Source organism: Arenibacter flavimaris (assembly GCF_030291335.1).
In the GTDB taxonomy this organism is placed as follows: domain Bacteria; phylum Bacteroidota; class Bacteroidia; order Flavobacteriales; family Flavobacteriaceae; genus Arenibacter.
Map to the genome: position 1 here is coordinate 57,672 of NZ_JASWIM010000011.1, position 57,671 is coordinate 115,342.

General features: G+C 38.9%; 29 protein-coding genes (2 of these 29 cut by a window edge). 7 read left to right on the top strand and 22 right to left on the bottom strand.

The features are described 5' to 3' along the window. The 6 genes from QSE00_RS10590 to QSE00_RS10615 all read right to left on the bottom strand — a co-directional run. A protein-coding gene (locus QSE00_RS10590; protein ID WP_286105919.1) for a SusD/RagB family nutrient-binding outer membrane lipoprotein crosses the window boundary here: on the bottom strand, positions 1 to 243 show its beginning. 1,278 nt of this gene lie to the left of the window's left edge; the window shows 243 of its 1,521 coding nt (coding positions 1-243); it begins with the start codon at positions 241 to 243; its stop codon lies beyond the left edge, outside the window. A gap of 17 nt (positions 244 to 260) precedes the next feature. Continuing rightward, positions 261 to 3,851 carry a SusC/RagA family TonB-linked outer membrane protein gene (locus tag QSE00_RS10595; RefSeq protein WP_286105920.1) on the bottom strand — a complete coding sequence of 1,197 codons (3,591 nt, stop codon included), beginning with the start codon at positions 3,849 to 3,851 and terminating at the stop codon, positions 261 to 263. A 180-nt stretch (positions 3,852 to 4,031) separates the two neighbouring features. After that, on the bottom strand, positions 4,032 to 5,237 hold the full coding sequence (locus QSE00_RS10600) for a FecR family protein (RefSeq protein ID WP_286105921.1): 1,206 nt from the start codon (positions 5,235 to 5,237) through the stop codon (positions 4,032 to 4,034). A gap of 188 nt (positions 5,238 to 5,425) precedes the next feature. Beyond that, the gene (locus QSE00_RS10605; RefSeq protein ID WP_110355488.1) at positions 5,426 to 6,022 is read right to left on the bottom strand and encodes an RNA polymerase sigma factor; all 597 of its coding nucleotides are present in this window, start codon (positions 6,020 to 6,022) and stop codon (positions 5,426 to 5,428) included. Between the two features lie 512 nt (positions 6,023 to 6,534). Next, positions 6,535 to 8,025 (bottom strand): potassium/proton antiporter, encoded by a 1,491-nt coding sequence (locus QSE00_RS10610; RefSeq protein WP_286105922.1) that lies wholly within the window; start codon positions 8,023 to 8,025, stop codon positions 6,535 to 6,537. Positions 8,026 to 8,656: 631 nt separating this feature from the next. Further along, complete coding sequence (locus QSE00_RS10615) at positions 8,657 to 9,796, bottom strand: glycerate kinase (protein WP_286105923.1); 1,140 nt, start codon at positions 9,794 to 9,796, stop codon at positions 8,657 to 8,659. A gap of 1,287 nt (positions 9,797 to 11,083) precedes the next feature. Between QSE00_RS10615 and QSE00_RS10620 the strand changes: the two genes are divergently transcribed. Next, on the top strand, positions 11,084 to 12,340 hold the full coding sequence (locus QSE00_RS10620) for a tyrosine-type recombinase/integrase (RefSeq protein WP_286105924.1): 1,257 nt from the start codon (positions 11,084 to 11,086) through the stop codon (positions 12,338 to 12,340). 24 nt (positions 12,341 to 12,364) lie between these two features. On the opposite strand, the gene QSE00_RS10625 is transcribed toward QSE00_RS10620, so the two are convergent. The 4 genes from QSE00_RS10625 to QSE00_RS10640 form a co-directional block, all read right to left on the bottom strand. Then, a complete protein-coding gene (locus tag QSE00_RS10625; protein WP_286105925.1) occupies positions 12,365 to 13,687 on the bottom strand; it encodes an APC family permease in 1,323 nt (440 codons plus the stop codon). A gap of 129 nt (positions 13,688 to 13,816) precedes the next feature. Beyond that, complete coding sequence (lacZ, locus tag QSE00_RS10630) at positions 13,817 to 16,951, bottom strand: beta-galactosidase, LacZ type (protein ID WP_286105926.1); 3,135 nt, start codon at positions 16,949 to 16,951, stop codon at positions 13,817 to 13,819. Positions 16,952 to 16,972: 21 nt separating this feature from the next. Beyond that, entirely contained in the window at positions 16,973 to 20,002 is a 3,030-nt protein-coding gene (locus QSE00_RS10635) for an aminotransferase class III-fold pyridoxal phosphate-dependent enzyme (protein WP_286105927.1), read from the bottom strand. A gap of 11 nt (positions 20,003 to 20,013) precedes the next feature. Next, positions 20,014 to 22,035 carry an MGH1-like glycoside hydrolase domain-containing protein gene (locus QSE00_RS10640; RefSeq protein WP_286105928.1) on the bottom strand — a complete coding sequence of 674 codons (2,022 nt, stop codon included), beginning with the start codon at positions 22,033 to 22,035 and terminating at the stop codon, positions 20,014 to 20,016. Between the two features lie 246 nt (positions 22,036 to 22,281). Here QSE00_RS10640 and QSE00_RS10645 point away from each other — a divergent pair, with 246 nt between their 5' ends. From QSE00_RS10645 to QSE00_RS10660, 4 genes are all read left to right on the top strand, one after another. After that, positions 22,282 to 23,976: a transcriptional regulator gene (locus QSE00_RS10645; RefSeq protein ID WP_286105929.1), complete on the top strand. Its 1,695-nt coding sequence runs from the start codon at positions 22,282 to 22,284 to the stop codon at positions 23,974 to 23,976. Between the two features lie 297 nt (positions 23,977 to 24,273). Further along, positions 24,274 to 27,351, top strand: coding sequence for a SusC/RagA family TonB-linked outer membrane protein (locus QSE00_RS10650; protein WP_286105930.1), 3,078 nt, complete (start codon positions 24,274 to 24,276; stop codon positions 27,349 to 27,351). Between the two features lie 11 nt (positions 27,352 to 27,362). After that, on the top strand, positions 27,363 to 28,883 hold the full coding sequence (locus QSE00_RS10655) for a RagB/SusD family nutrient uptake outer membrane protein (RefSeq protein ID WP_286105931.1): 1,521 nt from the start codon (positions 27,363 to 27,365) through the stop codon (positions 28,881 to 28,883). A gap of 109 nt (positions 28,884 to 28,992) precedes the next feature. Then, the gene (locus QSE00_RS10660; RefSeq protein ID WP_286105932.1) at positions 28,993 to 32,319 is read left to right on the top strand and encodes a VCBS repeat-containing protein; all 3,327 of its coding nucleotides are present in this window, start codon (positions 28,993 to 28,995) and stop codon (positions 32,317 to 32,319) included. Here QSE00_RS10660 and QSE00_RS10665 read toward each other — a convergent pair. Beyond that, the gene (locus tag QSE00_RS10665; protein ID WP_286105933.1) at positions 32,316 to 33,203 is read right to left on the bottom strand and encodes a LysR family transcriptional regulator; all 888 of its coding nucleotides are present in this window, start codon (positions 33,201 to 33,203) and stop codon (positions 32,316 to 32,318) included. The genes QSE00_RS10660 and QSE00_RS10665 overlap by 4 nt on opposite strands. 71 nt (positions 33,204 to 33,274) lie before the next feature. Between QSE00_RS10665 and QSE00_RS10670 the strand changes: the two genes are divergently transcribed. Both QSE00_RS10670 and amaB read left to right on the top strand, forming a co-directional pair. After that, entirely contained in the window at positions 33,275 to 34,183 is a 909-nt protein-coding gene (locus QSE00_RS10670) for a DUF1338 domain-containing protein (RefSeq protein ID WP_286105934.1), read from the top strand. 2 nt (positions 34,184 to 34,185) lie between these two features. Then, positions 34,186 to 35,712 (top strand): L-piperidine-6-carboxylate dehydrogenase, encoded by a 1,527-nt coding sequence (gene amaB / locus QSE00_RS10675; RefSeq protein WP_286105935.1) that lies wholly within the window; start codon positions 34,186 to 34,188, stop codon positions 35,710 to 35,712. Between the two features lie 235 nt (positions 35,713 to 35,947). Here amaB and QSE00_RS10680 read toward each other — a convergent pair whose 3' ends face one another. The 11 genes from QSE00_RS10680 to QSE00_RS10730 all read right to left on the bottom strand — a co-directional run. Further along, positions 35,948 to 37,141 (bottom strand): aldose epimerase family protein, encoded by a 1,194-nt coding sequence (locus tag QSE00_RS10680; RefSeq protein WP_459076839.1) that lies wholly within the window; start codon positions 37,139 to 37,141, stop codon positions 35,948 to 35,950. 303 nt (positions 37,142 to 37,444) lie between these two features. Next, entirely contained in the window at positions 37,445 to 38,863 is a 1,419-nt protein-coding gene (locus QSE00_RS10685; protein ID WP_286105936.1) for an aminopeptidase P family protein, read from the bottom strand. 84 nt (positions 38,864 to 38,947) lie between these two features. Then, positions 38,948 to 41,185 carry a S9 family peptidase gene (locus QSE00_RS10690; protein ID WP_286105937.1) on the bottom strand — a complete coding sequence of 746 codons (2,238 nt, stop codon included), beginning with the start codon at positions 41,183 to 41,185 and terminating at the stop codon, positions 38,948 to 38,950. Positions 41,186 to 41,328: 143 nt separating this feature from the next. Then, positions 41,329 to 43,434, bottom strand: a complete 2,106-nt coding sequence (locus QSE00_RS10695) for a bifunctional aldolase/short-chain dehydrogenase (RefSeq protein WP_286105938.1) — start codon at positions 43,432 to 43,434, stop codon at positions 41,329 to 41,331. A 262-nt stretch (positions 43,435 to 43,696) separates the two neighbouring features. Next, positions 43,697 to 45,094, bottom strand: a complete 1,398-nt coding sequence (locus QSE00_RS10700) for a hypothetical protein (protein WP_286105939.1) — start codon at positions 45,092 to 45,094, stop codon at positions 43,697 to 43,699. An 82-nt stretch (positions 45,095 to 45,176) separates the two neighbouring features. Continuing rightward, a complete protein-coding gene (locus QSE00_RS10705; RefSeq protein ID WP_286105940.1) occupies positions 45,177 to 47,648 on the bottom strand; it encodes a family 78 glycoside hydrolase catalytic domain in 2,472 nt (823 codons plus the stop codon). A gap of 139 nt (positions 47,649 to 47,787) precedes the next feature. Continuing rightward, positions 47,788 to 49,827, bottom strand: coding sequence for a beta-L-arabinofuranosidase domain-containing protein (locus QSE00_RS10710; protein WP_286105941.1), 2,040 nt, complete (start codon positions 49,825 to 49,827; stop codon positions 47,788 to 47,790). A 6-nt stretch (positions 49,828 to 49,833) separates the two neighbouring features. Next, on the bottom strand, positions 49,834 to 52,257 hold the full coding sequence (locus tag QSE00_RS10715) for a glycoside hydrolase family 127 protein (protein ID WP_286105942.1): 2,424 nt from the start codon (positions 52,255 to 52,257) through the stop codon (positions 49,834 to 49,836). A gap of 171 nt (positions 52,258 to 52,428) precedes the next feature. Continuing rightward, the gene (locus QSE00_RS10720; protein ID WP_286105943.1) at positions 52,429 to 53,898 is read right to left on the bottom strand and encodes a sulfatase; all 1,470 of its coding nucleotides are present in this window, start codon (positions 53,896 to 53,898) and stop codon (positions 52,429 to 52,431) included. A gap of 94 nt (positions 53,899 to 53,992) precedes the next feature. After that, positions 53,993 to 55,465 carry a RagB/SusD family nutrient uptake outer membrane protein gene (locus QSE00_RS10725; RefSeq protein WP_286105944.1) on the bottom strand — a complete coding sequence of 491 codons (1,473 nt, stop codon included), beginning with the start codon at positions 55,463 to 55,465 and terminating at the stop codon, positions 53,993 to 53,995. 11 nt (positions 55,466 to 55,476) lie between these two features. After that, positions 55,477 to 57,671: the 3' portion of a SusC/RagA family TonB-linked outer membrane protein gene (locus QSE00_RS10730; protein WP_286105945.1), read on the bottom strand. Its footprint extends 970 nt past the window's final position; the window shows 2,195 of its 3,165 coding nt (coding positions 971-3,165); its start codon lies off the right edge, out of view — the gene reads right to left on this strand; its stop codon occupies positions 55,477 to 55,479.

Below are 57,671 nucleotides of genomic sequence, written 5' to 3' on the forward strand. Positions count from 1 at the left end.
ATTTCCATAGGTACTGGCAAATTGATTCGCCACTTGATCGGCAACGACAGCAAACCTATCAAAAGAATTGTCCCAACTTCTATTGGCCGTTGTTCTAATTATCCCTGGCAATAACAGCCCTGGATTGTCCAGGCGATCCGCGGCATTGGGATTCGTATTGATTTCTTCAAAATCCGTTGTACAGGAATATATCACCAGCAGTGAGCTTATCCCTAATATTATTTTAGAAATTATATTTTTCATAATCATCTTTATTAAGATTAAAATTTCAGGCTTAGATTAACCCCTAAGCTTTTTGTGGAAGGAAGGCTCATGTTCTCAAATCCAGGAATTATTCCATCGCCCGAAGTTGCAACTGCCACTTCTGGATCAAAGTGCACATTGCTTTTTGGTGTCCATAGAAATAGGTTCCTGCCCACAAGTGAAAGTCTAACATCTTTTACCAAGTTCTTAAAGGCCTTGTCAGGAAATGTATAGCCAAGTCTTAATTCACGCAGTTTCACATAGGTGGCATCAAATAGTTGTGCCTCGCTAATATGGTCCAATTGCCCTTTGTAAAAACTTCTAACATCGGTACCGTAAACCCCTTCGCTATAAGTACCATCGGTACTGGTAGAGTTTGCAACGTATTCGTTCCCTACTAGTGCGGCGCCCGGTATATAATAGGGATCATCATATTCCTGGCCTACGGGACGGGCACTTCTGCCTTCTCCACTTTCCTTTAGCTGGCCGGCTCCAACCCCTTTATTATAAAATCTGGAAATAAATTCCCCTCCGTATCTAACATCGACCAGTGCAGAGAGACTGATATTTTTATAGGTTAGTTGATTGGTAACACTGCCTATCCAATCTGGATTAAAGTTGCCAAGGTGAATGTCTTCGCTTGTAATCTGTGCTCTTCCATCTATGCCTATAATGATTTCACCGGCCATGGGGCCACTTTCCACCCTTTCATATCCTGGGCCCCAGATAGCGCCCATTTTTTCACCGACCCTGGCCTGAATGGAGGCATCCTCCCCCGGAGCACTCTGGGTAATGGAGGTTATTCCCTCGGCAAGTTCTATTACTTTTCCTTCGTTTTTGGACCAGTTCAATGTAAGGTCCCATTTAAAAACATCCTTTATCTGTATAGGGGTAGCGCTTAACATTACCTCAAAACCTTTGTTCTGTATTTCCCCGGCGTTGATAACTCTCGAAGTATAGCTGGTAGAAGCCGCCAAGGGTATGCCAATAATTTGATCTTTTGAGCGAGTATCATAATAGGTAAGGTCCAATCCTAATCGGTTATTGAAAAACCTTAAATCGGAGCCAATTTCGTAGGTAGTAACATTCTCTGGTCTAAGATTGTTATTTTTTAGACTATTGCCGCTAACCAAGGCATAATTGTCGCCCCATGGTTGCTGAAAACCAAATGTATCTATTAGATTATAGGGCCCGGTATCACTACCTACCTGTGCCACGCCTACCCTTAGTTTTGCCAAGGACACCCAATCAGGCATTTTAAACGTATTGTTTAAGAGGGCACTGAAAGACATGGAAGGATAGAAATAGGAATTGTTTGATGCCGGTAAGGTACTGGACCAATCGTTCCTTGCTGTAAAATCCAAGTAGTAGGTGCCTAGGTAATCCAAATATGCGAAGGCATATAAACTGTTCACAGCTTTTTCATAACTGGAGGAACTTGCAACAATATCGGCTGCACTATTGGCTATGGTGTATACTCCAGGCACCAATAATTCCGGAGCCTGGGCCAAACTACTCCTGCCCTCAACCTTTAATTGGTTGCCTCCCACGGAGATATTGTAATTAAAATCTTTTCCCAGACTGTTCTTATAGGCCAAAAGAAAATCATAGTTACGTTCTTCATAAAACTGCGAAACTTCTTGATATCTTCCATTCTCTATTCCCACGGTACTAACTGCCCATCGCTGTGGTCTAAAATCATTGAACATATCGGTACCGGCCCTTAACATCAGGGATAAGTGGTCTGTAAAGTCATAATTAAGACTTACGTTGCCAAATATACGGTGCTTGTCCTGCCCCTTAGTGTTTTCGTATTGATAAAAGAAGGGGTTATTGTGGTTTTCACCATAGTTGTACTGAAATTGTTTGGTACCCTCGAATCCTTCCTGCCAATAGTCCCTAAGCGCATCAATATCCATATTCCGTACGGACCAATTCATAAAGTACATGATGGTATTACGGCCATATCCTGTTTCTGGGCGATTGGTACTTGTAGTGTTTACATAGCTCACTGTGGCATCGGCCCTAAATTTATCGGTAAAATTGTATCCTCCCTTAAAAGCAATGGTGTTTCTTTTTAAATCATTGTTCGGGATGGTACCACTTTGATCCAAGTTGGTGTAGGAAATTCTAAAATTACCATTTTCATTACCTCCAGAAAGGGCTATGTTATTGAAATTGGTAATACCGGTTTTAAAGAAATCCCTCATATTATTGGGGTAGGCAATCCATGGAGTGGGTATTACCTCCCCCCTATTGGGATTGGAAACATCGCCTCCCCGCATTCCACCAAGGGTTGGCGATTGAAATTGCCTTTCCAACGTACCTACGTTAAGTCTTGGTCCCCAACTTTCGTCATATCCATCCCTAATTCCATCCGGATAAATGGAGAAACTGGCCCCAAAGTTGGAACCTTCGTAATTTCCGTTAAGACCTTGTCCAAATTCATTTTGAAATTCAGGAAATCGAAGTAAGCTTTCCAAGGTAGTACCTGTATTAACACTTATCCCCAGTCCGGTATTGTTCTTACCAGATTTGGTGGTGATAACGATAACTCCGTTGGAGGCCCTTGAACCATAAAGGGCCGAAGCAGCAGCACCCTTTAGTACGGTAACGGACTCTATATCCGCAGGATTGATTTCCGCTGAACTACTACCATAATCCGCAGTAGTGGAATTACTTGTTCCAGCATTGCCGGTAGGAACCCCATCTATTACATATAGTGGTTGATTTCCCCCAAAATTAAGGGAACTTTCCCCTCTGATAACTATCCTGGAAGAGGATCCAACACCCCCTGCGGAAGATATATTAACGCCGGCAACCTTTCCTGCAAGTGAATTTACAAAATTTGATTCCCTAGCCTCGTTTAAATCCCCGCCTTGAATTTCCTGAACCGCATATCCCAGTCCCTTTTTTTCACGACTTATTCCCAGCGCAGTAACTACTACTTCGTCCAGATTATCACTACTCTCCATAAGGGAAATACTTATATCCTGCTTTCCCGCTAATGCCACTTCTTTGGTTGAAAATCCAAGATAGGAAACTACTAGGACAGCATTGGCTTCCGACACGGACAAAGTAAAATTCCCGTCAAAATCGGATTGGGTTCCATTGGTTGTTCCTTTTTCAATAATACTTGCCCCAGGTAATGGAGCCCCGTCTTGATCGGTTACATTGCCAGTAATTTCAATCTGTGGTAAAATATTGTCTATAGGCCGGTAATCCCTGTCACCAGTTCCTGCTATCTTCTTTTGAACGAGAAATATCTGCTGATCAATAACATAGTAGGAGGTGCCGGAATTTTTAAAAATACGATCCATGACGGCGGTAACCAATTCATTCTCGACTTTAACATTAACCTTTTTATTTAAATCAACGTCTTTCAATTTATACACGAATCTAAAATCGGTATTGGTCTCGATCTGGTCTAGTACCGACTTTACCGGAACATTATCCATGTTCAAAGTAATTTTGGTACGTTGCGAATACGATGTGTTCGCCTGTAAGGAAAAAAAAGTAGCAAGAATAATAATTGTACTCAGTTTCATCTTAAGTGAAAGTTTACTAAATGAACCAGACCTTCTTTTTGGTATAAGAAGTTTTTTCATACTTTTATAGTGTTTAAATGTGGTTTTTTATTTAAGATCACACCATTATAATTCGGGGAATGAGGCAACATTTCCCGGATTTTTTTATCCTAAATTCTAATTTAGAATGGTGAAATCCAATATTCTGTTTTTTTGAATTTTAGTTTCTCCGTTTTATATCATAGGCATTCCATATTAGATTTAATGAATTGTTATTTCTTTACCATTAATGGTGAAATCCAGATTGTAAATAGATCTAAAATATTCCATGACTTTTTCAATTGGCGCATTCTTAAAACTTGCATTGAACTTTTCTTGGTTTATGTCAAGGTTGTTGTTCGTAATGGTAACATTGTAGTTGCGCTCCATTTTCTTAAGGATATTCTCAAAGGTCATATTTCTAAAAACCAATTCCCCGGTCATCCATGAGGTGTATAAACCGGTAATTACCTCTTGTGAATCAATTAAATTACGCTGTTTGTCAAAGCTGCCCTTATTTCCAGGTGTTAGTAAAAAACTATCACGGTGAAACTCCTCACTTTTGTTATACAAACCAACGGAACCCTCGACCAATACAACTTCTGTCAGCTCATCCTCTTCGTAGGCAGATACATTGAACTTGGTTCCCAGGACCCTTATATTTAAATCGCCCGAATTAATAATGAACGGATTATTACGGTCTTTGGCAACATCAAAAAAAGCTTCTCCTTTCAAAAAAACCTGTCGATCCTGACCAGGAATAAATTGAACTGGATATCTCAATGATGTCCCTGCGTTTAAATGTACTTTGGAACCATCGGATAATACAAGTTCAAATTTCTTACCAAAAGGGACATTCAGGGTATTGTAGGTTAATTCTTTTGATAATGTACTGCCGTTATACGACAGTTGATTTCCTTTCTGTTGGCCAACAATATTTCCTTTATTGTCCAATACTTCAGAGGTTCCATCTTCAGCAATGACTTCAATTTCTCCGTTCTGAAGTTTCAGGGTTACCACTTCCGATTCTTGGAAATTGTAGCTTGGGGATTCCTGTACTACACTGTTGGTCTGACTGTTATGTAGGATAGACTGAAAATGATAAAAATAAAAAATTGCAGCAAGCCCAATAACAGTTGCTACTACAGCAGTATACCTTAAAATCGATTTTCTTTTTGAATGGGAATTACCAATAGCTTTTTCTTGTTGGCTGCTAATGGTCAATATATCCTGAAATATCTTGTCAGCGGATTCTTTGTCCATTGATTCCAATGGCTCCAATTTGGTTATTAGACTTTCCAATTCGGGCAAATCTATTGGGTATTCGGCTTTTTGGAAATAGACAATTAAACGGTCCATTTCTTCAGCACTGCATTGGTTCAATGCAAATTTTTGAAGTAAAGCTTTTATCTCTTTGTTATGGATCATTGATGTGTTAACAAGTGGGTCTTCGTATATAATACAATCACAATAAGGAAAAGTACTAGTCCCTATTCACTTTTTTTTAAATAATACTATACTACTGCCAAAATGTGATGGTATTTTGGTACAGGAGTCATAAAAAAACGGTTGAAAACAGGATTCTCGAAGTATAGGAGAACCAACTGTTGGGTATATTAGGCCAATAAGAAAAAAAAGAGACCGATCATTAAGGTGAAATTGCCATTTACTTCCAAATAAGTCCTTAGTGAATCCAAGGACTTGCTCATGTGGTTTTTAACCGTACTTAAGGATATACTAAGCTCCGAACTAATTTCTTGGTAACTTTTATCCTCCTCACGAGACATGGTAAATATTAGTTTTCTCTTTGGAGAAAGTCTGTCAATGGCTATTTTACGCATTAGTTCATATTCCTCTTCCAATATTTTAGTTTCAATTGGGTTGTAAGTCTCCTTCGGTTTGTAGAAAATTTCATCCCTAAGAGTTCTATCACAAGCCGCCTTCTTTAGAAAATTGAAGGACAGATTTCTGGTAATGGTAAAAACATATGATTTGAAGGACATATCAGGGTTAATCGTATTCCTGTTGAGCCAAATCCTTAAGAATACTTCCTGAACAATTTCTTTGGCATTGGCAGATGACTTGAGCAGGCTAAAGCTATAGGCGTAAATACTTGGTCTGTACGTATCATAAAGGCTCCTAAAAGCTTTTTCATTGCCTTGGGAAAGTTCAATGACCAATAATTTTTCAGATATATTTCCTTTAAAAAGCATAAGCTTTAGTATTGTTAATATCTTATTACCAGTGAAATTATTTTAACGGTAACGCCTTCGACAATTTCAATTCCTATGCGTAAAACTAATAAATATCATCGCCGATTATTAAAGGTTCTTCATTGATAACGAATATTTTATATTGGCCTTACAGTTTCCTAACATCGTTATAAAAAACCTTAAATTTTGAAATTGAAATCAATGAACTTAAAGAGTTTTTGGTTGAATTCTGCAGTTAATATACAAATTAATTTGACCTATAGTAAAAAATATTGCCAAAAAATTAAGAAAAAGGAATGCAGGAAAGCATATACCCTTAATGTTTGCCAAGTAAAGAAACAGGAGAGTGATACGGTTTTTTTTAATAGAAGACTATAGGTATTAATTTTCGATTGAGCTCAACTACCCTCCCGTTAATTAAAAAGAAAAAGGGTTTTAAACTTCTAAATAGTTGGGTCCAAAATAGGCATGCAGATGTTTTAAAACAAAAGTCGAATTAATACTACTATTTGTTAACTCTCCATTTTCTTTTGGCTTTCCTTACTTATTTTAAGTGTTTTGTAGACCTCGTCTATTATTTTTTGTTGATCGGCAAGAACAATTAAGGTATCCTCGCTTTCAATTTTGGTGGATCCGTTTGGGGTAATGTATTTGTCCCCTCTTTGAATCATTGCAATTATGGCATTTTTGGGAAAGCCCAAATCAACAATTTTTTTGTTGGTTGCATAGCAATCACTGCCTACGGCAATTTCTCTCATTATTGTCTTAGGGTTTTCCGAAAACAGTAAATCGGTCGTTGTTAATCTCTTTGCCTTTTCTGGTATGGCAACTCCCAGCCATTTAGCTACTATGGATAGTGTAGTTCCTTGAATCAGAATAGAGGTTACGGAGATAAAGAATACGATATTAAAAATCATATTTGCTTTATCAATTCCCGCCAGCAAAGGGTAAGTAGCAAATACAATGGGTACTGCACCGCGTAAACCGACCCATGAAATATAAAATCGTCTTTTCATCCTCATTTTGAAAAAAATAAGACTAAGAAATACACTAACAGGTCTTGCTACTATAATTAGGAATAAGGAAATAAGCAGGCCTATTCCTATATACGGAACAATTTGTGAAGGAAATACCAACAAGCCCAAGGTTAAAAAGAGAACAATTTGCATTAACCAGGCCAGGCCATCGAACATTTTTAGAATAGTTTTCTTATGAATCAAATCTTGGTTGCCAAGATAAACAGCACATATATAGATGGCCAGAAATCCATTTCCCCCAACAAAGTCGGTTGCAGAAAATGTAATGAACATCAGTGCTATTGCCAAAACGGGATAAAGGCCTTCAAAGTCGAGTTTAATGCTATTGATTATATATTTACTCAGTTTTCCAAAACCGAATCCTGCCGCTCCCCCCAAAATCATTTGTTTCAAAAACAAAGGTATAATGGAGAATACGCTTTGATCCTGATGAATTACAAGTGTCAGGAAAGCGAGGGTCAATACATAGGCCATTGGGTCGTTACTACCGCTTTCCAATTCCAGGGTTGGTCTCAGATTGGTTTTTAAAGCCAGACTTTTTGACCGTAGAATGGAAAAAACGGCGGCCGCATCGGTGGAGGAGACAATGGACCCCAGCAACATACTTTCGTATATGGTAAAGTCGGTAATGAACCAAACAAAGGTTCCCAAGCATAGGGCAGTTAATAAAACTCCCAAGGTAGAAAGGACAAGGCCTTCCTTAATAATGGGCTTAACTGCCGCCCAGTTGGTGTCCAATCCCCCAGAGAACAAAATAAAGTTAAGGGACACTATTCCAATAAATTGGGCAATTTTGGGGTCGTCAAAGCGTATTCCCCCTATACCATCTGAACCAGCCAACATTCCAATGGCTAAAAAGAGTATTAGGGTAGGCACCCCAAATTTGTAGGAAGTCTTACCAACAATAATACTTATAAAAAGTAATATAGATCCAACTAAGACTATATTTTCTATGGTTAAATTCATTAGGCAAAACTACTATAGTCCGATTCAAAAATAAGCGTTCTTGTTATAAAATTTAAACTAAAATTCAATTTGTTTTGGCAAATTGGAAATCAAACACAAAACTACTGCAAGTCTTTAAAAAAGACCATGGCATTTACTTATACTAAAAAGGGATATCTTTTATCCCTTCATACTCACTTCCTTTAGGTTGATCTGTGTACATGAATAATAAAGAAATTGGAGTGTGATAATATTTGGTAAGATGTTGTATTCTAAAGTTTTACCCTTTTTGTTTTAACCTCTTATTGGCCTACTGATCGGGGAAACCCAACGTATTTTAAATTGTTGTCGGAAGTGGAAACGACTATTATTTTAATAACCAACTATCTGAAAAGGATACGTTAAACAGACTTAACCAAGCCAACATCTAGCATGGAGGGCATTGGGGCAATTTCATTACTTCCTATATGTGCCATTACAATACTGGCTCTTGACGATTTTTTATTGGCACCGCCAAAGGGTATAATACCCCGAGGCTTGCCTCGAAAATTAAAGTTTACTTCCTACAAATGCCTCGTGGGCTTGCCCTGAGTTTTAATACCTTTTATTTGGGTTCGATACCCATTTTAATTCCATTGAAAATCTTTGGCCCTTAAGATTTGTTAAAACATTTTATAGTCAACATTATATTTTTGGCACAGTCCTGAATTAGCCCTGGGGCCTGATCCATTGCCTCCTTCAACGCCATGGGTCTATTCACAATGGAGTAGACCGCGCTGACACCAATATCGTACAGACCTTCGATTCCTTCACCAATTTTACCCGTGACCACAATTACCGGGACTTCATGTTTTTGGGCCATTAGGGCAATCCCCGATATCGTTTTTCCGTGCAGGGTCTGCTCATCTATCTTTCCTTCCCCGGTAAAGACCAGATCGGCCCGTTTTATTGTTTCCTCCACTTTTAAGGTCTGAAGTATTAATTCTATCCCATTTACCAGTTTGCCATTTAAAAAGGCCAGGAGTCCGGCCCCTGTACCACCGGCAGCTCCTGCTCCAGGAGTCTTGGAAATATCCATACCAAGCGTGTCCTTGATCTTATTGGCATAATGACCTAGGTTTGTGTCCAATAACTCCAAGTCCTTCCTACTACCGCCTTTTTGGCCACCATAAACCATGGATGCACCATGCGCACCGGTAAGGGGATTGGAAACATCACAGGCCACGACTACCTCACAATTTTGGATTCTTGTATCAAAATTGGATAGATCCATAGTGTACAGCTCCCTTAGATTTCCGCCACCTTCTTTAATTTCCATTCCTTTATCGTTGAGGAATTTGCCGCCCAATGCCCTGACCATTCCCACTCCCCCGTCATTGGTAGCACTGCCGCCAATGCCGATAACGATCTTGGTACAGCCCCTGTCAAGGGCATCCCGGATCAATTGGCCCGTACCAAAGGTTGAAGTCAGTAATGGGTTCTTTTCGTGTTCCTTGAGCAATTCCAGTCCAGAGGCCTTGGCCATCTCGATAACGGCAGTTTTGCTATCGTTTAAAATCCCATATTCAGCTTTTATGGGCCTCATCAGGGGATCCAAAACGGAAATCGCAATTCGTTGGCCGCCAACCCCGTTCAAAAGAGCTTCAAGTACGCCTTCCCCTCCATCGGAAATAGGGATTTCGAAGATTTCGGCATTCGGAGCTACCTTTCTGATTCCCACAGCTATATTGGCAGCCACTTCTTGGGCCGATAAACACTCCTTAAAAGAATCAGGGGCTATTACGATTTTCATTTTAACTTGATTTCAATTGTATAGCACTAAAATGATTCACAGGTGAATATTTTCAATTTGACCTCCATACCACTTATCCATTATTGATACGAGTAGTCTATTTTGAAGAGATAGTAATTTCATAAACATCCTGAACCAATAGACAACATTATAACCGTGACCTTATCCCAAACCTAGAACATACCATTAACGTTTACTATCTAATAACGATGAGTGCCACAAAACACTAATTTACACTTTAAACAGTTCATATACATATATTTGGAGACACATATAAAACAGCTACCAAAAAATATTCCCAGTACATCCCTGAACAAACACTGGCTGCACCATGAGTACAATGCCGAAACAAATATTATAAATTTTCAATTCAAAAGTATTCTATATTTAACCCAAAACTGACTATTTTATACCATATAATAAACTTTAAAACCCAGGTGAATCGCACAAAACAAGTATTACCTGTTTAGCATGGACAACGGATCAATCCCAAAAGTTGTGTGTGAATTACAAAAAAATATAATTTACTATTTTAAGTTTGTGTCCTGTTCATTTATTGCATCGCCCAAATGCGTAGCATTCATGAATACCATTAAAAATCAATAGACCAGCCGATGAATAAAAAACGACCAGGGCCGAATAACCAAGGTACGGTGTACCTTGGTTAGGAGGAGCCAGCTGTAGCCATGGCTAGGCTGATTTTAAATTTCTTTAAATCTACGCACTTTCCACGGCCCCAGCGTCCAATATGAAAACCACTTAATTAATACGAAATCGAAGATTTACGAAAACCTATAAAAAACAATAATAACCAATTAAGTAAATTAAAAATAGGCCGTTTCTTTATTCCATCCACACTAACATAGTGTCGATAAAGTCAGGAATACGGAATACTTCTTATATCGCTTGATTAAATTATATTCTTAAAATGGTAAAAACCCAGATTTCGGACTTGATCCAGTGTAAGCTTGAACTAAATTTAATAAATAAAAAATAATATTGTTGTACCTATGTTGTACCCGTAAAAAAGAAAAAGCTTTCCAATTTCTTGAAAAGCTTATCTTTGTTACTGTGGGCCCTACTGGGTTCGAACCAGTGACCCCCTGCTTGTAAGACTTTGATTTCGAGTTTTAAACGTAAATAAAACACTTTATAAATTACTCATTTTAAATTAGTTAAGCTTATTTCAACAAAACTCCATATCATATAATATCATATGATTTCAAAAAAAAGTGTGCACAAAGTGAGCATTATTTTTTCCTAAATTTAAGTAAAATTAAGGAGAAAATGGCAAAGATTAGGTTGATATTGGACACCAGAAAATCGGTAAGAAGTTCGACCAATGGACTGTACCCTGTAGCCATCCGATTATTTCATAAAAAGGCAAGGATCATTCGCCTACCCTATCATTGTCCCAAATCAGGATGGGACGACCGGTATATGCGTATGAAAAAGTCCGCTTTCAAAAATAGCCACATGGATTGTGACAAGGCCAATGAAAAAATATATGACCAACTGCACACGGCCCACAAACTTATCACCGATATAGGTGACAGTATCAACTCTATTGATGTCGATACACTAGTCCAGTACATACATCAAGCCTGGGACAAAAAAGTGGATACCAAAATACGGGACGATGTTGATAACGGTATTACCCTAGGGGAATGGGGAAAAGTGATCATTGACAGAAAACTATTGTCCAACAAACCCAGTACCGCATCCTGGTATGCAGGTGCCATTAGAACCCTTACCAAATTCAACAAGGGAAAAGACCTGCGCCTGAACCAGATTACAGTGACCTTTTTGACAAATTTCCAAACGGCACAAGAGGCAAAAGGCAACTCCAAAAATGGGGTAAGTGCCTATTTGAGGGCCATAAGGGCCGTATACAACAGTGCTATTAGGGAAGACCAATTTTACACGAAAAAAAACCCTTTCGACCATTATAAAATACCAACTTCTAGACGAACCAAAAAAAAGGCCGTGGAAAAAGTCGATTTTATAAAAATCAGGGATGTAAACTATGCCCAGGGCAGTCCCGTATGGCATGCCAAAAATTATGCCCTGGTCATGTTCAACTGCAGGGGGATGAATTTTGTTGATCTGGTAAAACTAAAGTTAAGCGACATACACCAAGACCGCATATTCTATGGCCGTAGCAAGACCGGTGACCAGTTATCCGTCCGCATAACCGAAGAACTTTCGGAAATATTGGGTCATTACACCAAGTACAAGACAATGGACGACTACTTGTTCCCAGCAAATTATGATGGTAGTACAAAGCATTATGAAAAATACAAGACCCTCAGACGAAGGATGAACGGCCACCTCAAGACCATTGCCAAGGATGCGGGCATAGAAGAAAATTTCACCACCTATACCATACGCCATTCTTGGGCCACCATTGCCAAATATATGGGAATACCCACAGAGGTAATCAGCGAAGGACTTGGCCACAATTCCCTTAAAACGACCCAGATCTATTTACGGAGTTTCACCAACCACGTTTTGGACGAGGCGAATGAGCTTGTGGTTTCTTAAAAATGGTTATAAAAATGACCTCTTTTATTTCTCTTCTCGATTATGCCTTACCACATTAATTAAATAATAGATTATGGATAATACTCCAATAAAAGTACCAATGGCAATCAATTCATTAAATGACAGATTGGATAGAAAGAATAAAATAACCAGAACAGCCATAATTGGGACAAGATATCCTCCAGGGATTCTAAATGAGTCTTTGGACAATTCGGACTCTTCCTTATTTTCCTTTTTTCTCAATTTTATCACAGCGATTGCCACTCCCAAATAAATAAGTAAAATAGAGGCACTTGATAGAATTGCCAATTGCTTGAATCCACCTAATGAAGCAAATAAAAAGCACAGTCCAACATAAATTATAATTGACACATATGGCGTAGAAAACTTCTTGTGAACTCGAGATGCAATTTCAATTGGAATTACTTTGTCCTTTGCGGCCCGATATAGCATCCTTGGCATACTCAATATTTCACTACTCAAATTTCCGAACATGGACACTACAGCTCCAATGGTAATTAAAGTAAACCCTATTGGTCCAAAAATCTTGCTTGCCACCTCGCCCAATGGATTTTCTTTGAAACTGGCCAATGTTTCCCCCAATACTCCCTGGGCAGCAGTTTGGATCATTATATAAATTAGCAAGACCACCGTAATACTTATCATTATGGCCCTTGGTATAGTTTTATTGGGTTTCCTTACCTCGCCACTTACCGAAAGACCAGATTCCGCACCTTGGAAAGCAAAAAATAGTATCAAGGATACTTCTCCAACATCCATAACCGTAGGGGTAAAATCCCACACCAGATTTACAATGTCGACTTCCGACCATGCCAAAAAAATCAACACCATTAAAGGGGCAATTTTAGAAATGGTAATTAATTTCACCAATCTTATTCCTTCCTTGACCCCAATTACATTAATGTATCCTAGGCCTGAAAAAAGACAAAGAAAGAAAACCGTATTAATAATTCCTCCCTTAAAAAAAGGATTGATAGAACCCATAATATCAACAATAGTATTGGCGACTGCTGCATCTGCGGATATAGTTGCTACTAAAAAAAGAACAGCCGCAATAAAACCGAAATACTTGCCAAAGGCTCCTTCAATATAGGCATACGCCCCGCCTGTATCGGTTATTTTACTTCCAATTTCAGCAAAACAGAGCATGACCAAAGAAATTAATAATCCGCAAAAAAGGTAGGCCAGTACACTGGCTGAACCAAGACCCGCAGCCACAATGGACGGTAAAACAAATATTCCAGCACCAATCATTATATTGATCAAATTGGCACTAAGGCCCCAAATACCTATATTTCTTTTTAACTCCTCTTCCTTTTCAATCATTCTAAATTATTTAATAATATGATCATCCCCCATTGCCAATACATACTTGAAGTCTCTTCAAGTATGCCAAAAAATCGTGGATACCAACGATTTTCCATATCAATAAGCAGCTTAATATGATACTCTTACCTACCTTAGGGTTGGTTCAATAGAAAACGAATAGTTATATGGCATGGGGTGAATCGTATATTCGTCGTGTACCATATTTCCCCATGAATTATCGCCTCCGACTCCCATTTGCATTAAATCCACATTCCACTGTACTGTCTCTCCGATTCTAATATCGGCCCCATGCCTTTTTGTAACTGGAACTAGACCAGATGCCGAAATCCCGGCCTGATCCTTATTGAAGTCGATTTCCTTCATCGTAAAGGGCCAAACACTGGAATTCAACAGCACATTACTTTTTAAATTTAGCGTCAAATCACTTGAAGAAACGTTCATCCAACGAACATCAGTTTTATTTCCAGTTTCTTGCGGTCTCATATATCTATGAAACTGATCTATCACCTTTCCGTTATAAATCCCTATTTTAACTCCGGTCTTCCTATCCCAGTAACTCTCAGTAGGACCCTTGCCGTACCAAGAAACATCACTAAAATCCTTAGGTAGCGTCAGATACATTCCTAACCTTGGAATATTGGGAAGATTTTTTAGATTGGGCTCAAAGTGATAATCAATTGTCAAAATTCCTCCATTGGAAATTTCATAATCAACTACTACCTCGGCTACCTTGTTTGGAAGAGAATAGGCAACCCTATATACAACCCCTATATGTGATTGTGACGGTCGCCCTACCAACTCGGCAGAATAGTTATAGCTGGCATCCTGCCATATTTCTGCCCATTTATCCATTCCGTTCCCTAAATCATTATCGGTTGGAGGTCTCCAGAAATTAGGACGAATAGGTTGGTCCGTAATTTTCTTTCCCATAAATGTCCATAAAGTAATTTCTCCACTATTCCCGTTAATCATAAGATTAACATTATCGTTTGCTATTTCGATGGTTTCCCCAGTAGACTTCATGTTTAAAATAGGGCCCTTTGTAATTGGCTTTGAAACATATGCTCCTTTATGAAGCACAAATTGATCCCAGGCCAACTCATATCCTTGTGGTATTAAGGCCGAATTATTTTTTTGAACAAGGCTTACTTCGAGTATGTATTCCCTATTTGAATCATTGAAATCAGGAAAATTTTTAATTTGAATTTTACTATATTCCTGGGGGCCTACTTCCAACATTTTTACTGAACTTTGGAATACCTCTACCCCATCTTTTAATACCTTAATATTTAGTTCCTTATCTGAAAAATCTGCAAAGAAGTTTTTATTCTCAATCCCAATAGTTCCATTACCCAAATATCTAAACTGAACCGGTTCATATACCTTTTTCACTTCAGAAAGATGTGGATGTGGATTGCGGAAAGGATCCACCAGTCCATTGTTTAAAAAATTTCCATCCGTTGGTAAATCAGGGTGATAATCATGACCATATGCAAAATAGGGTTTGCCATCCTTATCTTTAAGTTCCAGACTCTGATCTACCCAATCCCAAATGAACCCTCCTTGTAGGTTGGGGTATTTTTCGATAATATCCCAATAATCCTGTAAATTTCCCACAGAATTGCCCATGGCGTGTGCATATTCTATCATTATTGATGGCTTGTCCGAATCCGAATTTCCATGTTCGATAAGATATTCGGGTTTAGGATACATTGGGCAGTACAGGTCTGTATAATCCTCCTTTCCAGCAGGCTCATATTGTACGATCCGGTTGTCGTCGTGACTTTTCAACCATTTGTAAGTAGATCTAAAAATTTCACCTTCCCCAGCTTCGTTGCCCAAGGACCAAGAATATATGGAGGGGTGGTTCCTATCGCGATAATACATCCTTTGGGTACGCATCATATGTGCAGGTAACCAACTCATTTCATTTCCTATCTGGGTTTTCTCGCTTATGGCCAATGGATGGCTTTCAATGTTGGCTTCGTCAACCACATATAATCCGTAAGTATCACATAGATCCAGCCAATAGGGATCGTTTGGGTAATGCGAACTGCGCACGGCATTGATATTATTTTGTTTCATGAGCATAATATCCTTTTCCATAGATGCCCTGGATACAACATGCCCTGTCAAGGGGTCGGTTTCATGCCTGTCCACACCTTTAATATAAATGGCCTTTCCGTTTAATAGAACTTGACTGTTCTTGATTTCCACCCTTTTAAAACCAATATTTCGTCTTATGTACTGATTGTTTTTTGGATTCTTGGGATCCTCCAATAAAATTGTTAGTTGGTACAAATTAGGAAGTTCCGCCGACCATTTTTTTACATTCTCAATAACTGTTTCTGAATGAAAACTGATTTTCGAAGAGGCTGGAATTTGGATTGATTCTTCAGTTTTGTAGACAATCGACTTACCATCCAAAACCTCCAAGTGTAATGTCCTATTTACCAATTCTCCAGAATTGTTTTGAAGAAACACGGTATCCTTAAATATCCCATGGGTATAAGTGTCATCTAAATTGGTATAGGCATAATAATCCATTATATGAACTTTTGGCCTGCTATACAGATAAACATCCCTTTCAATACCGCTAAGACGTAACATATCCTGACTTTCCAGATAACTGGCATCGCTCCACCTAAATAGTTGCACGGCAATCAGGTTTTTCCCAACATTTAGGTTTTTTGTAATGTTGAACTCCGCTGGTGTCTTACTACCTTGCGAATAACCCACATATTGGCCATTGACATATACGTACATGGCAGATTTGGCACCAGCAAAATGTAGAATAATATCTTCAGCTAGAAATTCATTGGTAAGCCAAATTTCTTTGCGATAGGTACCTACAGGATTGTAATCTGTGGGTACATTTGGCCATTTGGTATTAAAGGGATAACGTTCGTCCAAATATATGGGATGGTCATAGCCTTCCACTTCCCAATTGGCAGGAACTTGGATTGTGTCCCAATCACTATCATCAAAATTTACATTTTGAAAAGTTGTGGGTCTCTGTTTGGGGTCTTTTACAAAATTGAATTTCCAGTCTCCATTTAAATTCAAAAAGCGCGTCGAGTTTTCCTTATCGGGTTTCATCTTAGTTTCGAGACCAAAAAAAGTAGCTCTCGGGGGTAATTTGTTTTCCTCAAAAATCTGATGATTGTAATGGTTTACCTGCTCTGGAACAGAGGTCAATTCTTTTTGTCTGCAGCTCAAAAAATTAAGAACAAGAGGAAATATTAGAAGTTGTAATCTCATCAATAATATAGTATCAAAAAATTAATAGGTTAACATAAAATCTTCAGCAAGGATTCCCTTGAGATAAAAAATAAGTTCCTCGGCATTTTCCTGGGAAAAGACCAGAGGGGGTTTAATTTTAAGAACATTGTGGTCAGGTCCATCGGTGCTCATAAGGATACCGTGATCTTTCATTCGGTTGGCCAAATAATCGGTCTGGGCCGCCAAAGGCTCCATTTTTTCATCCACCAACTCTATCCCCAAGAATAGACCCTGCCCCCTTACATCCCCAATAATTGGGAAATCCTTTGAAAGCTTATTTAACTGCTGCTTCAAATAGGTCCCCACCGCCAAGGCATGTGCCTGTAGCTTCTCCCGTTTTACCACCCTTAGAACCTCGGCACCAATGGCACAGGAGACCGGATTGCCCCCAAAAGTGTTGAAATACTCCATACCATTGGCAAATTTTTCCGCAACTTCCTGGGTACAGGCCACCGCAGCCAAGGGATGCCCGTTGCCAAGCGGTTTCCCTATGGTAACGATATCGGGAATTACCCCGTGCAATTGGAAGCCCCAAAAGGTACTGCCCATACGACCGCAACCCACTTGCACCTCATCAGAGATACAGAGTCCGCCCGCTTCCTTCACGTATTGATAGGCCTTGGCCAAGAATCCTTCCGGTAATTCTATCTGCCCCCCACAGCTAATGATTGGCTCTATGATAAAACCGCCTACTCCCCTGCCCTTTGCATGAATCCTATCTATTTGCCCCTTCACCTCCTCTGCATATAGCCCGCCTGTACTTTCTCCGCGAAATTTTCCCCTAAAGGCATCGGGAAGGGGAAAAATATGGGTGTGTTCAGGGGCGCCCTTGCCTCCTTTGCCATCAAATTTGTAAGAACTGATATCGATGCACATATTGGTATTGCCATGGTAGCCCACCTCAGAGGCTATAATGTCCCGTTCACCGGTGGCCGCTTTTAGCATACGGATGGCCAACTCATTGGCCTCACTTCCCGAATTCACAAAATGGAGTACACTTAATTCCTGAGGTAGGGTCTCCAACAGTTCTTTGGCCAACTCATTGATGTTTTCATGCAGATAGCGACTATTGGTATTGATCAAGGCCATTTGCTCCTGCCCTGCCCTTACTACCGCTGGATGTTCGTGCCCCACATGGGCCACATTGTTTACGGTATCCAAGTATTTTCTTCCGTATTGGTCCATTAGGTACTGTCCTGCCCCCCGTACCATTTTAATGGGCACCTTGTACTGCAGGCTTAAACTTTTGCCCAAATGTTGTTTTCTAAATTCCTGGATGTCTGCATTGGAGATGGCTTGCCTTCTCTCCAATCCCTTGGTTTTAAACAAAAGATTGGGATCTGGACATAGGCTCTTCCATACGGCAATCTGGTCGTGATACGCTACTCCTGGATAATCGATCTTATACTGCAGCATGGACAGCATAATCTGAAAATGCAGATGTGGGGCCCAATTACCGTTCTCAGGCCAATTCCCCAAAACCCCAATAACATCGCCCGATTTTATGATAGTTCCAATTGCATGGCTAGTAGCACTAGCCACTGTTAAATGTCCGTAAAGCGTATAAAACTCCAGCCCCTCCACCAGATGTTTCAATATCACCAATCCACCGTATTCCTTGTCCCCCTCATCATTTACAGCCGTAACCACTTCCCCATCAAAAAGTGCATGCACGGCAGTACTGGCCGGCAACCAAAAATCCACTCCCAAATGAATACTTCTGCTCTCCCTCCCATTATTTCCTATTTTATCATAGGAGGAGGTGGTATAAATGGGTCTGGGTTCCAGATACCCTCCGGCCAATATTTTGGAAGGATATTCCCCCTGCAACTTGTTGAGTTTATATTGAAAATAATCCAGGTCGTTAAAGTCCTTTTCATGCCCCAACCATTTACTGGAAACGCTCAGATCCAGGGCATGGACTTCATTATAGCCCTTATCAGGGAAAAGCCTATCCAGCGAAAAGGTTTTGCCTTGTGACCAAACCCTGAATTTTTCCTCAGAGGGATGGGCGGTATACCCACAGGTCTCCCTAAAACTATAGTGTGCAAAATCGGCATTGATATCCTTCCATTTCCGCAATAACTCCCATGCCGGTTTTTCACTGATCAAAAGATAGGTATTGTCCGGTTCCTTCTTCTTATTGATGGCCGATTTGGTTACCGATATCACCAAACGCATGGCAATGGCGGTATACAAATGTTCCAACTCCTTTTCCTCTAAGGGGAAAGAATTATGATAGCCCTTAACAATAGGCAAAGCTGCCTTTAGGGGATCATTATGGTGCATAATGGCATAGGCGCAGGCCACGGCCAGGTCGTTAACAATCTGCGTATATACCGAATCCCCGAAATCTATGGCAGTGACCACTTTGGGATCGATAAGGTCTTGGGAAACGATTACATTATTATCGTTGGCGTCATTATGTACCACTGCCTTGCGCAACTGGGAATAACGGGGCAGTGCCTCTTTAAATTGATCCTGAAAATGGGAGATGACTTCTTTGTCCCCATTCTTAAAAAAGTCAAGATATTCTGTGGTCCAATTTCCCTGGCTTATGTCCCAGACGAATTCCCGATGGGCCTGGGGATGATCAAAACCCTGCAAGGCAGCTGTTAGCCTTCCACAATGTGCTCCCAAGCTGAAGCGAAGATTGTCCAATTGGGGGTTCACCCCACTCCAGACCCTGCCGGCTATCCAAGACAACAAGCGCACTTTCCTAATACGACCTGATGCGTCCTTAGTTTCCGAAATCAAACTTCCATTTTTATCCGGAACGACCTGAGGAGACGTTAGATCCTTGGCGTGTTCGCTGGCGTAGAGAAGCAATTTCTGCTGAAAGTCCAAATAATCCTCGTTCTCGTCAGGTCGGGAGACTTTCAAGATATACTGCTGTCCATCAGATGCATCGATCTTAAAATTAAAATCGATCTCCCCGGGAAGTGTTTTTGCACTACCTTGAATATTAAAGCTTTCAGCGGCAATTTTTATGGCCTGATCTGCAGTTATTATAATCTTGCTATATTCCATTGATATTTTTTTTAGTCCTCAGTCAACATCAATATAATATGTGCCGCACTCCAACTAAAGTTATGGGCCTCCCTACCCTCCCCTGTGATCGGATGATAATTTTCCCTAATGGATTTTCCTTTTTCCAAAAGTCCATCAGCACCTTCCATTATTTGGATTGTAGCCTTGTCCGCTTCCAGATCATATCCGTAATTCCGAAGTCCCTTTATTCCGAAATAGGCCTGATCTAGCCAGTTTGGTCCACGCCAATACCCATTTAGAGGGTCAAATTTAGGGTGGTCTATGGACATGGTCTGAAAAGGGACTTTGGAGAAAAACTTTTGTTCATCCATCATCTTGGTTTTTACAGCTTCCGCTTGTTCAGGGGAAGCAGCCTTCGCCCATAAGGCAGTCCAACCTTCACTTCCAGCACCCTTTATAAATTGGGTACCCTCTAAATTGGTATCGTAAAACCATCCTTCCTCCTTGTCATAAAATTGGTCCTGAACCAACCGTTTCAACTTCTTAGCATTGGATTTAAGTTCATCTGACTCCGCTTTTTTACCTAATCTCTCGGCCAAATAGGCCAAATACAATTTTTCAGCATATAAATAGGCATTCAAGTCTACACTTTCTTGATTCAGGGAATATGCCCCTTCCGAATTTTTTAAAATTTCAGAGGAATCAAAACGTATGGCATTGTCCATTCCACTTTCCCATTTGGCAGCCAACACGGTACCGTCCGTAGATCCATATTCACATAAACCATCCTGGTCATGGTCCCGTTTGGCATACCACCAATTATGGTACTTTATCAGCTGGGGGTACATTTCTTTAGCAAAATTAATATCTCTGTCCTTCTGCAGAATTTGGACTACAGCCCATGCGGCCAAAGGTGGCTTGGTATCCCTGTAATTGTGGTTTTCTATAGTTGTATCCCTATAGATGCAATCCAAAATAAATCCGTCGTCCGCCTGATAATCGAACATCGCCCTTATTTGATCCTTCGCGAGCTCAGGGGCGAATCGGGAAAGGCCCGCAGCGTGCTTCCAGGAATCCCATGACCAAAATCCATGGAACCATTCATAATGATAACTCGGAAACAATCCCTGATGGTTTAGTTCCCCAGCGGCTATCCGCCAATTGTTTTGAAGCGTAAGTTGGGCCTTGGCCAATACTCTAGCATATTTATTATCCTTAAACTGTGGCTTACTGTTTTCAATTAGTGTTTTTAGTTCATTGTTTTTTTCTTGTTTCCGAGTATTAAAAATTGAATCAAAATCCAAAATATTTATTATCTTCTTTTCTTCCTCCCAAGAGTATTCTGGAAAAATAAATGTTTGTGCGATTACAACTTCTTTGGTTTGGTTGGGTTTGAGTTCCAATACTTGAAGTTCAGTAGAAAAACCTTTTTCCAAATTATTGATAATTGTAGATTTTGGAAAAGTAATGACCCCCAAAGCAGTACTTATGTTTGAACTTATTTTGAGAACATTTCTTTGGGAAGACAACTTTAAACTATTAGTCAATAAAGGTTCATTTTTCCAATGATATGTTAATTGAATGATGCGTTGGTTCATATTTGTAAACTCATATTTAATCAGAGCAGTATGACCGTTTAAAAACAAAAGTGTTTCTTTTAATTCAACCCCATCTGCATAAAAAGTTTGTTCCAAATGGCTTGAATAGCTTTTCTGCTCTATTATGTTTTCCTTTTTAAAATTAATGAGATTACTGCCTATAGCAATTTTAATTGATGCTAAGGATTTACTTGACCAAACGCCATTTTGCTGTGTCATTAGAAAAGGCCCGGAAAAATCTGTCATAGTTCCTATCGAATCAGAATAACTATATGCGAACCACGATCCCTGGTCTGAAAACATTAAACCAGACCTGTCAACAGAATCCTTTGGAGTAAAATGGAAATCCAAAATATCTTCACTAAAGTTTAGATAATTGCTTTTGCCATCAGTGCTGACTTGCCCTATTGAACTATAACAGCTAACACCCAATACCAGTACCATAATATTCTTAACCATTTTATATAAATGCATATTTTCTTTGTTGGAAGTTTTCCTTTCTTATCCTGTCATTAATTTTCTCACAAAAAATTAGAGCAAATTTTCAATTATTTTTCCTCAATAACCCAAAAACTACCTTTACTTGACCTTTACTGGTCCCATTATTTGGACTTTATTAAAAAGGAGATTATCTTATAATTTAGATATTTGTAAATAGCATAATTCTTTCAACCACCTTTAGTAATAAACCCAGTTCTTTTTATTTATAAATCCTAGCACATGGAAAAATTGATAAAACCTATTTTAATTATACTTCTACTTATAGGTACTACTGTGCATTCCCAAACCAACATATGGGATGAAAATCCGAGCGACTCCCAAATAGAATTAGATAGCCTGTTAACTATTTTACCTTACACAAGCGGTAAGGTAAAAATACCTTTACTAAACAGAGTTGCTGAAATCTATTGGTCCATAGATCCCAACAAAACAATAGAATACGCCTATAAGGCTTTACAGTTATCAAAGGATGTCAATGACAAGGACCAAGAAGGCTTAGCCCTTATTAATCTTTGCCAAGGATATCTGTTCAATGATTTTTACGATAAGGCATTACAATATGGCCTGCAATCATTGGAGATCAGGAAAGGTTTGAACAACCTTTATGATCTGGCTTTTACCTTACGTACTTTAGGATGGTTATATTTCGATATTGGGTATTTCGACAAGGCTCTAGAATACCATACGGAAGCTTTAAAAATTCACGAAAAAATAGGCGACAGACAACGAATCGCATACAGCTATAACAGTTTGGGGTTAATCCATGAACGCAAGGGAGATTGTAATTTGGCATTATCATTTTTCAAAACTTCCCTAAATTTAAAAAAAGAGTTCAACAATAAGGACCGGATCGCAGAGACTATGAAGAACATGGGTATCTGCTATCGCAAAATAAATGAACCTGACTCGGCCAAAACATATTTAGAATCTTCGTTGGATATTTCAACTCAAATTAACGACGATCAAAATAAGGTACATATACTGAATGAACTTGCAATCGTAAATTTGGTATTAGGCAATTTTGACATATGTTACCGGCAATTAAAAGAATCCAAATCAATTATGGCTGGTATAATGGACAATAAGGAGTGGATAGTTGAAAATGATAGAATTATGTCCGATTATTTTTTGTCAAAACAAGATTATAAAGAGGCCTTAAATTATTATAAAAAATATTCAGAAGGATATTCAGAGATTTTTTCGAACAATAAAAGCGAAAAACTGACTGATATGAGGATTCGTTACGAGGATGAAAAAAGATTATCGGAAATTAAGCTATTGGAACAGCAGAGAAATTTAGAAGCCCAAAAAAGAAAATCGTTAGTTATCGGCTCACTATTATTAGTTATAATAGCAATTCTAATCATAGCATCATTGTGGAATAATATTAAAAAGAAGAAAGCGATTTATCAACAAAGTCAAAAACTGTCATTAGAAAAATTAAAAACACAATCCCTTTTGCAAGAAAATCTCGAACACAAATTGGAATTCCGCATGAAGGAACTAACAAATCTAGCGTTGTTTATATCCCAAAGAACATCCATTTACAAGGACCTTACAAATTCTTTTAAAAGTTTAAAGTCTACTGATATAAATCAATTAAAAAAGGATATTAATGCACTCATAAAAGAATACTCCTTTAAGTTTGATATTAACGAAGATATACAAAGGTTTCATACAAATGTTGAAACGCTACAAAGTGATTTTCTATTTAGAATTAAAGAAAAATACCCTCACCTCACCGATAAAGATATTCAACTAGCTGTTCAAGTAAAGCTTAAGCTCAGTTCAAAAGAAATAGCAAATATTAACAACATTTCTTTAAATTCTGTAGAAATAAGTAGGCATCGATTAAGAAAAAAACTAAACATCAACAAAAAAGATAGTCTTGTTAGTTTTCTTGAAAACATTTAATCTTTCTGATTAAAAAAATCATACTCCATCCTTCCAACGGCTTTTGTATTATTTCCTAATAGACATTTACCGAAGTATTAGATTTTCCTTCTAATGCAACCAGGGTATTTTTTTTGCAATTCAAATTTTCATGTAATTGTTAGTGATCACCAAAAAAATGGGGCCAATATGGACACTGTAAAGGTCAAGTAAAGGTGATTTATGAGGTTTTGTTCGACAATAAAACAATATTTGAAGACAATTAAACTCATACTGTATTTAACAATGTGAGCATACGGCTAACTAAAACCATTTAATATGAAAAAAAAACAATCGAAAATTCAAAAATGTCATCTTAGATGTCTGTTATTATTCCTTTTAATGTTTGTCTCATTTGGGTTCACCACTAAATCCTTTTCTCAGGAAAAAAAGGTAACCGGAACTATTACAGACATGGATGGGACACCACTTCCTGGCGCCTCTGTTACATTAAAAGAAAATCAAGCCCTTGGGGTACAGTCCGACTTTGACGGTAATTACTCCATCGATGTGGACGGTTCTGAAACTACTCTAATATTTAGGTATCTTGGTTTTGTAACCAAAGAAGTTGTTGTAGGCAATCAAACTGAAATCAATGTAGTTCTTGAAGAGGACGCACAAAGTTTAGACGAGGTGGTCTTGGTAGGTTATGGATCTCAAAAGAGAGAAGAAATAACCGCAGCGATAGCATCAGTTGATGTTGCCGAGCTGCAAAAAATACCCACCTCAAATATTGCATCATCATTGCAAGGCCAAGTAGCCGGAGTAAATGTTACTACCGCTTCTGGAGCACCAGGTAGTGAACCTGTAATACGAATTAGGGGATTGGGAACTATAGGAAACAATAACCCACTATTTGTTATTGATGGAATTCCCGGAGATTTATCCTATTTAAACCCTGCTGATATAGCTAACATAAGTATACTAAAAGATGCATCTGCTGCAACCATCTATGGCTCAAGAGCATCCAATGGCGTTGTTATTGTTACAACTAAAAGAGGTAAAAGTGGGGATCCCAAAGTATCTGTCAGTTCATATTTAAGTGCTCAATCTGTAAAAAAGAACATAAACATAGCCAATAGAGACCAGCATAATCAAATAAAACTGGATGCTTATACTAACGCTGGGGTATTGCCAGCACCTTATTTAACCAATGGTACGCAATACCCTGATTCTGATTGGGTAGATGCTTATTTAGATAATGCCCTAGAGCAAAAACATGATATTAGTATCTCTGGAGGGACCGACAAGGCTACCTATAATTTTTCGTCTGGATATTTTGAAAATACTGGGACAGTAATCAACACGAATTTTAATCGGCTAAGCACTCGTTTAAACATGGATTTCAACCTATTGGACGACCGTCTTAAAATTTCACCTGGATTGAGTTACACCCGAGAAAACACCAGGGGTATTTTTGAATTAACCGGTAACGGCAACGCCAGTTTTTCCCCATTTTTATACGTTTATCAACAATTGCCACACAAGTTAATTTACGACAACAATACGGCCAATGGATTTGCAACCCCAGAATCAGGTTTGGGTTCAGGAAATCCAATTGGAGAAACCGAGCTGAACGATCGTTTAGAACAGGACGATTATATGCAGTTTAATTTGTCCGCCGCTTTGAAAATAATGGAGGGGTTAACCTACAATTTTCAATATGGAGCTAATGTCGAGAATACGCATTTTTCATCTTTTTTACCAACTTACAATTTTGGTCCACAAGCAATTAATGAAAACACCATTTTGTCTGAAGAAAGATCAAGAACAACTGATTGGACTTTAGCAAATACCTTAAATTATCACAAAACATTTGGCAATCACGATATTGATTTATTATTAGGGATTTCCAGGGAGAAAAGTGAATTTAAATCCGTTGGCGGAAGAAATTCTCGATTGTCTTCTGATCAATTAAAAGCTTTAAGCGCGGGTATAGGTGATGAATCTTCTTATGGTCTCAATTCAACAAATACATTGCAATCCTATTTTAGTCGTCTAACATATGACTATAAAAATAAATACTTTTTACAAACAAGTATAAGAAGAGATGGGTCATCACGTTTTGCATCTGTAAATAAATATGGAAATTTTTACTCCGTGTCATTAGGTTGGGCAACTCATAATGAAGATTTTTTTCAATCAGAATTTATTACCCAGCTAAAACCAAGATTTAGTTACGGAACTTTAGGAAATCAATTGATTGGAGAACACTTATTCTTGGCCAGAATAGACACCGGAGGTCCACAATTAAATTATCCCTTTGGTGAAGGAATAAGTCAAAGTGTTTTGGTTGGAGCGATTGCCACATCCTTACCTACTCCCGATATCAAATGGGAAGAAACTGAAACGACGAATATAGGTGTTGATTTAGGATTTTTAAACAATAGTATTAAAACAACCTTCGACTATTTTGTATCAAAAACCACTGATATGCTAGTGAATGTTCCAATTCCTTCGACATCAGGAATTACAAACTTCCCTTTAACTAATGGGGGCAGCCTAACAAATAAAGGATGGGGCATATCAACTACATATAACAGTCCTATGGATAAAGCGTTAACTTTTGATATTACAGCCAATATTAGTAGTTCAAAAAATAAGGTGACAAAATTAGGTGTTGCCAATGAATCTTTTACCGATGGATATGTCGAATACCTAAACTTCCCCACTACCCGAACAGAAGTAGGAAGTGAAATTGGCCGTTTCTATTTGTTCCGTCATGAGGGTATATTCCAAAATCAAGCAGAAATAGATGCCCATGCCATTCAACCAAATGCCGTTCCTGGCGACGCTCGATTTGCAGATTTAAGTGGCGATGGTACTTTAGGTGATGATGATAAGGAATTCATGGGAAGTGGAAATCCTGATTTTGAATATGGACTTACATTTAATACGGCTTATAAAAATTTTGATCTTAGCTTATTCTTTCAAGGAACTCAAGGCAACAAAATTTTTAATGGTGTAAATTTATTTTTATATAGAACTGACAGACAGAATATGTCTGCAGATTTGGTTAATGCTTGGACGCCTCAAAACACTGATAGCAAAATTCCTCGAAATGTATTTGGGGACCCAAATAACAATATTCGATCTTCAAATTTCTTTTTGGAAGACGGCTCCTATTTTAGATTAAAAAATGTACAAATTGGATATTCATTAACTCCGGATATCGTGCAGAAATTCAAATTGTCCAAAGTTCGTTTTTATATTACTGCGAATAATGTATTTACAATCACCAAATATTCAGGATTCGATCCCGCATTAGGAACAAATGGAACTTTTTCCAAAGGTGTTGACAGAGGATTTTATCCGTTGTCAAAGTCATTAATATTGGGCGTAAACTTATCTCTATAAAAAATAATATTATGAAAAAAATAAGATATATAATACTGTTAGTTTTTACTCTTGGCTTTTTTTACTCTTGCAATGATGATTTTATTAATGTTGAGAATCAAGAGCTCTTAACAGAATCAAGTTTTTGGCATTCCGAAGATCATGCCATGCAAGCCTTAATTGCCGCTTATGGGGCAATTCAAAGTTCCAGTGGAAGCAAATGGAATTTCTTTGAAGAGATGTACGTTACTATGGCTTATAGAGGTGATGATATATTGAACAATTCAGGTGAAACCTATGGTCGTTCATTGTCTAGCTTTACTAATACAACAGAAGAAAGTGGGCCATACAGCATATGGAAATCGAGCTATGCAGGTATTGGACGTGCAAATCAAATCTTAGATAGAGTTCCAGCTATGGAAACATTATCCCAGTCAACCAAGGATTTAATAATCGCAGAAGCTAAGTTTTTGAGAGCCTATTTCTATTTTTGGTTAGTGACCGGATTCGAAAATGTACCCTTAATTACAACATATAGTGATGAATTAGACAATCTATTCCCAAGCCAAGCTACTGCTTCTGAAATTTGGTTACAGATAGAAAAGGATTTAATAGAAGCTGAACCACACTTATTGTCCACACATTCTTCCGAATGGAAAGGTAGGGCTACCAAAGGTGCCGCAAAGGCATTATTGGGAAAGACATATCTTTTTCAAGAGAAATGGGGTATGGCAGAAACAACATTTGAAGAAGTTACTTCTATGGGATATGCATTATTACCTAATTATGAGGACAATTTTAATGGTAAGGGTGAAAACGGAAGTGAAAGTATATTTGAAGTACAACAATCAGGAGATCAATCTAACGGAAATGATGAACGTCAAGTTTTTAATTTCGAAGTAGCCCCATATCTTTTCGGTGGCTGGGAGCTCTTTTATCCATCCCAATGGCTGGTAGATGAAATGAAAACTGATATCGATGAGAACGGAAATCCCAGTAATCGTGTTTTAGAAAGCATTTTCTTTGATGACCCACTATCAGAAATGTACAGCATAGATGGTGGTGAAAATGTTAAGTATGGTGATGTTTCAGGTAGCTTAGATCATCCCAAGTATTTTAAAAAATATTCTGTCAATGCAGATACCAATTTCTATAACGGAACAAATATCTCAATAATCAGGTATGCCGATGTGTTACTAATGTATGCCGAAGCCTTAAACGAAAATGATAAGACTTCGTTAGCTCTAGATCAAGTAAATTTAGTACGAGCTAGGGGTGGTGCCGTAGAATTAGAAAGTATGACAAAGGATGAGTTAAGAAATCAAATTAGACACCATGAGCGGCCAGTTGAACTATCTATGGAATATGGTATACGTTGGTTTGATTTATATAGATGGCAAAGAGGAAGCACTGCTACAGAATCAATAAAGGCCACATTAGAAAATCACAACAAACCATTTGCAGAAAATTTTACAGATAAGCATATTGTATATCCAATCCCCTTGCAAGAATTGAATATCAATTCAAACCTTAACCAAAATACAGGCTGGTAGCGAAGACAAAAAGATGTTTTATTTGAGTTAGTTTTTTTGACGTAAGCGCCTAAAGGTTTAATTATCTTTAGGTGTTTACATTTATTACTGTAATTAAAGCCCATTCAAGATGAATCTATATTTAAATAATTCAAAATTCTATATTTTACTGTCGGTAGTTTTTGTATTACAGTCTTGTAAAAATGTGGGTGAAAGTAAATCAGGAGACCTACATATTGGGGAAACGACCTTGTTTACAGTCATGTACTCAATGGAAACGGGAATAAACTTTATAAACGAAATACCTGAAAGTAGCGCCATGAACAGTATGGTCTATGAGTATTTTTATAACGGAGGTGGTGTCGCTATAGGAGATATTGACAATGACGGCTTGCCAGATATCTATTTCACTTCCAATCTCAAAGAAAATAAGCTATATAAAAACAATGGACATTTTCAATTTGAAGATATTACCAAAACGGCAAAGGTTGAAGGTTCCTTTGGGTGGACAACCGGTGTTACCATGGCCGATGTGAACGCCGATGGCTGGTTGGATATTTATGTATGCAAATCTGGAAAAGGAAAGGCTGAAAATAGGGAAAATCTCTTGTTCATAAACAACAAGAATGGCTCTTTTAAGGAAGAAGCTCAGGAATATGGACTCAATTTTTCGGGTTATAGTACCCAAGCTGCTTTTTTTGATTTCGATAAAGATGGAGACTTGGATATGTTTTTGTTGAACCACAACGTAACCCCTATTAATACAGATAATCCAGAAAAATTCAAGAAAGAAGATAATCCATTGTCCGGTGACCGATTATACCGAAACGATAATGGCAAATTTACAGATATTTCCAGCGAGGCTGGTATTTTAAATAATTCAATGGGATTTGGACTGGGTGTTTCCCTAGGAGATTTAAACCAAGATGGATGGCCTGATATTTATGTAGCAAACGATTATATAGAGCAGGACTACCTCTATTACAATAATGGAGATGGTACATTTTCAGAGAATCTAAAGAAATCTATGGGGCATACATCAAATTTCTCAATGGGAACGGATATTGCCGATTTCAATAATGATGGGCTTTTGGACATTATGTCCTTGGACATGGTGGCCGAGGACAATTATGGAATAAAAACCAGTATGAGCGGAATGAACCCAAAGGCTTTTCACCACGCCGTTAATAATGGGTTCCATTACCAGTATATGTACAATGCTTTACAAATGAACAATGGTAATGAAACTTTTGGAGATCTTGCCCAATTGGCGGGAGTGTCCAATACCGATTGGAGTTGGGGACCACTTTTTGCTGATTTCGACAATGATGGGTTAAAAGACCTCTTTATATCCAATGGACTTAAAAGGGATTTTAGGAACAATGATTTTAGAAAATACAAACTAAAACGCTTGGAGGAGGCCCAAAAAAATGGTGAGAATATGGCCAAAGTAATAGAGGAGTTGGTAAAAAAAACACCGCAGAGGAAAACCCACAACTATTTTTTCAAAAACAAGGGCGACTTAACTTTTGAAAAAGTAATGAAGGATTGGGGTGTGGATATACCAACCTTTTCAAATGGGGCGGCCTATGCAGATCTGGATCTGGATGGCGATTTGGATTTGGTAATCAACAATATAGATGAAGAAGCCACAGTATTAAGAAATAATGCATCCGTAAACTATGTTCAATTTCGGTTTAAAGGAAATGACAAAAATCCATTTGGTATAGGTGCTAAAATTTGGTTAGAAACTGAAAAAGGTATTCAACTGGCCGAGAACTACCCAACACGAGGCTATCAATCCGCAGTGGAGCCGATATTACATTTCGGCCTGGGCCAAGATGCTATTGTAAAAAATGCTATCGTTACATGGCCTGATGGGAAAAGTGAAACATTTACGAACCTGCACCTAAATCAAAAAATAGTGGTAGAATATAAGAATGCGGTAACCTATGATCCAAACACTAAAAACAGTGCAGAGCCTATTTTTAAAGATATCACTGAAGAAATGGGACATAAACATGTTCATATTGAAAATGAGTACGATGACTTTTCCCGTGAGATTCTCCTTCCTCACAAAATGTCCCAATTCGGCCCTGGCCTTACCGTAGGAGATGTAAATAACGATGGCTTAGAAGATTTTTTCATAGGGGGAGCAAAAGGATATGAAGGGGTTCTTTATCTCCAAGAAGGGAATGGATCTTTCAGCCCTTGGAAGGGTAGTACTTGGAATAGAGACAAGGAATTCGAGGACGTGGACGCTGAATTTTTTGATGCCGACAATGATGGAGACCTGGATTTATATGTAGTAAGTGGTGGAAATGAGTGGGAAGCCGATAATGGAATGTACCAGGATCGTTTATACATTAATGATGGAGGTGATTTTAGTAAATCGAACGATAGACTACCCACAATGACTATTAGCGGAAGTACGGTAAAACCTTATGATTTTGATGAAGACGGTGATATGGACCTATTCGTGGGCAGCCGTATGTTTCCACATAAATATCCTTACTTCCAAACCAGTAAACTATTGGAAAATGTAAATGGTTTTTTCAAAGATGTTACCATAAAAAAGGCACCTGCCCTACAATATGCCGGAATGATAACCGATGCCATATGGACGGATTATGACGGAGACAACAAAACAGATTTGATTGTGGTGGGGGAATGGACCGGAATCGGCTTTTACAAAAATAAGAATGGCCGATTGGAACCAAGTCCAGACGTTTTACCTCAAAGTCAAGGGTGGTGGAACTGTGTTGAAGCATTTGATATGGATTCAGATGGTGATATGGATTTTGTGGTGGGCAACTTGGGATTGAATTCCAAGTATAAAGCCTCCCACGATGCCCCTTTTGAGGTGTACTCCACAGATTTTGACGATAATGGAACCAACGATATAGTTTTGGGATATTACGACAAGGGAAACCTTTTTCCCTTACGAGGGCGTGAATGTTCTTCCCAGCAAATGCCATTCATTAAAGAGAAATTTCCAACTTACGATAGTTTTGGTTCGGCGAAGCTTGATCAAGTATATGACGAAGAAAAATTGAAAGAGGCCTTACATCTGAAAGTCAGTTCATTTGCATCTATATACCTGGAAAATTTAGGAAATGCTCGGTTTAAAATTCATAATTTGCCCAATGAGGCACAGGTGTCTGCCATCAATGATATAGTTATTCAAGATTTTGATGGCGATGGTATAAATGATATTGTGGTTGCAGGGAACTTATATCAGACCGAAGTTGAAACCCCTAGGAATGATGCTAGCATAGGTATCCTATTGAAGGGATATAGCAAATCACTATTTTCTGCCATACCATATTCCCAAAGTGGCCTTTTTACTGACGGCGATGTAAAGAAAATTAGAGCCATTCGTTCAGGGAGTTCAAATAATACTTGCTTCCTTGTAGCTAAAAATGATGATTCACTTAGATTGATCAAGGTCAATTAAATCAATTCTAAAAAATAATGCAGGGCAGGGTTGGTATTAGTTTTTTTCCAAGCCGCAAAAAGTTCAGTCCTATGCGGTACATTGTCAAGTTCCAAGAATTTAATCTTATAATTATGTTCATCACGAAGTGAATTGGGGACAATGGAAATTCCCATACCGTTTTCCACCAACTTAAAAATAGTAGGTCCGTGTATGGACTTGTGGGATATGCGGGGGCTAAACCCTTGATCAGCACATAAATTCTGAATCTGTTGAAAATACATCGGGCTATTTTCATTGGGAAAAAGAATAAAGGACTCCTCAGAAAGTTGTCCCATGTGTTTAAAATTGTCTTTCGTTATATAATGATTTTCAGGTAAAACCAAAGAAAAATTTTCCTTATAAACAGATTTGATTCGAAGATCTGGTGACACTATATTAGAGCGCATAAAACCTATGTCTAGTTGTTCATGCTCCAAGGCCCTAATCTGCTCCGTATTGGTAAGTTCCTCCAAATAGAAATTTATTTTAGTGTATTTCTTTCCAAATTCCTTTAAAATTAACGGTAAATACATTTGCATGGCCGAACCTACGAATCCAATTTTTAATTGCCCCATTACTCCATCCTGGGTCAACTGCCAGCGCTCCATGGAATCACCCAACTGTTTAAGAATAAGTTCTGCCTCCTTTACCAATAATTGACCAGGTCTGCTAAGGGCTACCTTTCTATTTGTCCTTTCGAATAGTGTCACTCCCAAAATAGCTTCCAATTGTTTTATTTGCTGGCTTAGTGCCGACTGAGAAATAAATAGGATATCGGCGGCTTTTCGATAATGCAAAGTTTCTGCCAAAACCAAAAAATAACGTAAAGGACGAAGTTCTAACTGATTAGTTTTACTTATCATTAATGAAGTAATAAGAATTGTTTAAAATCAAATGTACAACTAAATTTGTTTTTTTAATAATCATAATTAATATGGAAACCAAGAGAAATATAGCTTTGGACACTATTTTGGAGGCATTGTTTACTCCTTATAGAGAACGTGTACCTGATGTGCAAAAAATAAGTGAAGCCATGATCTCACATGGAATTATCCAAGATGAAAATGAAATTGTAAATGATCATATAGCCTTTAGGACCTTGGGCATTCCTAACTTAGGTATAAACTCATTCGAAAAAATATTTTTGCATTATGGATACGAAAAAAGGGACTATTATTATTTCGAAGGAAAAAAACTGGATGCTTATTGGTACGCACCTCCAGAGGATCATTACCCCCGAATTTTTATGAGTGAGCTCAGGGTCTCCGAACTTTCAGAAGAGGCTCAGAAAATTATAAAAAAGTATACCCAAAATATTACTTCAGACCCAGTGGATCATATTGACCTGGACGACACTAAACGGGTTGGACAATTTTTTTATAAACCATTATGGAATATGCCATCATTGGCTGATTATTACACCTTAGCGGATGAAAGTGAATATGCCGCATGGGTAATTTATAACCGGTATTATTTAAACCATTACACCATAAGTGTTCATGATCTTCCGAAGGCCTACAATACCATTGAAAAATTCAATGAGTTTTTGGAATCCATAGATATAAAATTGAACACTTCTGGAGGTAAGATCAAAACAAGCAAAGATGGACTTCTAAAGCAAAGTAGCACCATCGCCAAAATGGTGGAGGCGGAATTTAGTGGCGGGGAGAAAGCGCTAATAGCAGGAAGTTATGTAGAATTTGCGGAACGCCTCCCTTTACCGGTGTATCAGGATGGTACGACAATAAACTTTACTAGAGTACAAAGGCGGGATGGATTTGAATCGGCCAACGCCGACAAAATATTTGAAAGTACGTATAGGGAACAGACTAATAATGTGTAAATATGAATAAAGTAATTGAAGATCTTGGGTTAAAAACACCTTTTTACGGCGTCAGTAGCGGGCAGAAAAATTGGGTAAGTAAGGGTGACAAGTTATATATTAAATCCCCTGTCGATGGCAAATCGATTGGTGAGGTAAACCTTGCAGAAAATAAGGATTATGAGACTCTGATGGCTGAAGCCCAAATTGCATTTCCAATTTGGAAGGCCATGCCGGCACCCCACCGTGGAGAAATTGTACGTCAGTTTGGGGATGCTCTTAGAAAGGAAAAGGAAAACCTGGGAAAATTGGTAAGTTATGAAATGGGAAAGAGCCTACAGGAAGGCTATGGAGAAGTTCAGGAAATGATCGACATCTGTGATTTTGCCGTGGGCCTATCACGACAGTTGTATGGTCTGCAAATGCATTCAGAAAGACCAGGCCATAGAATGTTTGAACAGTGGCACCCATTGGGAGTAGTAGGTATCATTTCCGCCTTTAATTTTCCTGTAGCGGTTTGGGCATGGAATGCTGCACTAGCATGGGTATGTGGAAATGTATGTATTTGGAAGCCATCTGAAAAAACTCCTTTTTCTGCAATGGCTTGTCAGGAAATTTTCAGAAAGGTATTAATAGCGAACGACCTTCCGGAGGGAATTTCCAATGTAATCATAGGGGATCGCGCTATTGGAAAATTAATGTCCTCCGACCCAAACATAGCCTTAATATCCGCAACGGGTTCTACCCAAATGGGAAAGAGCGTAGCTGAAACAGTTGGCAGACGTTTGGGGAAATCTATATTGGAACTAGGTGGTAACAATGCCATAATTGTAGCTGAAGATGCCGATCTAAATCACGCTGTTCCAGCGATTGTTTTTGGTGCCGTTGGTACCGCTGGACAGCGTTGTACTTCTACTAGACGGTTGATCGTTCACGAGAGTCAATTCGAATCCCTATTGGAGAAATTAAAACAAGCATATGGTCAAATACGTATAGGTGACCCCTTGGATGAAAATAACCATGTTGGGCCATTAATTGACACCATAGCAGTACAGGCTTATTTAAATACGGTAAAAAAAGCCCAGAATCAAGGCGGCGAACTTGTTTATGGCGGCCAAGTTTTGGATGGAGAAAAATATACCTCCGGCTGTTACGTAATGCCCACAATTATTAAGGCAGAACCCGATATGCCCATTATGAAACAGGAAACCTTTGCTCCTATTCTTTATGTAACCTCATATAAAGATTTGAACGACGCCATTAACATGCAGAACAATGTACCCCAAGGATTGTCCTCTTCCATATTTACCCTGAACATGAGAAAGGCAGAAACCTTCTTATCCAACTCGGGTTCCGATTGTGGAATTGCCAATGTTAATATAGGAACCTCAGGCGCAGAAATCGGAGGAGCCTTTGGTGGAGAAAAGGAAACGGGTGGTGGCCGTGAAAGTGGTTCCGATTCTTGGAAAGCCTATATGAGAAGACAGACCTGTACAGTAAATTATAGTACAGATTTGCCATTGGCCCAAGGGATAAAATTTGATTTGTAACCATAGTTATGACTTTTCATTACAGGTAGCATTTCGGACCACGATACAGGAAAATTTAAGTTTTAAATTAAATAAACTGTGCTGTTGATCTTCAATCGGTTTTTGAAAATTTTTGGATCAAGGCTTTCATTAATAATAAAGCCTTGGTTCTTTCAATCCAAATTGGACTGCATTAACCCTTTATTCGAATGGGTAGGGAGGTTAAATTCCCTTTCCATTCCTAAGCAGTCAATTCCTACTTTATAATATTCTGTTTATCCAACAAAAATCTATATACACAAATGGATGTATAAACTTCTCCAGGCTTTAAAATAGTACTTGGGAAATTTGATTTATTTGGGGAATCCGGAAAATGTTGTGATTCTAAACAAAATGCCCCTCTGAGCACATACGCTTTCTCACTCTTTCCTATATCATTTCCATTAAGGAAATTTCCGCTATATAATTGTAAACCTGGTTCATTAGTATATACCTCCATTACCCTACCACTTAGTGGCTCTTTAACCCTTGCCGCAAAAAACAATCCTTCTTCATTTTTAGGGAATTTGTTTAGAACAAAATTGTGATCATACCCATTCCCAAATAACAATTGCTCATTTTGATCCCTTAAATCCTGACCTATTGGTTTTCCACTTGTAAAATCAAAAGGTGTACCTTTAACCTCAAGTAATTTTCCAGTTGGAATTAAACCTTTATCAATTGGGGTATAGTAATCAGCATTAATTTCTAAAATATGGTCATTTATTGTTCCATTTCCTTCTCCTGCCAAATTAAAAAAGGAATGATGGGTTAAATTAACTATAGTAGTTCGATCAGTGGTTGCTGTATAAACAATTTTCAATTCGTTGGAATTTGTTAAAGTGTAATTCACTTTAACATGGAGATTCCCTGGATATCCCTCTTCACCATCTTCCGAAATTCGTTCAAATTCAATTTCATTGGTTGAAATCTGTCTAGTGTTCCAAACCAAACTTTCAAAACCTTTTTCACCTCCATGTAAATGATTAACACCATTATTTCTAGCCAGCTGATATTCCATATCCCCGATAGAAAATTTGGCATTTGCTATTCTATTTGCATATCTCCCTATTGTGGCTCCAAAATATTTTTCTTGAGCATTCCTATAACCATCCAAATCTGAAAAACCTAAAACAACATCATCAAACTTCCCATATCTATCTGGCACCAATAGTGACACTAGCCGCTGACCGTAATTGGTAAAAGCTATTTCTAAATTATTTACATTCTTAAGGATATAAAGGTCGGTATTCTTTCCATCGATCTGCTTCTTAAAAGAATCCTGATTTATTTTGTGCAAATCATTACAAAAATTCGAATTTTGTTTATCCATTTTGCTTTCACGGTCTTTACAACGGAATGTTAATGCTGCCAAAAAACACAATAAACACAAACCAATAATCAATTTCATACCTTAATTTTTTTTAATTAATACCATATCTCATTATCTCATTATTTTCAAAACCTTACTACGACCATAAAAGTCCATATAAGGCTAAAAACACGTCACCGGCCGTGGAAACCAAGCTTAGATTTCACAATTTCACTTACTACTTTACCGTATATTAAGTGCAACCATGTCGTTTTTGGTGATCTAATTCAAACTTACTAATTACAAACAGGGCTAAACATTGCTCCAAACTTATAAACACCTAATTAAGTTACATTACATACATTTTATCATCTAAAAACTTATTGCTAAAAGGTTAAAAATTTAGCCTTCAATAGTCACTCTTAGCCGAGTTTTGGAAATTCTAAAATCCTCTATTTCCATAGAAGTAGTAGGGAGCTTGGCTCCTAACAATCGGCTACCATTTTGCGTTATTAGGAAATCGTCCTCCACGCGGATTCCGCCAAAGCTTTTGTATTCTTCCAATTTGTCATAATTGACAAATTCAAAGTATTTATTCTCGCTCTTTCTCAGCGCTATAAGTTCGGGAATAAAGTAAATTCCCGGTTCTACGGTTAAGACCATTCCTTCTTCCTGGGCCCTGCCCATACGAAGGGATTTAAACCCAAATTCCTTACTCTGATGTAGGTCATCGGTGTACCCAACATATTGCTCTCCCAAGTTCTCCATGTCATGGACATCCAGCCCCATCATATGCCCCAATCCACATTGAAAAAACAAGGTATGCGCGCCTGCCTCAACGGCCATATCCGCATCGCCCTTCATTAACCCTAAATCAATTAGGCCCAGTACGATTTCTTTACATGCGGCAAGATGCACATCCCTAAATAACTGTTTGGGCTTGAGCATGCCAGCAGCAGTTTTATAAGAACTATAGACTATATCATAAATTTCTTTCTGTTTAACACTAAAGGTTTTGTTTACAGGAAAGGTACGAGTAAGGTCCCCGGCATATCCTGAGAAGTTTTCCGCACCACAGTCGCATAGGACCATATCACCCTCTTTTAAGAGATTCCCCCTAAAATGATTATGAAGTATTTGACCGTTAATCGTTACTATGGAAGGAAATGAAGTGTTATTTCCGTTGGCCATAGCTATATTTTGAACCGCACCGAACAAATCCGCCTCGGTCATACCCGCTTCAGCGATCTCCATGGCCTTATACTGCATTTCCACAGTGGTGTTCACGGCTTTTTCAATCTCCAAGATCTCCGCGTTGGACTTTATAGACCTTAGTTTTACTACGGCCTTTATCAAATCAGTAGATACTTTTTTTGAAACCTCCTTAGCCGATAAATTCAACAACTGGGACAATTTCAAAATATGTTCCGGACGATATGGCGGTAAATAGTGGACCTTCCTCCCCTTGGATTTGGCTTCACCAATATAACCATCAAGACTACCAATTGGAAATATACTAGCTACCCCTACCTTATGGGCCTGCTCTTCCAAGGATTCAATAGGTCCGGTAAAAACTATATCATCTATGGTTAAATTATTCCCAAAAATAATCTCCTTACCCTCATCCAAATCAATTACTGCATACAATCCAGGTACTTGAAGCCCAAAAAAATAAATAAAGGAACTATCCTGCCTATAGGGATAAGTGTTGTGCTCAAAGTTAATACCACTCTCCTCATTTCCAAGGAATAAGATCAATCCATCACCCACCAATTTCCTTAATTTTTCCCTTCTTACAATATATTCCTCCTTTGCAAACATAGATTTGATGATTTATATCTAAAAGATTATCCTAATTGAAATTAACGTATTTATCCAGTTATAATTTAAAATGAACCCCTGAGGTTATTTACCCCCGGCAGGTAGGTTCTTTTTCCAAAAACCTTCCATAGTTTGCCTAAGATGATAAGAGGTATTTTCCCTTTCATATATTGAATGCGCCCTCATTGGATAGGACATCATATTAAACATCTTATTATGTTCTATCAGTTTGTTGACCAACATCTCAAAACTCTGATAATGTACGTTATCGTCAGCGGTACCGTGAATAAGCATTAAGTTCCCTTCTAAGTGCTGCGCGAAATTAATTGGAGATCCATCGTGATAGCCTTTGGCATTATCTTCCAACAGCCCCATATATCTTTCCTGATAGGTAGCATCATAAAGTCTTTGGTCTGACACGAAGGAAACTGCCAATCCCGAAGAATAGATCTCTGGATACCTAAACATACAATTCAGTGTCATTTGGCCACCGCCACTCCATCCCCAAATCCCTACTCTGGATGGATCCAAAAAATTATAGGTTTCCAATATTTTTTTAGCGGCCTTGCTCTGGTCCTGTGAAGCTAGAATACCTATTTGCCCATAAATGGATTTGCGCCATTTATTGCCTCTAGGTGTCTTGGTTCCGCGATTGTCCACACTCATTACAATGTAACCCTGTTGGGCCATATACTGATCCCAAAGACTGCCGCCACCCCAATTGTCCTGAACGGTAGCACCTGCTGGTTCACCATAAACATAGAACAATAACGGATATTTTTTGGTCGGATCAAAATCCTTTGGTTTAATCATCCAGGCATCCAAAACATCATCACCGATATCTACCTTTACAAACTCTTTTGGATTCAATTTCAAGGCCCCATATTTGGCCTTTAACTCCTTATTATCCTCCAAAATTCTTCTTTGTTTGTGATTGGGAAGACTTATTAAGGAATATTTAGGAGGGGTAACCGCATTCTGGAATACATGGATCCCCCATTTGGCATCATTGGATATTTGATAGGAGCTCTGGCCTGAATTGGAGCTCGGGGTTATTCTTTCGGCCTCCCCTTGTCCATCTATACGGCTCCTGTACAAATATCTTTGGGTGTAATCATCCGGGGAAGCAATATAATATACATAGCCACCCTTTGGATCTATGCAGTTGATCTCTACCACGTCAAAATTGCCTTTAGTGATAGGCTGTACCACACTGCCATCCCGAGATACCTTATAAAGGTGCAACCACCCATCCCTTTCACTGGACCAAGTAAAGTACTTTTCATTTTCCAACCATCTTACGTCGTCATGAATATCCAAAAAGGCATCATCTTTTTCCGTTAGGATATTAACAAGATCCGTGGTCTGAATATTCCCAATATAGACCTTATTGGTGTTTTGCCTTCGATTTAATTGCTGGATCATTACCTCATTGGAATTGGGTATAAAATCCATACGCGCCAAATAATTGTTCTTTGGATCACCTGGAACCTTGAACCATTTGGAAGTACCGTTTTCCAAAGATACCACCCCGACCTTTACTGTTGAAAGTTCCGTCCCTACCTTTGGGTAAGGCATAGGGATTGGTTTAGAGTAAATGGAATCCACATTGTTTATCATATAAAAAGTACCCACATCCTTGGTGTCCGATTGCCAATAGGCTATATGTTTACCATCCGGGCTCCACCTAAAGCCGTCCCTACAATTTAATTCCTCTTCATATACCCAATCGAATGTGCCATTTACTATATTATCCCCCCCATCCTTGGTAAGCTGATCTATTTTATGATCTTCCAGATTTTCCGAATATATATTCAATTCACTTACATAAGCTACTTTGGAAGCATCCGGAGAAAATTTCGCAAACATTAAGGTCGCCGAAGGTAATGAACGCCCTAACCTTGCCAATTTATTAGACTTTAGATCCAACACCCAATAATCGCCACGTGTGTGATACCTCCACACCTTGCGCGTATTGGTAAAAAGGAGAATTTTGTTATTATCAAGAGACCATTGGTAATCCGAAATGGTAATAGGCACTTTTTTGTCCTGGGGTATTAATTGCGCTGCGGAAACCAAAACCAACCTTGCCCCACTTTTTGCATCATATTTAACAATATCCCTGCCCCCTATCTCTTTATTGGTCTCTAGGGTAGAGTATCCTTTGTTGTCCTTCATCCAGCGCACTGGACCAAACCCCTTTTGGCCGAAAATACTATTCCTGTATATATCATGTAACTGTAAAGTAGATCCAGTCTGTGCCAGACCATTCCCAATAAAAAACAAAAAGCACAGTATGCTTCCCAAAATCCCTTTTTTCATAACTCTTATTATTTTCCTAAAATATTTGCTTAGGAAAGACTTAAAATAATTTCCATCAAAATAGCTCGATTAGTAATAGACCTGCCAGAAATTGGACACTGACAGGCCCAACTACTAATTCGACAACGCAATCAACTCACTAATTATCTTACGAATGCATTGGCCATACCGCCATCCACATTTATTATATTGCCCGTGGTCTTATCCAGGATGGCAACACAGGCAAAAACACCGTTGGCTATATCCTCTGGATAAATAATCTCGTTCAACAAATTTCTTTTGGCGTAATGTGCGGGCAGTTCGTCCACGGTAATGCCGTAGGCCTTGGCCCTTCCTTCGGCCCAATCGCCTTCCCAAATCTTACTGCCCACTATAACCCCGTCCGGGTTTACCGTGTTCACACGGATCTTGTCTCCGCCCAATTCGGCCGCCAATAAACGGGCCATATGCTGTTGTGCCGCCTTGGCGGTACCATAGCCCACATTGTTCGGGCCTGAAACCAGCCCGTTCTTACTGGCTATACTTATAAAATCTCCTCCCAATCCTTGCTTGCGCATTATCGCAACTGCCTGTTTGGCAAGTTCAAACTGCCCTTTCACCAAAACATTCTGCAAAATATCCCAATCCTTTTCGGTGGTCTCATCCAATGGCTTGGAAATGGCAAGTCCCGCACTATGCACTACAATATCCACACCGCCAAACTCCAAACACGCTTTCTTATAAGCCCCCGCAATAGATTCACTTTTGGTAACATCGCAAACCGCATAACTGGCAGTATCCGACTTATAGGTGCCTACAGCCTCCTCCAATCGATCTTCGGCTATATCGGTCAATACCACATTGGCTCCTTCACTGGCCAGTTTATCCGCAATGGCCTTGCCTATACCTCCTCCTGCTCCGGTAACTACCGCTACTTTTCTGGACAGGGGCTGTTCTTTGGGCATGCGCCTCAACTTGGCCTCTTCCAGCAACCAATATTCAATATCAAAAGCTTCCTGCCTGGGTAAAGAGGTATACTCGGTAATGGCTTCGGCGCCCCTCATTACATTGATGGCATTGATGTAAAATTCACTTGCCACCCTAGTGGTCTGCTTGTTCTTTGCAAAACTGAACATCCCAATGCCCGGATATATGATGATCACCGGATTAGGGTCGCGCATGGCCGGGCTATTGTCCCTTTTACAGGTCTCATAGTAATCTTTGTAGCCTTGCCTGTAGGCCTCAAAGGCCGGTTCCAGTTTTTTCAATACGGCTTTGGCATCACCAAGATCCTCCTTCGGATCCAGATCCAATACCAAAGGCTGTATCTTCGTCCTTAGAAAGTGGTCCGGACAGGATGTGCCCATTGGCGCCAAGCGCTCCAAGTCATTGCTATTGATATACTCCAAGACCACATCACTATCCGAAAAATGCCCTATCATTCTATTTTCGGAAGAACAAAGTCCCCTTAGCAATGGCATTATTTGGGAAGCCTTTTCAGCGCGTTCCTCTTGGGGCAGGCTTTTAACTTTTTGCCCTCCAAATACACTGCCCTTTTCCGTAATCTTTTTGGCGATATACTCTGAAGCCATTTCTATGACCTCCAAGCTGTTCATATAGCACTCATAAGAGGTGTCCCCCCAGGTGAAAAGTCCGTGGCTCCCCAAAACGATCCCCCTTATACCGGGATTGTCCTCCAAACATTTTTCCAATTGCAGGCCTAGATCAAAACCTGGCCTTTGCCAAGGTACCCAGCCCATGGTATCTCCCCAAATTTCCCTGGTCACCTTTTCACTATCCTTCGCCGCGGCTACCGCTATCAAGGCATCCGGATGCAAATGGTCTATATGCTTAAAGGGAAGTAGACCGTGCAAGGGTGTATCTATGGACGGGGCCTTGCTTTCCAGATCGTAGATACAATGGTCAAAAAGACCTACCATTCGGTCCTCATCCGCAAGACCTCCATATACGTTTTTCAAGTTTCTCAACCGTTCGGTATACAATCCGGCGATACCGGCCTTGCTCAAAGTGCCTATATCCCCACCGGAACCCTTGATCCACATTACCTCTACCTCTTCATTGGTCAAAGGATCCTTTTCAACGGTCTTACAACTGGTATTGCCCCCACCATAATTGGTAATTCGAAGATCAGCCCCTAAAATATTGGACCTATAAAGAAACAGTTCTACCTGATCGTCGCCCAGCGCCTCCGCCTTGCTCTCTTCCCAGAGATAATTAACGTATTTAAAATTCTTTACGGAATGATTCATAATTTAATGGCTTCAAAAGTTTTAAACACTCTAAAAAATCACACTGTTCCCAAGTAAACTTCCATAAGGAATTTGAGTATTTTTCCACTCTTTTTGTATGGAAGCTTATTCTCAAGCAAAAAAGGTGCGAAAACTATTATCGTCTTTAATAATATTTTGTTGTCACTTAAACACAAATAACATACTAACTAACAATTGACATGGACAAGAATAAACAATTATAGTTAGGGGCCAATCCAAAATACCCAGAATCCCAAAATTGCTATAATCGGAATTCAATATCCTGTAAATATTCGTCTATCCATTCTTGGGTCCTATATTTAAACAAACTTGCGCCGTTACAGCTTCCATATTTGCCCTGCCACTCACGAAACATAGGTTGGGCCAAAGCACCATTACCCATAGAAGGTAGAGTTAAAAAGGGGTCTTGTATGTATTCGGCATACGTGTCACCTCTCTTACCACTCACAATAAATGTGTAGGTACCCACCTTATTATCTTTGTTCCATAAGTATTTCCCATTTCCTAAACCAACAGGGCCCGGACCTGTATAGGAAGCTATCCAATCAATTGTCCCATCATGATTAGCATCACCATATCCTAAAGAATAATGATCGGCTGGAGAACCAGGTAAATCAGGTGCAACCCGTTTAATAATACTATTAAAATGAGGAATATAGTTTTCCTTATCCGGAGAATTGGTACAAACACTCCAAATTGCCACAGCATCCTCTTTGCTAAAGCCTTCAACCGAGGGTACTCCATCCGGAGGAAGATACTCAGGATGTTTAATTTCATTAATTCCAAACGCTCGCTTATGACTTTCTTCAACCGATAGACCATCTTTCCATAAACCATTAAAGAAATTCACAAATTCAGGAGCACTTTTATTCATGGCCAACCAATTCTGCCCAACTACTTTATCTGGTCCATACAGCCATCCCGCAAAGGTATTTGCAAGCCACTCCGCATCATTTTGCAAGCCATAGTTCAAATAATCCAAAATCCAAAACTTACCTTCGCTGTACCCATATAGCTTATCCGGATCCGAGGTTCGCGTGTGATACACATAATTGGCCCATTTTGTAAAAATATCTTGTAAGAGTATGGCATCTTTGTGATTCACTGGACTTTCCGTGGCCCCCCACTGCCAACCATGCATACTTTCATGTGCTATAGTAAACCATTCGCTGTTAGGGCCCAAACTGATACTTTTCGAATGTCCGTTATAGCCAGCGGCATTTAGTCCAGTAAGAATCCAAACTCCAGCGGACTCGGAGCTGCCCGTTATTCCTAGCAAAATTTGTTGAACTTCAGACATAGGCATGCCTTTGTTGACCATATCTTGATAAAACATTTGCCACCTGACCTTAACGTCTCGGTATACTTCAGGGGGAGTTCTACCATCGGGCAATACAAGTTCTTCCTCCGTCCAATTTTGGTCATCTTTCACATGTCTTTGTACATGGAGTGTAAAGGATGACTCTACCCCATCACTTATCGGTACTGTTACAGTACCCACCAGAAAATGACCTTCAATTTTGTACAAATTACTGTCGGAAACAATTCCGTTCCCCCTCATGTCATCGTTATTTTGACATTTAACAAAATGTACTTGTAAAAACATAAAAGTTGCGATAAAATAAATTTTCTTGTTCATAACGACATTTAATTCCAAAGTTACCTATAGGATATATTGATTAAAACTTAATTAAGATTGTTTTTCTAAAGACATTAATAGTTTAATTATCAGGAACAGAAGACTGGATAATAATGTATCTGCCTTCCGTTAACCTCAAGTCAACACCACTAGCCCCGTTAATAAATCTACTACTATAGTCGTGGTCTCTATTTTTTACGATTCGATAAGTTTGTGCTTTGTCATTTCGCAAAATTAAATTTGCAGAACTGCCTATCGGTATTTCCAAATCATACTTGATTTGGCCATTATTCAATTTTTTCCAATTTGATATAATTTTACCATAAGGTGACATATAACAAGTATTGACATAATCCAAACCATCTGGAATCGAAGGATTTATTATAAAATGTTCGAACCCTGGTGAATTTTTGTCAGGCCTTATTCCACCCAACCATCGGTAAAACCATTCTGAGACAGAGCCGAACATAGGGTGACAATTAGAATAGGTATCGTCACTTTCCTTCCAAGTCTCCCATAGGGTAGTTGCCCCTTGGTCTATCATATACCCCCAGCCAGGATATATTTTACTATTTACAATTTCGTAAACCCTATTTACATTGCCCGATTTTGAAAGTGCTTCCAAAATATACTTGGTCCCAAAAATACCAGTTGTGAAATGCCCAGAAAAACGGGTTGATAAAGATTCCAATAACAATTTAGATGCATTTTCAATTTCATTTTCGGGAATAACGTCATAATACAACAAGGTGGCATACACCGTTTGTCTGTTAATGTTTGTTTCTGGTTTATTTTTCCAAAACTGATTTAATAAAATCTTCTCCAATTTATCCACAAGCTTCCCAAAGTGTATTACATTCGCGACGTCCCTCATGTGTTCTGCAAACTCCTTCATAATGCGGGCACATTTTAAATAGTGGCTTGTCCCAATGAGCTCTACAGATGACGAAACAATTGCTTCGTGATCGGCAAGCCCTGAGGTCACTACTCCGTTCGGATTTAATCTTGAAACTTTGTCCATCCAATCCAAATCCGTACAATACATTTCTTCCACTAAGGAGGTATCATTATAATATAAGTATAGGTTGTATTGAGTAATCAAAAAAGCTGATTCCCAACTTAGTCCGCAATATTCTAAACCAACATATGGGGCTGTATCTATGAAAACGGAATCCCTGATGGCATCTTTCCAGTCATATACCGTTTTCTTATAAAAATCTTTCATATCAAAATTATAGATAAATGCCTCACTGGTTGCATTTATATCCCCGCCGTATCCAAATTTCTCACGAGCGGGACAATCAGACTGCACTCCAATAAGATTTGATAAAAAAGTTCTTGTGGAGGCAACCTGAATGGAATTTATCAATTCTGAACTACAACTAAATGTACCATTTTCTATAACGTTGGTGTTAAAGGCAAGTCCTTGGACCTCCTGCTTGATCGGACAATATGTTAGTCCAGATAGCTCAATGTACCTGTAGGTATGAAAAGTAAATTTGGGACTGAACCATACGTCCGAATCACTTCCAAAAATATAGCTATCCGACTGCCAAGCAATGCTAGGGGCGCCTGGTCCACCTTTTCCTTTTTCCTTAATTTGTCCTGCAACGGTTGTCATTGGATTTAATTCTCCGTTATCATAGATTCTTTCACCAAAGCGTAGAGTTATCGTATCATTGACCTTACCTCTCAAGTTAATTCTATAAGTACCAGTAAAGTTTTCCCCCATATCAATTACAAATTTGTTGTTCGAAGATGGATTTATGCTTATTGGTGATATTGTTCTTGTTATTTGAATAGATGGAAAAAATGTTTTTTGTAATTTACCACCTGGGCCTTGACTTATTTTAGCGTTGTTCCATTGGTTGTCATTAAAATACCCAGTATCCCATCCTTTAACCTCCCTTCTGGCATCATAGACTTCGCCTAAATAAACATTATTTCTAACAGTGGGGCCATTGTAATATTTCCAACTACTATCCGTAACTATCTCTTCAACCAAGCCATTCCTATATTTTAAGATCACTTTAGCTATAAAAACCGGCTCACCAGTAGGAAGTACATCCCTCAAATTAAGGTGTCCCCACATTTTCATGGGTAGTGAATTATAAAATCCATTGCCCAAAGCGACACCAATACAATTTTTACCCACTTTAAGATTTTTGGAAATATCATAATCAGAGTAATAAATACGTTTACTAAAATCAGACCAAGCTGGATCAAGATAATTTTTACCAATTTTTTCGCCATTTATGGTTGCATGATAATATCCAGCCGAGCTAATATATAATCTTGCTGATACCAAATGGCTGGCGACCTCTAAGTCCCTCCTGAAAATGGGGCCCATTTCATTCTGGTATCTAAGGGAATCGGATAATATTGTGTCCATCTCCGCTCCAATCCAACTAGAGTTGGACCAGTCCATGTCCAACAAAACCGATTTTTCGTTTTTTTCCGACCAATGACAGCTGTAAGTAAACAAAATGAACAGTAGGCATTTGTACCTATTAAGCCAATTTGCTTTATTTCTAAAAACTTCTGCAACCATCATTTAATATTTGAACAAACTTAACTTTCAATATATCTTCATTCTTCAACAACAACCCGTTTAAGTTAAATTCTAGTTGAAGTTTGAAAAGGTAGATACGAGCAATTGGTTAGTGCCAATCATTTTAACAAACCATTAAGTATTATGGAGTTTCATGGACGTCAATTACGGGAAATTGGGAAATTCTCAGGGTAGTACAACCATACGGTATTAATTCAATCACCTCTTCCTCCGTTTCCAAATTTCTATTCGGCCATGGTGATTCCGGTAATTTCCCATGGTTCCCATTATATTCTTTCCAAAACGGAATTACTTTGCCTTTGGTAAAAATTGACAGAGGGGCATTCTGCAAATTCCAGGGCATACTAGAAATCTCACGACTATCGATTTTAAAATCGTTACCAACTATTGTTTTTTTTGAAATCCCATAGTTCCAAGGGGATTTGGGCAAAACTTCATAATAGCCATTTATCCACTGATCATCCCTCTTTTCTTGCCAATCCTCTTCAATTTTTAAGGCATACAACAATGGACCTCTTTCAATTGCCACTGATCTTTCGAACCAATGCGAAGTTATAACGTTCATTGGTAGGTGAAGTGAAATTTCATCACCCTTGTCCCATTGCCTTTCCAATTTTATTATCCCTTGATAAATTGTCAAATCCTGTTTTTTACCATTAATATAAACAGATGGATCCGCGCACCATTCAGGCACCCTTAAATGAAAATTGAACCTCGCCTTCTTTTCAGGATTAAGAATAAACTTAACATTATCATCAAACGGATAGTTGGTCACTTCTTCTACCCCAACTTTTACTCCCTTGTTCACCAAAATAGTTGCCGAAGAAGGGGCATACACAAGTGCTGCTATACCATTGTCAGCTGTCCCATAGAATAAATTTTGGGTGAATTTAGGCCAGCCTTGATGCATATTGGTAACACAACATGGATAACCTGTCAATTTGCCAAAGAGTGTACCACTTCCGCCGTAATCACAATTGAAGTTTCGATACTCATTGGTAATTTTAATTTGATTGGGCTGTTGAAAGTATTGTTTGTTCATAAACGCATCATCGTGTTGAGTAGGTAATACGTTGAATGCAATTTTCTCCAAATAATCGGCGTAATAGATATTACCGGTAATGGGTAACATACTTTCAAAAGAAAACATGATTTCAACTGCGGAACAGAATTCGGAACCTTGAGTGGGATCATTGCCATGAAGTGCTTCGTCCCCACCAAACATACCATTTGCAAATCCATGGACCGATTTTAAGGAGTTTAGACCTTTAAGGGGGGCATTTAAATATAAAGAATCAGGATTCTGTTGAAAATAAATTACCGGTTCCTTTAGACCTTGAGCTACATTGACGCAATGCAAATTTGAATACGGATTCGCCTGTAATATTTCATCACCCGATAGAACTGAGGTCCAATTATATGTTTGATCGTGAATCAATTGCCCTAACTCAAGCAAATATGGCTCCTTTATGATATTATATAGCCAATATACAATTTGCAAATTATCACCGCCTCTACGACCTGCCCAATAAGTGTAGGCATCCAAAGACTTATTTGGCAACTCTTTTAATTGATATCTAAAATACTTATCCAATAATACGATCACCCGTTGATCTAAAGTGGCCAAATAGTATTGCTGGAATACTTTCAACATCACCATTTTGGGCCACCAATCCTCACTCATTTTCTGTTGTGTGCCTTCAATTATAATAGTCCCTTCCTCGAACGGCTTAGGACCAAAATAACCATCAGCCCTTTGATTTTCAATACTCCAGTCTATCCATCTCTTAACCTTATCCTTTAATACATCGTCATCCAATAGATATGCCAAGGGTGTAAGGCCGTCCAACCAATAGGGACCACGTTCCCAACTATCCCCAGTACCTCCCAGCCAGGCGTTATTCGAACCCAGAACTAGCTCATACATTTGATCGAGTCGTCCAGTTAATCCGTCTCGCTGAGTTTGCAACATATTCAAAAGCCAACCTTTCGCTTTGATATCCCCTAATGGCAAGGGTACATAGGGCTGCGGTAACAACGGTTCTTGATTTGTAATGTAATTGCTGTTCCTTGTCTTTTGTGCATTTATATCCGATACCCCCAAACTAAAGAGTGAAAGTATTAAGCCGGTAACAATTCTATAGGTAAAATTATTCTTCATATTTATTTAATTCAATTCAAATTCGTATAGTCCTGCTGGCTTATCGGCCATCTCGATTTCCAATTTAAAGGCCATGGATGTTACTTCCTTAAAGGCAATAGTGCTAGGTTGTCCATCCTCTTCGATGGTATATTTTCTTAGACCCACAGCTTTCCATGTATCCTCGGCCCAATAATAAAGTTTCCAAGATTTTGGCAATATAATTCTACCTTCATCACCATTCTTCCAAAAAACCGTCGCGTTAGAGATAGTTTGAGGTTCGTCAAAATCCATGACAATCCATTCCGTAGAATTTTTCATAGGCCAAAAATCAAATGCAGTCACTTTATCATTACTTGACTTGTCCGGTATATATGAATCGTTAACTGAGTTTAAATTGCGCAAACCTTCTGTTTTAGAAGTACTTAATACTGCCAAATGAGATTTTTTAGGGTATGCTAAAGGCGTAACAAAATGTGCACTATAGGGTATCCAGACCTCCATCTCCGCCGGTCCCCTATTGGCCCATGCATAATATGGAATGGCCTTAAAATTGATCGATTCTCTTTTTGTGTCACCTGAGTCCGTTATGTAAAGGTGATCCGCTTCTCCTTTGACGGTCATTACCCCTTTCAAAAGATCCTTTTCAAAAGAAAACTTGAATTCCTGATTTTTGTCAATAATAATATGGTTCGAATGGCCATTCGGCAAATCCCAACCTTCTATGCAATAGACCATAGGTCCTAATTGCAAGGCAAATTTCCCCCTATTCTCCTCGATTCTATTATGTGAAATAACAGTGCGTACAGTAAAAGGAAATTCCACTCTAATTTTGTCACCAGGGTTCCAGGTATGGTTTATTACTGCATATCCATTATCCAAATCATACTGAAATTCTTCCTCATTTATGAATATTTTTGTTTTATCGGTCAATGGTTTTCCAAATGTATAGAGGTCTGATGGAACTGGTTTTTCTGTTGCCCACCCAGGAATTCTAATTCGCAGCGGCAATTCGATGGAGGAAGTCGTCTCCAAGGAAATATCGACATTTCCTGACCATGGCAACTGGCTGGTTTGCTTAATTCCTATGGTTTGACCCTTTATTGTTAAATCGGTCTCACTTGAGATAAAAAGGTTCACATAAATGGAATTGTCATCCTGGGCATAAATGTATCCTGGAATATCCGGTATAAAGCGCGCTAAGTTGGAAGGACAACAAGATGTCTCAAACCATTCACTACGAGCTATATGACCTCTCGATTCCAAACGATTTGGATAGAAAAACTTGTCCCCTTCAAGTGAAACCCCAGAAAGAACATTATTGTACATAGAGCGCTCTAAAACATCCACATACTTGGCATTTCCGTGAGTTAGAAACAACCGATAGTTCCAAAACACATTGGCAATAGCTGCGCATGTTTCATTATAGGCACTTAAATTAGGAAGCTCGTATTCGTCTCCAAAACCCTCATGCCCACTTGCAGATCCAATCCCTCCTATAATGTATAACTTCGTATCGACAATGTCATGCCATAGTCTGTCCATGGCTTTAACATAGTCAACATCCTGGGTCAAAGCCGCCATATCGGCCATTGCTGTATACATATAAGCAGCGCGTACGGAATGCCCCAGGGCCTTTTCCTGTTGGGTCACCTTTTTATGTGACTGGTTATAGGTAGATTTATGTGAGTTTTCACCTCTTTTGTCCAAAAAGAATTTAGCCAGATCCAGGTACTTTTTTTGACCGGTGGCCTCATAAAGTTTAGTTAGGCCTATCTCTATTTCTTGATGTCCCGGTACCATTTCACGCTTACCCCATCCAAACTCGCGATTGATCAAATCTGCGTTCTTCACCGCTATATCAAGAAACTTCTTGCTACCTGTGGCGTAATAATGAGCTACTGCGGCCTCATACATGTGACCAGCATTATAAAGTTCATGGGAATCATATTCCACTCTTTCCCATTTAGGATATTTCGCGTCGCGATGAGCATTGGATATACCTAAAATCGTTTTCACGGTATAGAGATAACCGTCATCTTCCTGTGCTTTGCCCACTAAGGTGATCAAACTATCCAGGTATTCTTCAAGATTGGAATTCGGCTCCTGACTTAAGGAATATGCGGCTCCTTCCATGACCTTGTACACATCAGAGTCATCATATCCACGACTAGTATTAAATGTACCGGACTCAAGTCCTGCAGCAACAGTAAAATTTTTGATTCGGCCGCTTTCCTCACTGCGCTGAAAAGCTATTGGTATAGTAACTTCCCTATTAGTGCCAATTTTCTCCTTCCAAAAGCTGTCCGTTACCTTTACTTTTGTAAATCGTACTGGTTTAATGGGATAGTATGAAATGGGCTGTTGGCAAAAACCTTTCGCACAAAATACCAAACTAAAAATTGCATAGCGTATCAAATAGAAAAAATTAGGATTCTTGGAAAACTCCATAGTTAATTATTGTAGATATTATTATTATTTTATAACAAGATTTACGGGTTAAATTCCCCAAAACTTAAACTTCAAATTGTTCTTTATAAGGATGGCTTGTCGGATAAGTCGTAAATAACATTTAAATGAAATTGGCATATTTTGATCATCAAATTACATGTCCAAAACCGATCAAGGTTTACTCTGTTTTACCTTGATTGGAAACCTAGCTTCAACGTCATTCAAATAACTTCTTAAAGCAAGCAACATGTCATTCGCCTTATCAGGGTATACCAATGAAAGATTGGTTTCTTCTCCTATATCATTTTCCAAATTATAAAGCTCAATTTGGTCTTTTTCATACCATAATATCAGCTTCCAATTATTTTGAATTATTGCTGAACCAGGAGAGCCACCTTGGTTTCCATAATGTGGATAATGAAAGTAAATGGTCCTGTCCCAGGATTCTTTGCGCTTATTTTGGACTAGTTCTAAAAAACTCTTTCCGTCTTTGTGTTGATTCGGGAGAAGTTTACTTTGGGTTATCTCCAAAATTGTAGGATAGAAATCAGTAGTGGTAACCGGGATTTTGCAAACCCCATTTCCAAGAATAGTTTCATTCCATCTCATAACCATAGGAACCCTTATACCTCCTTCATATAACCAGCCCTTTCCTGCCCGTAGAGGTCTATTCGAAGTAGGAAGACCTTCTGAAGTCGAGAGTCCTCCATTGTCCGACGTTAAGAACACAGCTGTATTTTTATCCAATCCATATCTCTTTAGCGCTGATAACACCTTGCCTACCGCTTGATCCATAGCCTCCACCATTGAGGCATAGACTGGGTGATTTTGAACCATACGAACTTTATTGGCTCCTTCCGTACCGTAAATGGAATCTTTAGATAGAAGAAGACTCTTCTTGTAATTATATTTTTCTACAAGATCTGGCCGTCCCATTAAAGGGGTGTGTACCGAATAAAACGACAGGTAAGCAAAAAAGGGATTGTCTTTATTCTTTCTAATGAAATCAACAGTTTCGTTAGCCAATCTGTCCGGTAAATGTTCCCCATCCGGACCATCCTTCAAATTAGGGTTTCCATAGGGAGAGAAATATTTATCTCCCCCGTATGGTCCCCCATTTGTCCAACCGCCTTTATTCTCATCAAATCCATTATCCTCTGGCCAAAACCCTTCGGGCCCCAAATGCCATTTGCCAGCAAAAAAAGTGTGATAACCATTATCTTTTAATGCTTCAGCTAAGGTTTTCTCATCAGGACCCAAATAGTCTTGGTATTTGGGGGGAATTAATGGTTTAGTGTACCCTTCAGTTATATCATTGGGTTGCAAATCTCCAAAGTACGCCGTGTTATGAGTTCTTGCGGGATTTTTACCAGTCAAAATGCTGGACCTCGTGGGTGAACAGACAGGTGAGGAAGCGTAGCCACGCGTAAATCTAACACCTTCCTCTGCCAACTCATCAATATTGGGAGTTTCATAGAAAGAACTCCCATAACATCCCAAATCAGACCAACCCAAGTCGTCCACTATGATAAAAACCACATTTGCCCTATCCTTGTTTACCGATAAATCAATATTTCCGTTCTTGCATGCTTTTAAAGAAGCAAAAAGGAATAACAATAAGATAGATTTTGATAAATTCATGAAACACGATTTCTTCGCCATGATAATATCTGTATGTAAAAAGAAAAATTCTAAAGGCTTACAACAACCCTCCCATGCATAAAACGCACTCTAATCAATTATACCCGGGATTCTGCTTTAAATTAGGATTGTTGTCCAATTGACTCTGTGGCAAGGGATAAACCACTTGGTGTGGTTGTGCCTGAATCCCACGATCAATGGCTTGCTGTATGAACTTACCATGTCGGATCAGGTCCTCCCTTCTAAGGCCTTCCGTATAGAACTCCTTCGCCCTTTCAGCCAATATAAAATCATTAAGACTTTCTTTGCTTGGAAAATCCCCTAAGTCTATAATTGATGCTGAAGCTCTTTCACGAATTTGGTTGATCAGGTCGATACTCTCCTGATTGGGACCATTAAGTTCGTTTAAGGCCTCAGCTCTGGCCAAAATGATGTCGGCCAACCTAACATAAGGAATATCATTGCCATGCTCAATTCCAACTGCATCTGGATCCGGTGCATATTTAAAGCTCCTAGCATTATTCAAGGCATTCCCTTCACTATCTCTGACCAATGGGGTCAAGACCCCAGTATTAGTAGGTGTATACTCCGTTAAAAAAAGACTTCTTCTAACATCCTGTTCTTCAAAAGTTTCGTAAAAATCGGTGAAGGTTCGCAATTGGGCTCCATAATTACTCCAGTTGGGAAGAGTTGGATAGTTTGGTGGAAATGCATAGGGCATATAGGGGTTAAACTGGTTACTTCCGACCAAAGACTCGAATCGCAAAATATATTCATTATTGTCATCACCATTAACAGAGAACAACTTGGCATAATCATCATACAGTTCATACCCCATGCCCAAAACCATTTGAGCGGCATCGGCAGCTTTTTGCCATTGTTTGTTGTTCAAATAGAATTTTGTCAACATGGCATATGAATTTCCCTTATTGGCCCTACTTGAAAACCCGCCTTCAGAAAGATTATTGGCGGCAAAAAGAAAATCGGCCTCGACATAGGCCCTATACTCTTCTTCACTAGGTCTGGGAGTTTCCTTTCCGATCTTCTCAATTTCATCCAGACTTGCCCCTACAGGTATTTCAATAATAGGAGTTGGTCCAAAAATATTGTGAAGGATGTAATAAGAAAAGCCTCTTACAAATCTCGCCTCGGCGGTAATCTGTGTCAAAGTTTCCTCGTCAATGGTTTCCAAATTACTGGAAACGGCAAGTACATTATTGGCTGCTGCTACAGCGCGATAAAATTTATTGTATTGACCATTAAAAATACCATCTGACGCATCCCATGTGAACTGCATAAAAGGCAGCACTTGTCTTTCAAATCCACCATCGGATTCCAGAGTAATGTCAGTAGTCAATTCGTTCAGAACAAAGAAATAATACTGCATGGATGCTCCTGAACTCGAAATTTGCATATTGGAATACGCTCCAGTCAGTAGCGCATCAACAGCTGGTTTGTCCTTTAAGAACGCCCCGGGCTCATATTCAGTGAAAACTTCCTCCTCAAGAAAATCCTCACAACTTGTTATGCCCAATATTATTAATAAACAAAATAAATACTTCTTCATTTCTTTTCTATTTAAAATTTAACATCCAATCCTAGTCTGATTGTTTTTGCCAAGGGGTAACTATTATAATTGGTCTTAGCAACACTTGTCCCATCCGCGCTGGAATCGGGATCATACCCATCATAATCGGTTATAGTGAGCAGATTATCCGCAGCTACAAAAAACCTAAGGCTCTGCAACAGGCTATTTCCAGTCAGAGGTACATTGTACCCTAGTGTGATATTCTTTAGTCTAACATATGACGCGTCCATCACGGTCATGGAATTGATGGCCCTACCACCACCGTATAAGGTTGGACTAACCCCTGAAGGAATAGAATTGGTCGGATTTTCCGGAGTCCATCTTTCCTTATAATATCTGGAGATAGAATTTCTATATGAGTTGGTAGGGTATAAAGATTCCGTAATATTGCCATCCAATGTCTCAATACCCTGGACACCCATAAAAAATACATCCAAGGATATATTTTTATATCTAAATGAATTATTGAAACCAAAAGTAAAGTCGGGAAAAGGATCTCCAAGGACAACCCTATCGTCGGTATCAATTACACCATCGTTGTTCTGATCAACAAACTTTGGCATACCGTAGGTATATCCTGAAACGGCAGGAGTCGGAGAATTCGCTATATCATCACCTAACTGGAACATTCCATTCACCTCATACCCATAGAAGGAGCGTAAAGGAATCCCTTCCCGAATAATATTATATTGGTTAATAAAGTATCCTATCGAACCTGTAATGATCTCTTCTGTAAAGTCTGGCAACTCTTTAACTTCATTCTTCAAAAATGAAAAGTTCAGATTCGAACTCCAATCAAAATTATTTGTCTCGGCAAAATTTGCTCTTAGATTTATGTCAATTCCTTTATTTTCGACCTCACCAAAGTTGGTTCTAACAGTGGAAAAACCTACTACGGATGGCAACGGTTTAATAAAAAGCTGATCCTGCGTAATCCTATTGTACATATCAATAGATCCTGACAACTTACTTGAAGCCAACTCAAAATCAAGGCCTAGATTCACCTCTGTTGTTGTTTCCCATTTTAAATCAGGATTTGGTAGTCGTGCCAGTTCCACTCCCTGAGCTATTGCACCTCCGAAGACAGAATTGCCGCCAGCGACCAAAGTTTGTCTAGTTTCGAAGTTATTGATCCCTTGATTCCCCAATTGTCCGTAACCTGCCCTGACCTTCAATTCATTTATAAAGTTGCTCTCTTTCAAGAAAGCTTCCTCACTTATACGCCAACCCAACGAACCTGAAGGAAAAAAAGCGTACTTATTATTTTTTGTAAATCTTGAAGAACCATCAACCCTAAAGGACAAGGTCATCAAATACTTATTATTAAATCCATAAGTTCCCCTGCCTATAAAACCATTAAGTTGGTTCTTGAATTTTCCACTGCTCAATCCATCCCCTAAATCGCCATCACCACTTTGAAGGGAATTGGTCCCCGTAACATCTGTAAGGAAACCGGTTACAAATCCTCCCATATTCCTATTGAGGAACTCTTCAAAGGTGACACCGCCCATAATAGAAACATCGTGCACTTCATTGAAAGTGTTCTCATACCTCAAAAGCGTCTCCAGAAGCCAATGGGTACTCTCGGAATTACCAACACTGGCGATACCTCCATTCGCCAATCCAGCTAAAGTCATCCTGTTCCTGTAATGATCCGATCTGCCGTTTCTTACGTCAGCACCAACACGTAAAGTTGCCGTAACATTCTCTATAGGTTCATAATCTGCATTTACAGATGCATAAAATTGCGAAACCAGTTCTCGCTCATCTATCCCATTTATCAAGGCAACCGGATTGTCCAGTGCTATTGAAGGGTTCCTATAATAAGCACCATCCTCCCCTATACCAGCCGGCAAAGTCGGATCAAACTGAATTGCAGAGTTGATAGGTCCAGCGCCTTCATTAACCTGATTTTTATCGAAAATGATCGACTTTGTGGCATTTCTAGTAAAATTGGCATTGGCCGAAATCAAAAGATTGTCAAAGGGCCTACTCTGAATATTTAATCTTATATTATATTTTTGGTTGGAAGAAGTTTTTACAATTCCGTCTTGGTCGAAATAGTTCAGTCCCAAATAGTAATTTCCCTTTGCATCACCTCCAGACACGGACAGGTCATGGTTCTGAACTAGAGCATTAGTAAACAATTCATCTTGCCAGTTTGTCCCTTTTCCAGCACTATTTA

Bases quoted from the DNA above. Each gene is read 5' to 3' on its own strand.
- QSE00_RS10595 (WP_286105920.1), bottom strand. From the start codon at position 3,851: ATGAAAAAACTTCTTATACCAAAAAGAAGGTCTGGTTCATTTAGTAAA.
- QSE00_RS10600 (WP_286105921.1), bottom strand. From the start codon at position 5,237: ATGATCCATAACAAAGAGATAAAAGCTTTACTTCAAAAATTTGCATTG.
- QSE00_RS10605 (WP_110355488.1), bottom strand. From the start codon at position 6,022: ATGCTTTTTAAAGGAAATATATCTGAAAAATTATTGGTCATTGAACTT.
- QSE00_RS10610 (WP_286105922.1), bottom strand. From the start codon at position 8,025: ATGAATTTAACCATAGAAAATATAGTCTTAGTTGGATCTATATTACTT.
- QSE00_RS10615 (WP_286105923.1), bottom strand. From the start codon at position 9,796: ATGAAAATCGTAATAGCCCCTGATTCTTTTAAGGAGTGTTTATCGGCC.
- QSE00_RS10620 (WP_286105924.1), top strand. From the start codon at position 11,084: ATGGCAAAGATTAGGTTGATATTGGACACCAGAAAATCGGTAAGAAGT.
- QSE00_RS10625 (WP_286105925.1), bottom strand. From the start codon at position 13,687: ATGATTGAAAAGGAAGAGGAGTTAAAAAGAAATATAGGTATTTGGGGC.
- lacZ (WP_286105926.1), bottom strand. From the start codon at position 16,951: ATGAGATTACAACTTCTAATATTTCCTCTTGTTCTTAATTTTTTGAGC.
- QSE00_RS10635 (WP_286105927.1), bottom strand. From the start codon at position 20,002: ATGGAATATAGCAAGATTATAATAACTGCAGATCAGGCCATAAAAATT.
- QSE00_RS10640 (WP_286105928.1), bottom strand. From the start codon at position 22,035: ATGCATTTATATAAAATGGTTAAGAATATTATGGTACTGGTATTGGGT.
- QSE00_RS10645 (WP_286105929.1), top strand. From the start codon at position 22,282: ATGGAAAAATTGATAAAACCTATTTTAATTATACTTCTACTTATAGGT.
- QSE00_RS10650 (WP_286105930.1), top strand. From the start codon at position 24,274: ATGAAAAAAAAACAATCGAAAATTCAAAAATGTCATCTTAGATGTCTG.
- QSE00_RS10655 (WP_286105931.1), top strand. From the start codon at position 27,363: ATGAAAAAAATAAGATATATAATACTGTTAGTTTTTACTCTTGGCTTT.
- QSE00_RS10660 (WP_286105932.1), top strand. From the start codon at position 28,993: ATGAATCTATATTTAAATAATTCAAAATTCTATATTTTACTGTCGGTA.
- QSE00_RS10665 (WP_286105933.1), bottom strand. From the start codon at position 33,203: ATGATAAGTAAAACTAATCAGTTAGAACTTCGTCCTTTACGTTATTTT.
- QSE00_RS10670 (WP_286105934.1), top strand. From the start codon at position 33,275: ATGGAAACCAAGAGAAATATAGCTTTGGACACTATTTTGGAGGCATTG.
- amaB (WP_286105935.1), top strand. From the start codon at position 34,186: ATGAATAAAGTAATTGAAGATCTTGGGTTAAAAACACCTTTTTACGGC.
- QSE00_RS10680 (WP_459076839.1), bottom strand. From the start codon at position 37,141: ATGAAATTGATTATTGGTTTGTGTTTATTGTGTTTTTTGGCAGCATTA.
- QSE00_RS10685 (WP_286105936.1), bottom strand. From the start codon at position 38,863: ATGTTTGCAAAGGAGGAATATATTGTAAGAAGGGAAAAATTAAGGAAA.
- QSE00_RS10690 (WP_286105937.1), bottom strand. From the start codon at position 41,185: ATGAAAAAAGGGATTTTGGGAAGCATACTGTGCTTTTTGTTTTTTATT.
- QSE00_RS10695 (WP_286105938.1), bottom strand. From the start codon at position 43,434: ATGAATCATTCCGTAAAGAATTTTAAATACGTTAATTATCTCTGGGAA.
- QSE00_RS10700 (WP_286105939.1), bottom strand. From the start codon at position 45,094: ATGAACAAGAAAATTTATTTTATCGCAACTTTTATGTTTTTACAAGTA.
- QSE00_RS10705 (WP_286105940.1), bottom strand. From the start codon at position 47,648: ATGATGGTTGCAGAAGTTTTTAGAAATAAAGCAAATTGGCTTAATAGG.
- QSE00_RS10710 (WP_286105941.1), bottom strand. From the start codon at position 49,827: ATGAAGAATAATTTTACCTATAGAATTGTTACCGGCTTAATACTTTCA.
- QSE00_RS10715 (WP_286105942.1), bottom strand. From the start codon at position 52,257: ATGGAGTTTTCCAAGAATCCTAATTTTTTCTATTTGATACGCTATGCA.
- QSE00_RS10720 (WP_286105943.1), bottom strand. From the start codon at position 53,898: ATGAATTTATCAAAATCTATCTTATTGTTATTCCTTTTTGCTTCTTTA.
- QSE00_RS10725 (WP_286105944.1), bottom strand. From the start codon at position 55,465: ATGAAGAAGTATTTATTTTGTTTATTAATAATATTGGGCATAACAAGT.